50 protein-coding genes and 1 pseudogene (1 of these 51 only partly in view) are annotated in these 57060 nt (G+C 71.7%); 18 read left to right on the plus strand and 33 right to left on the minus strand.

Annotation, left to right across the window (positions count from 1 at the left end; translation table 11 throughout):
• Positions 1-180 precede the first annotated feature (180 nt).
• Entirely contained in the window at positions 181-549 is a 369-nt protein-coding gene (locus ACIBK5_RS20180; RefSeq protein ID WP_399021215.1) for a GntR family transcriptional regulator, read from the minus strand.
• Positions 550-620: 71 nt separating this feature from the next.
• On the opposite strand from ACIBK5_RS20180, the gene ACIBK5_RS20185 reads away from it, so the two are divergent.
• Both ACIBK5_RS20185 and ACIBK5_RS20190 read left to right on the plus strand, forming a co-directional pair.
• On the plus strand, positions 621-1550 hold the full coding sequence (locus ACIBK5_RS20185) for a GNAT family N-acetyltransferase (RefSeq protein ID WP_399021216.1): 930 nt from the start codon (positions 621-623) through the stop codon (positions 1548-1550).
• Positions 1531-2031 carry a DUF402 domain-containing protein gene (locus ACIBK5_RS20190; RefSeq protein WP_399021217.1) on the plus strand — a complete coding sequence of 167 codons (501 nt, stop codon included), beginning with the start codon at positions 1531-1533 and terminating at the stop codon, positions 2029-2031. The genes ACIBK5_RS20185 and ACIBK5_RS20190 overlap by 20 nt, the downstream gene beginning before the upstream one ends.
• A gap of 8 nt (positions 2032-2039) precedes the next feature.
• On the opposite strand, the gene ACIBK5_RS20195 is transcribed toward ACIBK5_RS20190, so the two are convergent.
• The gene (locus tag ACIBK5_RS20195) at positions 2040-2672 is read right to left on the minus strand and encodes a class I SAM-dependent methyltransferase (RefSeq protein WP_399021218.1); all 633 of its coding nucleotides are present in this window, start codon (positions 2670-2672) and stop codon (positions 2040-2042) included.
• Between the two features lie 138 nt (positions 2673-2810).
• Between ACIBK5_RS20195 and ACIBK5_RS20200 the strand changes: the two genes are divergently transcribed.
• Positions 2811-2948, plus strand: a complete 138-nt coding sequence (locus tag ACIBK5_RS20200; RefSeq protein WP_399021219.1) for a hypothetical protein — start codon at positions 2811-2813, stop codon at positions 2946-2948.
• Positions 2949-2975: 27 nt separating this feature from the next.
• Here the strand turns inward: ACIBK5_RS20200 and ACIBK5_RS20205 are convergent, their stop codons facing one another.
• Positions 2976-3425 carry a GNAT family N-acetyltransferase gene (locus ACIBK5_RS20205; RefSeq protein ID WP_399021220.1) on the minus strand — a complete coding sequence of 150 codons (450 nt, stop codon included), beginning with the start codon at positions 3423-3425 and terminating at the stop codon, positions 2976-2978.
• Positions 3426-3616: 191 nt separating this feature from the next.
• Between ACIBK5_RS20205 and ACIBK5_RS20210 the strand changes: the two genes are divergently transcribed.
• Positions 3617-4672 (plus strand): lytic polysaccharide monooxygenase, encoded by a 1056-nt coding sequence (locus tag ACIBK5_RS20210; RefSeq protein ID WP_399021221.1) that lies wholly within the window; start codon positions 3617-3619, stop codon positions 4670-4672.
• A gap of 124 nt (positions 4673-4796) precedes the next feature.
• On the opposite strand, the gene ACIBK5_RS20215 is transcribed toward ACIBK5_RS20210, so the two are convergent.
• Complete coding sequence (locus ACIBK5_RS20215) at positions 4797-5654, minus strand: esterase/lipase family protein (protein ID WP_399021222.1); 858 nt, start codon at positions 5652-5654, stop codon at positions 4797-4799.
• 174 nt (positions 5655-5828) lie between these two features.
• A complete protein-coding gene (locus ACIBK5_RS20220) occupies positions 5829-6275 on the minus strand; it encodes a MarR family winged helix-turn-helix transcriptional regulator (RefSeq protein ID WP_399021223.1) in 447 nt (148 codons plus the stop codon).
• A gap of 97 nt (positions 6276-6372) precedes the next feature.
• On the opposite strand from ACIBK5_RS20220, the gene ACIBK5_RS20225 reads away from it, so the two are divergent.
• Positions 6373-6747, plus strand: a complete 375-nt coding sequence (locus ACIBK5_RS20225) for a cupin domain-containing protein (RefSeq protein ID WP_399021224.1) — start codon at positions 6373-6375, stop codon at positions 6745-6747.
• 16 nt (positions 6748-6763) lie between these two features.
• On the opposite strand, the gene ACIBK5_RS20230 is transcribed toward ACIBK5_RS20225, so the two are convergent.
• Both ACIBK5_RS20230 and ACIBK5_RS20235 read right to left on the minus strand, forming a co-directional pair.
• Positions 6764-7738, minus strand: a complete 975-nt coding sequence (locus tag ACIBK5_RS20230) for a DNA polymerase thumb domain-containing protein (RefSeq protein ID WP_399021225.1) — start codon at positions 7736-7738, stop codon at positions 6764-6766.
• On the minus strand, positions 7735-11250 hold the full coding sequence (locus ACIBK5_RS20235) for a DNA polymerase III subunit alpha (protein WP_399021226.1): 3516 nt from the start codon (positions 11248-11250) through the stop codon (positions 7735-7737). The genes ACIBK5_RS20230 and ACIBK5_RS20235 overlap by 4 nt, the downstream gene beginning before the upstream one ends.
• A 154-nt stretch (positions 11251-11404) precedes the next feature.
• Here ACIBK5_RS20235 and ACIBK5_RS20240 point away from each other — a divergent pair, with 154 nt between their 5' ends.
• Complete coding sequence (locus ACIBK5_RS20240; protein ID WP_399021227.1) at positions 11405-12433, plus strand: DUF3533 domain-containing protein; 1029 nt, start codon at positions 11405-11407, stop codon at positions 12431-12433.
• A gap of 61 nt (positions 12434-12494) precedes the next feature.
• Here the strand turns inward: ACIBK5_RS20240 and ACIBK5_RS20245 are convergent, their stop codons facing one another.
• The 3 genes from ACIBK5_RS20245 to ACIBK5_RS20255 form a co-directional block, all read right to left on the minus strand.
• Positions 12495-13577, minus strand: a complete 1083-nt coding sequence (locus ACIBK5_RS20245; protein ID WP_399021229.1) for a S1 family peptidase — start codon at positions 13575-13577, stop codon at positions 12495-12497.
• Positions 13578-14025: 448 nt separating this feature from the next.
• Positions 14026-14931 (minus strand): S1 family peptidase, encoded by a 906-nt coding sequence (locus tag ACIBK5_RS20250; RefSeq protein WP_399021230.1) that lies wholly within the window; start codon positions 14929-14931, stop codon positions 14026-14028.
• Positions 14932-15217: 286 nt separating this feature from the next.
• Positions 15218-16420: a DUF5685 family protein gene (locus tag ACIBK5_RS20255; protein ID WP_399021231.1), complete on the minus strand. Its 1203-nt coding sequence runs from the start codon at positions 16418-16420 to the stop codon at positions 15218-15220.
• Between the two features lie 288 nt (positions 16421-16708).
• On the opposite strand from ACIBK5_RS20255, the gene ACIBK5_RS20260 reads away from it, so the two are divergent.
• Positions 16709-17146, plus strand: a complete 438-nt coding sequence (locus ACIBK5_RS20260; protein WP_184597617.1) for a cell division protein SepF — start codon at positions 16709-16711, stop codon at positions 17144-17146.
• Positions 17147-17197: 51 nt separating this feature from the next.
• Here ACIBK5_RS20260 and ACIBK5_RS20265 read toward each other — a convergent pair whose 3' ends face one another.
• The gene (locus ACIBK5_RS20265; RefSeq protein ID WP_399021232.1) at positions 17198-18388 is read right to left on the minus strand and encodes an acyl-CoA dehydrogenase family protein; all 1191 of its coding nucleotides are present in this window, start codon (positions 18386-18388) and stop codon (positions 17198-17200) included.
• A 212-nt stretch (positions 18389-18600) separates the two neighbouring features.
• Positions 18601-20208 (minus strand): MFS transporter, encoded by a 1608-nt coding sequence (locus ACIBK5_RS20270; RefSeq protein ID WP_399021233.1) that lies wholly within the window; start codon positions 20206-20208, stop codon positions 18601-18603.
• A gap of 274 nt (positions 20209-20482) precedes the next feature.
• Between ACIBK5_RS20270 and ACIBK5_RS20275 the strand changes: the two genes are divergently transcribed.
• Positions 20483-21784, plus strand: coding sequence for a hypothetical protein (locus tag ACIBK5_RS20275; protein WP_399021234.1), 1302 nt, complete (start codon positions 20483-20485; stop codon positions 21782-21784).
• A gap of 227 nt (positions 21785-22011) precedes the next feature.
• Positions 22012-22995: a phosphatase PAP2 family protein gene (locus ACIBK5_RS20280; protein ID WP_399021235.1), complete on the plus strand. Its 984-nt coding sequence runs from the start codon at positions 22012-22014 to the stop codon at positions 22993-22995.
• 60 nt (positions 22996-23055) lie between these two features.
• On the opposite strand, the gene ACIBK5_RS20285 is transcribed toward ACIBK5_RS20280, so the two are convergent.
• Positions 23056-23271 (minus strand): I78 family peptidase inhibitor, encoded by a 216-nt coding sequence (locus ACIBK5_RS20285; RefSeq protein ID WP_399021236.1) that lies wholly within the window; start codon positions 23269-23271, stop codon positions 23056-23058.
• A gap of 405 nt (positions 23272-23676) precedes the next feature.
• On the opposite strand from ACIBK5_RS20285, the pseudogene ctaD reads away from it, so the two are divergent.
• A pseudogene (gene ctaD, locus ACIBK5_RS20290) lies at positions 23677-25203 on the plus strand (cytochrome c oxidase subunit I); the annotation flags it as partial.
• A gap of 43 nt (positions 25204-25246) precedes the next feature.
• Here the strand turns inward: ctaD and ACIBK5_RS20295 are convergent.
• The 3 genes from ACIBK5_RS20295 to ACIBK5_RS20305 form a co-directional block, all read right to left on the minus strand.
• Positions 25247-26287 carry a helix-turn-helix transcriptional regulator gene (locus ACIBK5_RS20295; RefSeq protein WP_399021237.1) on the minus strand — a complete coding sequence of 347 codons (1041 nt, stop codon included), beginning with the start codon at positions 26285-26287 and terminating at the stop codon, positions 25247-25249.
• Positions 26288-26390: 103 nt separating this feature from the next.
• A complete protein-coding gene (locus ACIBK5_RS20300) occupies positions 26391-27677 on the minus strand; it encodes an ABC transporter substrate-binding protein (RefSeq protein ID WP_399021238.1) in 1287 nt (428 codons plus the stop codon).
• On the minus strand, positions 27652-28215 hold the full coding sequence (locus ACIBK5_RS20305; protein WP_399021239.1) for a hypothetical protein: 564 nt from the start codon (positions 28213-28215) through the stop codon (positions 27652-27654). Before ACIBK5_RS20305 ends, ACIBK5_RS20300 begins: the two co-directional genes overlap by 26 nt.
• A gap of 139 nt (positions 28216-28354) precedes the next feature.
• On the opposite strand from ACIBK5_RS20305, the gene ACIBK5_RS20310 reads away from it, so the two are divergent.
• The 3 genes from ACIBK5_RS20310 (at position 28355) to ACIBK5_RS20320 (ending at position 32504) form a co-directional block, all read left to right on the plus strand.
• Entirely contained in the window at positions 28355-28831 is a 477-nt protein-coding gene (locus ACIBK5_RS20310; RefSeq protein ID WP_399021240.1) for a hypothetical protein, read from the plus strand.
• A gap of 9 nt (positions 28832-28840) precedes the next feature.
• Positions 28841-31795, plus strand: a complete 2955-nt coding sequence (locus tag ACIBK5_RS20315; protein WP_399021241.1) for an ATP-binding cassette domain-containing protein — start codon at positions 28841-28843, stop codon at positions 31793-31795.
• A gap of 67 nt (positions 31796-31862) precedes the next feature.
• The gene (locus ACIBK5_RS20320; RefSeq protein ID WP_399021242.1) at positions 31863-32504 is read left to right on the plus strand and encodes an ABC transporter ATP-binding protein; all 642 of its coding nucleotides are present in this window, start codon (positions 31863-31865) and stop codon (positions 32502-32504) included.
• An 86-nt stretch (positions 32505-32590) separates the two neighbouring features.
• On the opposite strand, the gene ACIBK5_RS20325 is transcribed toward ACIBK5_RS20320, so the two are convergent.
• Positions 32591-33229, minus strand: a complete 639-nt coding sequence (locus ACIBK5_RS20325; protein WP_399021243.1) for a transglycosylase family protein — start codon at positions 33227-33229, stop codon at positions 32591-32593.
• 543 nt (positions 33230-33772) lie between these two features.
• Here ACIBK5_RS20325 and ACIBK5_RS20330 point away from each other — a divergent pair.
• On the plus strand, positions 33773-34555 hold the full coding sequence (locus tag ACIBK5_RS20330) for a hypothetical protein (protein ID WP_399021244.1): 783 nt from the start codon (positions 33773-33775) through the stop codon (positions 34553-34555).
• A gap of 86 nt (positions 34556-34641) precedes the next feature.
• Entirely contained in the window at positions 34642-35031 is a 390-nt protein-coding gene (locus tag ACIBK5_RS20335; RefSeq protein WP_399021245.1) for a hypothetical protein, read from the plus strand.
• 59 nt (positions 35032-35090) lie between these two features.
• Here ACIBK5_RS20335 and der read toward each other — a convergent pair whose 3' ends face one another.
• The 5 genes from der to aroH form a co-directional block, all read right to left on the minus strand.
• The gene (der, locus tag ACIBK5_RS20340; protein WP_399021246.1) at positions 35091-36584 is read right to left on the minus strand and encodes a ribosome biogenesis GTPase Der; all 1494 of its coding nucleotides are present in this window, start codon (positions 36582-36584) and stop codon (positions 35091-35093) included.
• A gap of 80 nt (positions 36585-36664) precedes the next feature.
• Positions 36665-37312 carry a lysophospholipid acyltransferase family protein gene (locus ACIBK5_RS20345; protein WP_399021247.1) on the minus strand — a complete coding sequence of 216 codons (648 nt, stop codon included), beginning with the start codon at positions 37310-37312 and terminating at the stop codon, positions 36665-36667.
• Positions 37309-37971, minus strand: coding sequence for a (d)CMP kinase (cmk, locus tag ACIBK5_RS20350; protein ID WP_399021248.1), 663 nt, complete (start codon positions 37969-37971; stop codon positions 37309-37311). Before cmk ends, ACIBK5_RS20345 begins: the two co-directional genes overlap by 4 nt.
• A gap of 134 nt (positions 37972-38105) precedes the next feature.
• A complete protein-coding gene (locus ACIBK5_RS20355; RefSeq protein WP_399021249.1) occupies positions 38106-39191 on the minus strand; it encodes a prephenate dehydrogenase in 1086 nt (361 codons plus the stop codon).
• Positions 39188-39550: a chorismate mutase gene (gene aroH / locus ACIBK5_RS20360; protein ID WP_189731135.1), complete on the minus strand. Its 363-nt coding sequence runs from the start codon at positions 39548-39550 to the stop codon at positions 39188-39190. The genes ACIBK5_RS20355 and aroH overlap by 4 nt, the downstream gene beginning before the upstream one ends.
• A 179-nt stretch (positions 39551-39729) precedes the next feature.
• On the opposite strand from aroH, the gene ACIBK5_RS20365 reads away from it, so the two are divergent.
• A complete protein-coding gene (locus ACIBK5_RS20365) occupies positions 39730-40170 on the plus strand; it encodes a Rieske (2Fe-2S) protein (protein ID WP_399021250.1) in 441 nt (146 codons plus the stop codon).
• Between the two features lie 3 nt (positions 40171-40173).
• On the opposite strand, the gene ACIBK5_RS20370 is transcribed toward ACIBK5_RS20365, so the two are convergent.
• From ACIBK5_RS20370 to ACIBK5_RS20415, 10 genes are all read right to left on the minus strand, one after another.
• A complete protein-coding gene (locus ACIBK5_RS20370; protein ID WP_399021251.1) occupies positions 40174-41193 on the minus strand; it encodes an ADP-ribosylglycohydrolase family protein in 1020 nt (339 codons plus the stop codon).
• 86 nt (positions 41194-41279) lie between these two features.
• Entirely contained in the window at positions 41280-42344 is a 1065-nt protein-coding gene (locus tag ACIBK5_RS20375; RefSeq protein ID WP_399021252.1) for a pseudouridine synthase, read from the minus strand.
• On the minus strand, positions 42344-43030 hold the full coding sequence (gene scpB / locus ACIBK5_RS20380; protein WP_399021253.1) for an SMC-Scp complex subunit ScpB: 687 nt from the start codon (positions 43028-43030) through the stop codon (positions 42344-42346). Before scpB ends, ACIBK5_RS20375 begins: the two co-directional genes overlap by 1 nt.
• Entirely contained in the window at positions 43027-44274 is a 1248-nt protein-coding gene (locus ACIBK5_RS20385) for a segregation and condensation protein A (RefSeq protein ID WP_399021254.1), read from the minus strand. Before ACIBK5_RS20385 ends, scpB begins: the two co-directional genes overlap by 4 nt.
• 18 nt (positions 44275-44292) lie before the next feature.
• Positions 44293-44883, minus strand: coding sequence for a hypothetical protein (locus ACIBK5_RS20390; RefSeq protein ID WP_399021255.1), 591 nt, complete (start codon positions 44881-44883; stop codon positions 44293-44295).
• Positions 44868-45995, minus strand: coding sequence for a ParA family protein (locus tag ACIBK5_RS20395; protein WP_399021256.1), 1128 nt, complete (start codon positions 45993-45995; stop codon positions 44868-44870). Before ACIBK5_RS20395 ends, ACIBK5_RS20390 begins: the two co-directional genes overlap by 16 nt.
• Positions 45996-46420: 425 nt before the next feature.
• The gene (ald, locus tag ACIBK5_RS20400; RefSeq protein WP_399021257.1) at positions 46421-47545 is read right to left on the minus strand and encodes an alanine dehydrogenase; all 1125 of its coding nucleotides are present in this window, start codon (positions 47543-47545) and stop codon (positions 46421-46423) included.
• Between the two features lie 136 nt (positions 47546-47681).
• Positions 47682-49721 (minus strand): tetratricopeptide repeat protein, encoded by a 2040-nt coding sequence (locus tag ACIBK5_RS20405; RefSeq protein WP_399021258.1) that lies wholly within the window; start codon positions 49719-49721, stop codon positions 47682-47684.
• Between the two features lie 269 nt (positions 49722-49990).
• Entirely contained in the window at positions 49991-50617 is a 627-nt protein-coding gene (locus ACIBK5_RS20410; RefSeq protein ID WP_399021259.1) for an NUDIX domain-containing protein, read from the minus strand.
• 96 nt (positions 50618-50713) lie between these two features.
• Positions 50714-52360 carry a CTP synthase gene (locus ACIBK5_RS20415; RefSeq protein ID WP_399021261.1) on the minus strand — a complete coding sequence of 549 codons (1647 nt, stop codon included), beginning with the start codon at positions 52358-52360 and terminating at the stop codon, positions 50714-50716.
• A gap of 474 nt (positions 52361-52834) precedes the next feature.
• On the opposite strand from ACIBK5_RS20415, the gene ACIBK5_RS20420 reads away from it, so the two are divergent.
• Entirely contained in the window at positions 52835-54637 is a 1803-nt protein-coding gene (locus ACIBK5_RS20420) for a glycoside hydrolase family 15 protein (RefSeq protein WP_399021262.1), read from the plus strand.
• 54 nt (positions 54638-54691) lie between these two features.
• On the opposite strand, the gene ACIBK5_RS20425 is transcribed toward ACIBK5_RS20420, so the two are convergent.
• Positions 54692-55648, minus strand: a complete 957-nt coding sequence (locus ACIBK5_RS20425) for an LLM class F420-dependent oxidoreductase (protein ID WP_399021263.1) — start codon at positions 55646-55648, stop codon at positions 54692-54694.
• Between the two features lie 103 nt (positions 55649-55751).
• On the opposite strand from ACIBK5_RS20425, the gene ACIBK5_RS20430 reads away from it, so the two are divergent.
• Positions 55752-57060, plus strand: partial view of a PucR family transcriptional regulator gene (locus ACIBK5_RS20430; RefSeq protein WP_399021265.1) — the 5' portion only. 347 nt of this gene lie beyond the right edge of the window; 1309 of the gene's 1656 nt are visible here — the first part of the coding sequence; its start codon is at positions 55752-55754; the stop codon falls past the right edge of the window.

Genomic DNA, 57060 nt, shown 5'->3' on the forward strand with positions numbered 1-57060 from the left:
CGGGGGGCGGGGGGGGGCGCGCCGGGGGGCGGCGCCCCGGTGGGGCCCGCCGCCCCTGGCCCCCCCCCCCCCGGGCCCCCCCGGGGGGGGCCGCCCCGGGGGGGCGCGGGGAACTGCGCGGACAACCCCCACCGGCCCGCACCCGGACGGCAGCCCCAACCCGGCCAACAACCCGACGCCCTACTCCCCGTAAGCCGCCCGCAGGGCATCCCGGACCGCCGCCAGCGCGTCGGCCTCCGTGAGCCCGAGCCGCCGGGCCCGCTCCACATAGGCCTGCGCCGCGGCCGCCAGCTCCCGGTCCGCCGCAGCGCCCGCGGCGGCCACGAACGTCCCGTTGCGCCCCCGCGTCTCGATCACGCCGTCCGCCTCCAGCGCCCGGTACGCCTTGGCGACGGTGTTCGCGGCGAGCCCCAGCGACTCGGCCAGCCCCCGCACGGTCGGCAGCCGGTATCCCACCGGCAGCGCCCCCGACCGGGCCTGCTCGGAGATCCGCGCCCGCACCTGCTCGTACGGCGGAGCACTGTCATCGATGTCGATCTTCAACGTCACAGGCCGATTGTCCCGTACCCGGCGGAAAATGAGAGGCACCCGGAGTGCGCCTCCCCGTAACGTCCGCCTCCATGACTGTGATCGTGCGCGACCTGCGTCCCGACGTCCGAACCGACGCCGAGGGGTTCTCCGACACCCGTCGCCAGGCCCTCCCCTACATGCTGTCCACCCCCGAGTCGGTGGTGCACACCCTGACGCACGCCCACCCGGACGCCCACTTCGGCCAGCTCATCGCCGAGGAGGACGGCGAGATCATCGGCACGGCCCAGCTCCATGTCGCCCACGACAGCCCGGAACCCGGCCAGGGTTCCGCCAACATCTACGTACGGCCCGACCGGACGCGCCGCGGTGCCGGTTCGCTGCTGCTGCGCACCGCCGAGGAACGCCTGGCCGCGCTGGGTGTCAGGAAGCTGTTCGCCTGGGTGCTGGACGAGCCGGAGAACCTCGCCTTCGCCGAGCGGAACGGCTTCCGGGCCAGCCGCTCCGCCTACTTCCTGCGCCTGGACCTGGCGGCCGGCACTCTGCCGCCCCGCCAGGAGCCGCCGGCGGGCGTCGAGCTGCGCACGGCCGCCGACTTCGCGGACGACCCGCGCCCCATGTTCGAACTGGACGCGGAGACGACGTCGGACGAGCCGAGCGACATCGACGTCGAGTTCAGGGACTACGAGGCCTGGCTGGAGGAGACCTGGAAGCACCCGCTCCTGAACCGCGACCTGACCATGGTCGCGCTCGTCGACGGCCGCCCCGCGGCCTTCAGTGTGGCGTACACCGACGGCGGCACCCGCTACGCCACCGCCATGACCGGCACCGCCCGCGCCTTCCGCGGCCGGGGCCTGGCCAAGCTCGCCAAGAACGACTCCCTGCACCGGGCCCGCGCCGCCGGGTACGAGGAGGCGTTCACCGGTAACGACACCGGCAACGACCCGATGATCGCCATCAACAAGTGGTTCGGCTACGAGATCTGCGCCAAGGAAGTGCGCCATGTCCGTGAACTCGGCTGACCGGCCTTGCGAGGTGGACGTCGTACTCGTCAAGGCGGGCCGGACGAAGATCCGTTACGCCGGTGAGCTCCTGGCGGACGACGGCACCCGCGTCGCGGTCCGCGCCCCGTGGGCGGGCAGCGGGGTACGCGACTTCGGGTTCGTCCGCTTCGAGCCTGGGGACGTCTTCACGGAGTACTACTGGCGTGACCGGTGGTACGCGGTGAAGGAGGTCCGCTCCGCCACGGGCACGCTCAAGGGCTGGTACTGCGACATCACCCGCCCCGCCGTCCGGTCCGGCCGGGAACTGCTCGTCGAGGATCTCGACCTGGACCTCTGGCGCTCGGCCGACGGCACGGACGTACGCCGCCTCGACGAGGACGAGTTCGCGGAAAGCGGCCTCACCGAGACGGACCCGGAGGCCGCGGCCGCCGCCCTGGCCGCGCTCGACGAACTGGAGACCCTGGCCCACGACGGCGACTTCACGACGCTCCTGGCCTGACCCCCGTCTCAGCCCGTCACCCCGACCACCGCATACCGCTCGTCGGTCACCTCTCCGCCCCACAGCAGCGGATCGCCCGAGAGCCGCTCCACGCGCACCTGCCCGGCGATCGGGGCAAGGAGAGCGGTGAGGCGCTCCGCCGGTATCCCGACCGGATCGACCGTCCCCCACACGCCCTCGACCAGCACGAGCCGCCCTCCCGGCCGCAGCAGCCCGGCCCAGTGCCGCAGGACACGGCCGGGGTCGGGCAGGGCCCACAGGACATGCCGTACGAGAACGACGTCGTAGCGCCGCTCCCCGATCGGCGGGGCCGCGGCGTCGCCGACGAGGAACACCGCGTCGCGCCCGGCCAGTTTCTCCCGGGCGAGCGTCACCATCGCCGGGGAGAGGTCCACTCCCGTCACCCGGTGCCCCTGCTCGGACGCGAGGAGCGACAGGCTGCCGGTGCCGCAGCCGAGATCGAGGACGTCGCCCGCGCGCCCGGGCAGCCAGCCGCGCAGCCGCCCGGCCCAAGCGCGGCGCACCGCGGGGTCACGCAGTCCGTGGTCCGGCTCCTCGTCGAAGGAGGCGGCCCGCGCCTCCCAGTCCACGCCCGGGCAGGGGGTGTTCGCCGAGGTCACAGGTTCACCGTCATGCGTCATGGGCCCAAGAGTGACACCCGCCACTGACAGTCGAATGGTGACAGCCGCCACAGACAGACCGGGAGCGATGAGGAACTCTCCCCCGAAAGGTCTACCTCCGTGAGAACGCGGAACCCGGTAGCCCCTAAGGAGGCAGCCATGCGCCGTGTCACCGTGCAGAAGCCCCTGAAGAAGTCGGATGTCCGCAGCAGGATCCGCGAGGAGGCCGACGAGTGCCCTGGCGGGCGCCCGGAGGTCCGCAAGGACATCGCACGCACATGGTGGCCGGACAGCTGACCGGCCGGCGCCGATCATGAGACGCGTTCAGAGCAGCCGCTTGCGGTAGTGGACACGGTCGTAGGGTCCGTCCACACGGCGCTCCACCAGCTCGTAGCCGTACCTGGGGTAGATCTTCTGGTTCTCCCACATCATCGCGTTCGTGTAGAGCCTGATCTCCGCCAGACCCAGCGCACGCGCGCGTGTCTCGACGAAGCGCAGCAGCCGTCGCCCCACTCCCCTGCCGTGCGCGGTGGGGTGGACGGCGATGATGTCGAGGAAGAGATGGTCCTCGAAGGCCTCGACCACGACGAGGCCGATCACGGGCTCGCCCGTCACGAACACCTTCCCCGCGGCCACGTTCGCCCCGTGGTCCTCCTCCATGGGCTGCGGCACCAGGCCGATGCGCTCGATGTAAGGACGGAAGGCGGCGTCGATCACGCCCTCGACGGCCGGTACGTCGGCGGCTACGGCGGGCCGGATCTCCTCGTCTGCCATGCCGTGACGGTACCTACCTGATGCCAGTCTGAGCACTCCCTTAACGCGGCCATAAGGATCTCCTCCACCCGTCCCCAGCAGGCGATTTCACGGTTCTGAGGGGCTAGCTTCGAATCACCCCACGGGATCCGGCCCACTCGGGCCCGGACCTGTCCCCATGAACCGCATGAACCGTTTCGAGGAGTTCCCGCATGCCCGCACGCCGCACGGTAGCCACCGTCGCCGCCCTCGGCGGCCTTCCGCTCGCCCTGACCGCGCTGACCGCCACGCCGGCGGCCGCGCACGGCTCCATGGGCGACCCGGTCAGCCGGGTCTCGCAGTGCTACGCCGAGGGCCCCGAGAGCCCGAAGTCGGCCGCGTGCAAGGCGGCCGTCGCGGCGGGCGGCACCCAGGCCCTCTACGACTGGAACGGCATCCGCATCGGTGACGCGGGCGGACGGCACCAGCGGCTGATCCCGGACGGCAAGCTGTGCAGCGCTAACAACGCGCAGTTCAAGGGGCTCGACCTGGCCCGCGCCGACTGGCCGGCGACCAGCGTGCGCAGCGGCTCGCACACCTTCAAGTACCGCGTGACGGCGCCCCACAAGGGCACCTTCAAGGTGTACCTCACCAAGTCCGGCTACGACCCGGCCAAGCCGCTGGCCTGGAACGACCTGGACCTGAAGAACCCGGTGGCGACGTCCACCGACCCGGCGGCCACGGGCGGTTTCTACACCTTCTCCGGCACCCTGCCCCAGCGTTCGGGCAGACATCTGCTGTACGCGGTCTGGCAGCGGTCGGACAGCCCGGAGGCGTTCTACTCCTGCTCGGACGTCTCCTTCGGGGGCGGCGGCGGCACCGCGAAGGGCGGCACGGCCCCGGCCCCGACCGCCTCGGCTCCCACCAAGAAGCAGATCGAGGACGGCACCGACAAGTCGACGGTCGAGAACCACGGGCACGGCGACCACGACGCCAAGACGTCAGCCGAGCCCGCCGCCGCCCCGGAGAACGCCCCGGACAACACCGCGGACGCCACCACGGGCACCGCCGCGGACGAGACCCCGGCCGACGCCCCGAACGACGCCCCGGCCGACGCCCCGAACCGCCCGAAGGCGGCCGGTGCCGGCGAGAACCTCGCCGAGACCGGCGGCGACACCAGCACGACGTACCTCGCGATCGGCGGCGCCGCCGCGCTGGCGCTCGGCTCGTCGGCCCTGTTCCTCACCACCCGGCGCCGGGCGGTGAGCGGCGGCCGCCACGGCCGCTGACCAGCGTCCGCCCCCTGACTCGGGGCCTGTCCGGCGGCTCAGGCCGGACAGGCCCCGAAACGTTTCCCCTACACGTGTCAGCGGACACGGGCCCGCGGCACTCGCGTCAGAGCGCTTACACGTGTCATTCGAACGCCGACGCACAGGTGGTGGGCCGAGCCCGCCCCGGATCCAGCGCGTTGGCCACCTCGTGGAAGGCGATCCGGTCGAACAGCCCGATGGCCACATGCTCGGAGAGGTCGACGGGGCACAGGTCCTGGAGGAGGACATTGCGCACGTCCGGCCCGCTCAGGTACTGGCTGCGCCAGGGCGTGACCACCTCGTCGTACTTGGTGGCGATGACGGTGTAGCGCACGCCGGGCACGGTGTCGCCGCCCGCGTTCAGCCGCTCGAGGAAGTCGGAGCCGGCGACCTGGTCGGCGAGGGCGGGGGTGTTCTTCGCCAACAGGTCCGCGGCACCCGGGAAGTAGGGCAGCAGGTGGGTGAATCCGCTCAGGGTGGTTCCGTGGTTGGAGGGCGCGATGCCGACCAGGGCGTTCACCTTGGCCGCTCCGCCGAGGAACCGCAGGTACCAGCGGGGCATCATGCCGCCCTGCGAGTGTCCGACGACGTCGGTCTCGGCGGCGCCGGTCGCGGCGAGCACCCTGTCGACGAACTCCTTCAGCTGTCCGGCGGACTTCTCGACGGGCCCGAGTCCGTGGAAGAAGGGGACGCCCTCCAGCTGGCCGTAGTCGAGGGAGAAGACGCAGTAGCCGCGGACCTTCAGATAGGGGGCGAGGCCCAGCCAGTTGTCGACGGAGTTCCCGAGGGTGCCGTGGACCAGGACGACGGGGCGGGGATGGGAGGCGGACGGCTTGCAGGAGTAGTCGTTCCAGCCTGCGCTGGGGGCGGCGGCCTGGGCGGTGGTGGCGGGGACGGTGACGGCCGCGGCGGTCAGCAGCAGCGCGGCCAGGGGTCTGAGCACTCGTTTCCAGGGCAGCATCGAGTGATCTCCTTGCGGGTCAAGGGAAGTGCGACGGCACGACGCCTGTGATCCGGATCACGAGGATGCTGTTCACTCGTCAAGTTACGAGTGAGTAGCCAAGCTGGGAAGTTACGCGTCAGTAAAAACTTCCGGCGGTAACCGGCGCCGACCGCCCCACCGCTGCCACCGCCCTCACCAGGCGGGTCGCACAGGACCCTGCGGCGCGATCCGCAGCAACTGCTCCCGCAGCACCCGCGCTTCCCTCTCCCCCAGCACCGCGCCCCACTCCCGCACCGCCTCCGCGGCCGCCTCCTCGGCCGCCCGCGTACAAGCCCAGCCCCGCTCGGTGAGCACGACCAGCCGCGCCCGCGCGTCCCCGGGGTGCGCCCGTCGCTCGGCGTACCCCTTGCGCACCATCTCGTCGACGAGCTGACTGGCGGCCTGCTTGGTCACCCCGAGATGGACGGCGAGGTCGGTGACCGTCGCGCCGTCGGGAGCGAGCCTGGCGAAGGCGAAGCCGTGCGCGGGCCGCAACCCTTCGAAGCCGCGCGCGACCACGCCCTCGTGGATGCGGTGCGTGAGCCCGCCGGCGGCGGCGAGCAGGGCGGCGGACAGGGCCATGGCCTCGGAGTTCTGCACGCCTGCATTGAAACACCCTTGACGTGACGGTCAAGCAGCTTGACCATATAGTCAAGTTGCTTGACCAAATTGACCAGCCAGCAGACCGGAGGCAGCCATGCCCGTCATCCGCTCCTCGGACGCCGTGACACACGAGATTCACGGCGCCCGATTCGTCTCGTACGCCACACCGCTGAGCGGGAGCAAGGAGTTGTGCGCCTGGCGGGGTGAGATTCCCGCCGGTCTCAAGGCTCCCGCGCACACGGTCAGCCGGGAGGAGATCTTCCATCTGCTCGACGGCGAGCTGCTGATCACCCTCGACGACCGCACCGAGCGGATCACGGCGGGCGACACGGTGATCGTCAACCCAGGCGCCACCCTGACCGTCGAGAATCCGACCGACCGGACGGCGTACTCCTGGGTCACCACCTCCATCGGCCTGGAGGCACACCTGGCCGACGGCACCCGCATCGCACCGCCGTGGGCCAACTGACGTCACGTGGAGGGAGTCACGCCGCCAGTCCCCCGGGCATCACCGCCCGTGGCCCGAACTTGGCTCGCGCGCGGTCCGCGACCTCCTCGATACGGCGGACCCGCTCGTCCACGGGGTCGAAGGTCAGCTGGTAGGAGGCCTGGTCGGCGGAGTCGAGCCCCTCGGCCCGCAGGACGAGCGCGCGCACCCGGGCGCGCTGCAGCCCGAGCGCCTCGTACATGCCGTACGCGGTCCTGGTCAGCGCCGGTGAGTGCGCGGTCGGTTCGGTCAGCGTGCGGCTGCGGGTGGTGGCCGACCGGTCGGCGTAGCGCACGGTGAGGGTGAGCGTGCGGCAGACCTTGTCCAGGGCGCGCAGCCGGGCGCCGATCTCCTCGGCGGCCGACAGCAGCGCCCGGCGGTGCCGGTCCGGGTCCAGTTCGTCGCGCTCGAAGGGGCGTTCCGTGGCGAGGGACCGGGAGACTGCGTTCGGTACGACCCGGCCGCGGTCGACGCCGTTCGCCTTCTCGTGCAGCTCGCGGCCGGCCTTCGCGCCGACCAGCCGCTGGAGCGTGGACAGCGGGGCGGCGGCGACCAGGCCGAGGGTGTCGAGGCCGTAGTCGCCCAGCGTACGGGCGGTCCTGGTGCCGACGCCGGGCAGCGCGGCGACGGGCTTGACCGCGAGGAACTCCCCGATGGCGTCGCGCCCCTCGGGCACCACGGACGTCACCCCGGGCACGGCGTCGCCCAGCGCGACACGGGCCAGCATCGGCCCGGGGCCGGCGCCGATCACACAGTCGACGCCGTGCAGCGCGAGCGACCGCACCCGGATCACCGAGGCCAGTTCGACGGCGTCCCGCCCGAAGTACCGCTCGGCGCCCCGCAGGTCGGCCAGCGCCCCGTCCGGTGGCAGGGCCTGGACGACGGGCGTGAACTCCTCGAGCATCCCGAGCAGTCTGGGCAGATCGGCCTCGCGCGTCGGAGGCAGCTGGAAACGTACGCAGAGGATGGTCATCCCGCACTCCCCGGACTCTGGTGCCACAACTTCCGTCCCACCGCGGGCCCTTCGCCCGCGGGACGCAGATCGGCCCAGGGGTGCATCTCGTACCCCGTGGGCATGCGGATCTTCCGCTGGTCCGTCGGATCCTGGGCCGCGGAGCCCGCCGGTGCCGGTGCCCCCTCCGCCCCGGCGAGCCGCCGGCGGGCCGCCCCCTCACCGTCGTCCGCACCGTCGCCACCGGAATCGCCCCCGGCGTCGCCGCCGCCGGCCAGCCGGGCCGCGACGCCCTCAAGGCCCTCCTCCCGGCGCACCTCCAGCAGTTCCGCGAGGTTCCAGGCGGCGGCGCCCACCACGCTGAGGCTGCGCGGGCCGCGCCGCTGCACCACCCCGCGCACCAGCAGCAGCCAGGAGTGGAAGACGGTGTGGGCGCAGGCGTCGTGGGAGTCGTCGAAGAAGGCGAGGTCGACCAGGCCCGTGCCGTCGTCCAGGGTGGAGAAGATGACCCGCTTGCCGGACCGGATCGGCGGCGTCTGGGTGGCCGCCTTGGCGCCCGCGACCAGCACGGTCTCCCCGTGCCGTGCCTCCCGCAGCCGCCGCGCCGACACGACGCCCAACTCGTCGAGGAAGGCACGGTGGTCGTCCATCAGATTGCGCGAGGCGTCCATGGACAGCACGCCCAGCTCGGCACTGAGCCGCTCCGCCGAGGTGAGGTCGGGCAGCCCGGCCGGGGCGGTCTTCCGGCCCCCGGCCAAGGGCAACTGCCCACCGCCCGCGCCCCGCGCGCCCCGGTGCAGCTCGGTCAGATGCAGTTGCAGATCACGGCGGTTGGCGCCGAACGCGTCGAGCGCGCCCACCTGGGCGAGCCGCTGGGCCAGCGGGCGGCTGGGCCGGCCGCGCTCCCAGAAGTCGACCAGCGAGGCGTACGGCTGCCCCTCGGCGATCCGCGCCGCCTCGGCCTCGCTGATGCCGTGCACATCGGAGAGCGCCAGCCGCAGCCCCCAACTACCGGACACCAGTTCGATACGGTGTGCGATCCCCGACGCGTTCACATCCAGCGGCAGCACCGGCACCCCCCGCCGCCGCGCGTCCGCCAGCAGCAGCCGCTTCGGATACATACCGGGATCATGCGTCAGCAACCCGGCGTAGAAGGCGGCGGGATGATGCGCTTTCAGCCACGCCGACTGGTACGTCGGCACGGCGAAGGCGACCGCGTGCGCCTTGCAGAAGCCGTACGACCCGAAGGCCTCGACGATCTCCCAGGTCCGCCGAATCGTTTCCGCGTCATAGCCCCGAGCCGCCGCGTGCTGCGCGAACCACACCTTGATCCGCCCCTGCGACTCCGGATCCGACAGCCCCCGCCGCACCCGGTCCGCTTCACCACGTCCGCACCTGGTCATGATGTCGACGATGTCGATGATCTGCTCATGGAAGACGACGACCCCGTACGTCTCCTTCAGCGGCCCTTCCAGGTCCGGATGCGGATAACGGATCGGCGCCCGCCCGTGCCGCGCCTCGATGAACGGCCGCACCATGTCGGCGGCGACCGGCCCGGGCCGGAACAGCGAGATGTCGACGACGAGATCGTGGAACGTGGCCGGCTGGAGCCGCCCGACCAGGTCCCGCTGCCCCGGCGACTCGATCTGGAAGCACCCGAGCGTCTCGGCGGACCGCACCAGCCGATACGTCTCCGGATCCCCCGACGGCAGGGTGTCCAAGTCGACCCGGACACCCGACACCCGCTCCACTTCCGCCACCGCGTGCGCCATCGCCGACTGCATCCGCACACCCAGCACGTCCAGCTTCAGCAGCCCGAGGTCCTCGACGTCGTCCTTGTCGAACTGCGACATCGGAAAGCCCTCGCCGCTGGTCGGCATGACCGGCGTACGCGCGAGCAGCGAGGCGTCCGACAGCAGCACCCCGCACGGGTGCATGGCCACCCCGCGCGGCAGGGCGTCCAGCCCCTCGACCAGCTCCCACAGCCTCCCGTACTTCTCCTTCTCCCCGGCCAGCGCACGCAGCTCGGGCAGCTCCTCCAGTGCCGCACGGGCATCCCGCGCCCGGATATGAGGAAAGGACTTGGCGACCCGGTCGATCTCGGCCGGGTCCATGGACAGGGCGGCCCCCACATCCCGGATCGCGTGCCGCACGCGATACGTCTCCGGCATCGCGACCGTCGCGACCCGCTCGGTGCCGAACCGGCCGATGATCGCGCGGTAGACCTCCAGCCGGCGCGCGGACTCCACGTCGATGTCGATGTCGGGCAGCACGACCCGCTCCTTCGACAGGAACCGCTCCATCAGCAGCCGGTGCTCGATCGGATCGGCGTGCGCGATCCCGAGCAGATGATTGACGAGCGACCCCGCCCCGGACCCCCGGGCGGCCACCCGGATCCCCATCCCCCGCACATCGTCGACCACCTGGGCAACGGTCAGGAAGTAAGAGGCGAAGCCGTGATGGGCGATGATGTCCAGCTCATGGTGCATCCGCTCCCAGTACTCCCGCCGCCGGTCGTACCCGCGCAGCACCATCCCCGCCACCGCCCGCGAGGCCAGCGTCCGCTGGGCGGTACGCCGCCCGGCGCCGACCAGCTGCGGCTCGGGAAAGTGGACGGTACCGATCCCGAGATCGTCCTCGGGATCGACCAGACATTCGGCTGCCGTCGCCTCGGTCTGCTCCATCAGCCGATGCGCGGTGTCCCGCCGAAACCCCGCGGCCTCCACAACCCTCTCCGCCACCCCGAACATGGCCCCCGCCCCCTTGAGCCAGGCCTCGCCGGAGTCCAGCTCCTTGGCCGGGTCGATGGGCACCAGACGCCGGGCGGCGTCCAGGACGTCGGCGACCGGCCCCAGTCCCGAGTCGGCGTACCGTACGGCGTTGCTGAGCACGGGCCGGATCCGCTGCTCGGCGGCGAACCCGACGGTGCGGGCGGCCAGCCGCAGGGACCCTGGACCCGTACCTTTTCGGCCATGCCAGACGGCCTCCAGCCGCAGGTCGTCGCCGTAGACCTCACGCCAGGGCACGAGCAGCCGCGCCGCGCGATCGGGACGCCCCGCGGCCAGGGCACGCCCGACGTCCGACTCGGGCCCGAGCAGCACGGTCAGCCCCTCGGCGTGACGGTGCTCCCAGGGCAGCAGAGGAGTGGGCCCCTCCCCGGCGTGCGCCGCCGAGACGAGCCGGCACAGCTCGGCCCACCCACGGGCACCGTCCCGGGCAAGAAAGATCACGCGGGGAGCGGACTCGTCGACGAAGACCCCGCCCCGCACCGGAGTCCGACGCCGCCCACGCCGGTCCCCGCTCTCCGGAGCCTGGGCGCCCGCCACCGCCAGATCCGCCCCGAACACCGGACGGACCCCCTCCTTCGCACAGGCCTTCGCGAACCGGACGGCGCCGGCGAGCGTGTCGCGATCGGTGAGAGCCAGGGCATCCATGCCCCGCTCGGAGGCACGCCCGGCCAGCCGCTCCGGATGCGAGGCTCCATATCGCAACGAGAATCCGGAGACGGTGTGCAGATGCGTGAACCCCGGCACACGCACCTCCCGCACTCGTGAGCCACACCAGCTCTCGAACATCTGTTCCCAGCTACCTCACCCCCACCATAGACCAATTTTCGAATGTGTGTGCGACATCCGTTCGGCCCCGCCCCACCTGCGGAAACACCCGGCCGCCCCCGACCGTGGAGGCATGCCGCACAGCTCGTTCCTCAGTGAGGTGAAAGACGCCGTCACCCCTCGGGCCACGCTGCTCATCCTCGGCGTGATCGCCCTCCAGCTGCTCTTCATCGCCTCCTACGTGGGGGCACTGCACGACCCGAAACCCAAGGACGTGCCCTTCGGGGTGGTCGCCCCACAGGCCGCCTCCGCACAAGCGGTGACCCGACTGGAACGACTGCCCGGCTCCCCGCTGGACCCCCGCGCACTGCCCGACGCGGCCACGGCCCGGAACCAGATCACGAACCGGGACATCGACGCCGCCCTGATCATCAACCCGGCGGGCACCGACACCCTCCTCGTGGCCTCCGGCGGCGGCCGGGTCCTCGCCAACACCCTGACGACCCTCGTCACCACGCTGGAGAAGACAGAGAACCGCAGATTCCGCACGGTCGACGTCATCCCGTCCGCCGCCCACGACCCCAACGGCCTCTCGTCCTTCTACCTGGTGGTCGGCTGGTGCGTGGGCGGCTACCTGGGCGCCGCGGCCCTCGCGATCAGCGCGGGAGCCAAACCCTCCAACCCCACCCGCGCCGCGATCCGCCTGGCGGTCATGGCCCTGGTCGCGATCATCGGCGGCCTCGGCGGAGCCCTCATCACCGGCCCGATCCTGGACGCCCTGCCCGGCGGCACGGCAGCCCTCTGGGGCCTGGGCGCCCTGATCATCTTCGCCGTGGGCGCGGCCACCCTCGCCCTCCAGGGCATCTTCGGCACGATCGGGATCGGCCTGGTGATCCTGCTGGTGGTGATCCTCGGCAACCCGAGCGCCGGCGGCGCCCTCCCCCCACCCCTGCTCCCGCCCTTCTGGAAGGCGATCGGCCCGGCCCTCCCCCCGGGAGCCGGCACCTGGGCCACCCGCTCGATCGCCTACTTCGAGAACAACGCCATGACCACATCACTCCTGGTACTGGCGGCCTGGGCCGTGGTGGGAGCGGCCCTCACACTGGCGGCCGCCGCCCTGCGAAAGCGAGCAGTCACGCCGCTCCCGGCGCACGAGCCGTAGGACACACGCGAAAGCCCCGCCCCTCACACAAGGGGCGGGACTTCGCGAAGCCGTGCGTGTGTCAGCCGATCTCGGTACCGGTCGCCGACAGCGCCTCGGTCACCGGCTGGAAGAACGTCTCCCCACCGGAGGTGCAGTCACCGCTGCCACCGGAGGTGAGCCCGACCGCCTTGTCGCCCGAGAAGAGCGAGCCGCCACTGTCACCGGGCTCGGCGCAGACGTCGGTCTGGACCAGACCGTTGACGATGTCGCCGTTGCCGTAGTTCACGGTGGCGTCCAGCCCCGTGACCTTGCCCTCGTGCACCTGCGTCGTCGACCCGCTCCGGGTGACCGCCATGCCGACGGTCGCCTCCGCGGCGCCCGAGATCTTCTGGGTGGACCCGTTGTACAGGTTCACCTCGCTCGGGTGGTCCACCTCGGCGGTGTACTTGACCAGCCCGTAGTCGTTGTCCGGGAAGCTGGAGTCCGCGTTGGTGCCGATCTCCTTGCCGCTGGAGTCCGACCAGGTGGAGATGCCCTCGGTGCAGTGCCCGGCGGTCAGGAAGAACGGTTCGCCGCCCTTGACCACGTTGAAGCCGAGCGAGCAGCGGCCGCTGCCACCGGTGATCGCGTCGCCACCGGCGATGAAGGGCTTGTACTCCCCCTTCGACCTCTTCAGTTCGGCCTTCGCCCCGAGCCCGTCGACGACCTTCGTCAGCGTCGCCCACTCGGCCTTGGAGACCGTGCGGTCGGCGGTCACGACGACCTTGTTCGTCGTCGGGTCGGTCACCCAGGCGGTACCCGGGATCGTCGCGTCCGCCTTCAGCGTGCCGCGGGCGCTCTTCAGCTCGGCGAGGGAGTTCGCCACGACTCTCGCCTTGGCTCCGGCCTTCTCGACGGCCTTGGCCGCGGCCTCGTCGAGCACGTTCACCACGAGGTTCTTGCTCTTCGTGTCGTAGTACGTACCCGCCGAGTCGGCGCCCAGGTCCTTGGCCAGCGTCGAGGCGAGCTTTCCGGCCGCGGAGACCGACAGGGTCTCGGGCTCACTGGCCTTCGCAGGCTCACTGGCGTTCGCAGACTGGAAGGTCACTCCCGCGGCGACCAGTGCGGCGACACCCGCACCTGCCAGGGCTGCGCGCCGCTTGGGTATGCGTCGGTGCTTCAACTGACGTCCTCCTGTGGGGGGTCGGCCCGGGAGGTTGTGGGGACCTCGCGGGCCGGAAGGCCTTGTTGACGAGCGCCCACTATTCCGAGGACAACGGGGAGCACACAAGGTCGAGTTCAGGACGCGCGTAGATTACCGATCCCACGCCCCCACATTTTGACCGCGCACGGTCAAATCGGACCCAACTCGCACGCGCTTCACACGCGTTCACACTGCAAACATTACGCGTGAGTAATGTGTGTGCACTCTGCGAGGTCTGGCCATGGCTGAAAATCGCCCAACCAAGTGGCCCCAATCGGCATCCGAGGGGCGGACATTGATGCACCTTTACCTGCATTACCCCTGAACCACGACAAGCAGCAACAAACTCCCCACCTCACAAAGGAAAGCCCCCGCACGCGGTGCGTGCGGGGGCGTGAAACGCTGCCTGCTGCTGCCCGGTAGGGGCCTAGTACACGCTGACCCCGTAGGCGCTCAGGGCCTCCGTGACGGGCTGGAAGAACGTCGTACCGCCGGAGGAGCAGTTGCCGCTGCCGCCGGAGGTCAGACCGTACGCGGTGCCGTTGCTGCCGTAGAGCGAGCCGCCGGAGTCGCCGGGCTCGGCGCAGACGGTGGTCTGGATCAGGCCGGAGACGATGTCGCCGCCGCCGTAGTTGACGGTGGCGTTGAGGGCGGTGACCCGGCCGCTGTGCGTACCGGTCGTGGAGCCGTCGCGGATGACGGTGGTGCCCACGCTCGGGGTGGCCGCGCGCGTGATGTCCACGCCGTTCGCGGTGCCGGGCCGGCTGACGGACCCGCTGTAGCGCACGAGGCCGTAGTCGTTGCCCGGGAAGCTGGAGCCGGCGGTCGAGCCGATGACCGTGGTGCGGCCGGAGTTGGAGTACCAGGTGCCCGCGCCGTCGGTGCAGTGACCGGCGGTCAGGAAGAACTGCTGACCGCTGCTGTTCTGGACGTTGAAGCCGAGGGAGCAGCGCCAGCTACTCGCATAGATGGCGTCGCCGCCCTGGATGAGCTTGTTGAACGTGCCGGGGGTGCGCTTGATCGTGAGCGCGTCGGCGTTGGCGCCGGCCTGCTGCTTGATCTTCGCGATCTCGGCCTGGGTGACCGTGCTGTCGATGGTGACGAGCACCCGGTCGTTCTTGCTGTCGACGGCCCAGGCGGTGCCCGGGATGTCGGCCTTCAGTATCGAGCCGCTCGCGCCCTTGAGCTCGGCGGCGCTGAAGGTGGTGGGGGTGTCGGACGCGTTCGCGCTGGGGATCGCGATCGCTGCGGCGGCGACGAGGCCGGTGGAAACGGCGATCAGCCGGGTCCGTCTCGAGATGCCGCTGCGGGGGGTGGTGCGCTTGATCCTCACTTTTCGTTCCTCCACAGGGGAAGTAGGGGGCCCTCGTGGGGTCTCGGGCCCGTGAGGCGCAGCCTGGGACCGCGCGTCCGGTTCCCGAACACGCCGTGCCCCTGACAAGCGCTGTGGGGGAGTATTCGGCCGAACGGCCGGTAGGCGCAAGGGTGCCTTTCGGCCGTCAACCTTTGAACGATCTTTACAACAGGCGCTCCCGCCGCACCTCACGTGCCCGTACGCCGCGCCTCACACCGGCGCGCGCTCCCCTGCGGCGAAGGCGCACGGCGGCCCCGCCGCTGCCTCAGCAGCTGCAGCCGCAGTCGCAGCCGTCGCAGCCGCAGTTGTCACAGCAGTTGCCGCAACAGTCGCAGCAACTGCAGCAGTCCCCGCATCCGCTGCAGTCGCAGTTGCCGCACTGCCCTGCCTTGCGCTCCCCCGACCACGGGTCCTGGTACGTGCCGCAGCACATCTGACACGTACAGGCGAGCCCGAGCCACACCGCGCAGCCGGCGAGCAGCCCGCGCCGGTCGCCGCGCGGCGGCTCCGGCGGCGGGGCGCCGGGACCGCCCGGTGCGCCGGTACCGGGCGGCGCGTAGGGGCCGGCCGCCTCGGGAGCGGCGGTGTGAGCACAGGCGGCCGTGCCGAAGGCGCGGTCGACGGAGGTACGCAGCTCATGCACCAGAAGCCGGTGCACCAGCCGCCCGTCGGTGAACTCCGCCTCCCGCAGCGCCAGCCGGACGCCGTGCACCGCGTCGTCGGCGAGCCGCCGGGCCTCCACAAGGGAGGTGCCGGTCGCGGTGATCGGGTTCCAGGCGCCTGACGCGGCGTCAGCGTGCCGGTCCTCCACGGCGTCCAGGAGGTGGGCGAGCCGCCCGAAGAGGCGTCCGGCCTCGGCGAGCGGCCCGGCGTTGTGCGGCCGGCCGGCGAGGACCGCGGTGTGCGCGAAGGCGGCGGCGGTCGCGGTCTCGGTCGGTTCGGTCACCGTCAGGATCGGTGTCCCGGGCCCGGCGAGCGCCTCTATACCGCCCTGCCGGTCCACGGCATCGACCAGGACGGCCGTGTCGAACCCGACGGCGGAACCGGTCCGCGCCCCGGCGCGGTCCCAGCCCTTCGCGACCCTGCGCGCGGCGCGCGCCACCGGCGCCCGCGCCAGCAGCCCGTCGCCGTCGGCGACATGGTCGCGCACCTTCGCGGAGGCGAGCACCAGCGACACGGCCGCCGCGAGCCGCGCTCCCTCACCGTGCGCGACGGACGCGGTGCGCATCCCGCGCAGCGGACACGGACCCGCCGTACGCCGCCCCACGCCACTCGCCACGCCGTTCACAGGGCGTGTCTGAGCCTCCGTCAATACGGAGACGAGAAGCCCGTCATAGTTCGTCACGATGCGTGCGAGCTGCCCGTGGTCTCCGCGCAATGCGAGACAGAGCCCACACAAATGCGCCATCCACTGAGCGGTGAGACTCTCACCGAGCCGATGCCGACAGGGCCTGACCATTCCGAACACGACGTCCCCCGCGCTCCGTACGTTGTTTCGGTGCCGCATGGTATCGGCCAACCCGTTCACCCGTACGCACTGCCCATCACCCGTACGCCGTGAAGAATCATATTTCACTCACAGTCAGCAGTCGTTTACGACAAGGCCCTTGGGAAACACGGACTCTCGACGGAATCGCTGTGCACCAGTACCGTCACAAACCCCCCGTGCGGCGTCTATCCACTTGGCGCGCCATCCGCATCATGGACGACCATAGGGATGCGGAAAGCAGAAAGACCGCTGTGAGAGGAGGCGTCCATGGGATCGGTACGCAAGGCAAGTGCCTGGCTTGGCCTCGTCGACGACAACGAAGACGAGCGTTACTACGACGACGACTACTCCGACGGGACCGAGTCCGGGGAGGCCTGGGTCACCGATCCGCGTGTCAAGGTGGCCTCGGACGTCGCCGAGGAGAGAGGCCGTCGCATCGGCACGGTGACCCCGGACAGCTTCCGGGACGCCCGCGCGATCGGCGAGCTGTTCCGCGAGGGCGTGCCGGTCATCATGAACCTCACGGCCATGGACGCCGCCGACGCCAAGCGCGTGGTCGACTTCGCGGCCGGTCTGATCTTCGGCCTGCGGGGTTCGATCGAGCGGGTGTCGACCCGCGTGTTTCTGCTGACCCCGGCCAACACGGAGATCGTGAACGGCGACCCGGCCGGGCACCGCACGGACGGTTTCTTCAACCAGAGCTGAGGCAGGGCCGCTCACCGGCCCTGCCCCCGCGCGGGGTTCACCGGACGGCGTCTACCGGAAGGCGTCGAGTCCGGTGAGCGCCTTGCCCAGCACGAGCTGGTGCATCTCGACGGTGCCCTCATAGGTGAGCACCGACTCGAGGTTGGTCGCATGCCGCATCACGGGGTATTCGAGCGAGATCCCGTTGGCGCCGAGAATGGTGCGGGCCGTGCGGCAGATCTCGATCGCTTCCCGTACGTTGTTGAGCTTGCCGAAGCTGACCTGTTCGGGACGCAGGCGGCCGGCGTCCATACGCCGCCCCAGATGATGGGCGAGCAGAATCCCCTTGTGCAGTTCGACCGCCATGTCGGCGAGTTTGGCCTGGGTGAGCTGGAAGCCGCCGATGGGCCGCCCGAACTGCTCCCGCGACTTCGCGTAGTCGACCGCGGCCTCGAAGGAACTGCGGGCCGCGCCCATGGCGCCCCAGACGATTCCGTACCGGGCGTGAGACAGACAGCTGAGCGGTCCGCGCAGGCCGGCGCCCTCCGGAAGCACGGCGTCGGCGGGCAGTCGTACGTCGTCGAGGACGAGCTCGCTGGTCACCGAGGCGCGCAGCGACCACTTGTGCTTGATCTCCGGCGCGGAGAACCCACTGCTGCCGGTGGGCACGACGAACCCCCGGATCCCGTCGTCCGTCTGCGCCCACACGACGGCCACTCCGGCCACGGACCCGTTGGTGATCCACATCTTGCGGCCGTTGAGCACCCAGTCGGAGCCGTCGCGCTTGGCGTACGTCCGCATGGAGGCGGGGTCGGAACCGTGATCCGGCTCGGTCAGGCCGAAGCACCCGATGACCTCGCCGGACGCCATGCGGGGCAGCCACTCCTGCTTCTGCGCCTCACTCCCGAACCGGTGGATGGCGTACATGGCGAGGGAGCCCTGCACGGAGACGAGGGACCGGATGCCGGAGTCGGCGGCCTCCAGCTCCAGGCAGGCGAGCCCGTACTGCACGGCGGAGGCGCCGGCGCACCCGTACCCGCTCAGCGACATCCCGAGCGCGCCGAGCCCTCCGAGCTCCCGGGCCAGCTCCCGGATCTCCGGCAGCTCCCCCTTCTCGTACCAGTCGGCCACATACGGCAGCACCCGGTCCCCGGCCCAGGCCCTGACGGTGTCCCTGATACCGAGGTCCTCCGCATCCAGCAGGTCGTCGAGACCGAGGGGATCGGCGGGGTCGAAGGGGGGCAGCTTGGACGACACGGACATGACGACACCCTCCGAGGCTTCTTTAACTAGCACCGCTAACCAAGACGCTACGACGCCTGCCCACCCACGCACCACCCGTACGTCCCAGTTGAGTCCGGGCGCAGCCCACAGGGGCGCCGCTCCCCCACCACCGCAAGCCGCCGACGGCGCCCCGCCCCGCGGGCGACCCGGGCCCCTCGGTCGGCGGTTACGGGCGGTACGCGGGCGGGAGATCAAACAGAGACGCGCGACTCCGCGGCGTCCCGCTGCGCAGGCACCTCCACAGCGGCGCCCGCCTCCTCGCACTGCATGGTCCGCGGCAACCGCAACGCCATCGCCGCCCCGAGCAGCAACAACCCCGCGCTCACCAGCAACGTCACATGCAGCCCGTGCACGAACGCGTCCCGGGCGGCATGCCGCAGCGCGGCCCCGGCCGACCCGCCCAGCTGCGCGGCAACCTCGTAGGCCTCCCCCAGCGAATGCCCCGCCGAGGAGGACGCCGACTCCGGCACCCCCGAGACACCCGACAAGCCGGGCGCGTACGCCGCGTTCATCACGCTGCCGAGCAGCGCGATCCCGATCCCCGCCCCGAGCTGGTACGACGTCTCCCCGATCGCCGCCGCCCCACCGGCCTGCTCCTGCGGCGCCTCGCTCAGCATCGACTCGTACGCCCCGAAAAGGGTCGTCTCCAGCCCGAAGCCCAGCAGCACGAACGCGGCCAGCATCAGCCCCCAGTCGTCCGTCCGGCCCAGCGCCGTCAGCAGCAGCACCGCGAACGCCGTGAGGCAGAACCCGACGCTCACCATCCGCCGCGGCCCGAACCGCCGCAGCATCCGCGCACCGGCCAGCCCGGCCGCCATCGCGGCGAACGTCAGCGGCAGCAGCCGCAGCCCCGTCTCCAGCGGCGACAGCCCGAGCACCAGCTGGAGGTACTGCGCCGCGATCAGCTCGAGACCGACCAGCGCGAGCATCGCCAGCACGATGCAGCCGACGGACGTACTGAACGCCGGCCGCGCGAACATCTTGAGGTCCACCAGCGGATGCGCCCGCCGTCGCTGCCTCCGTACGAAGGCCACCAGCAGCGCCGCGCCCAGGACCAGCGGCAGCACGGTGAGCAGGCTCTCCACCGGCTCCCCGCCCCCGAGCCGCTTGACGCCCAGCACCATGCCGAACAGCCCGGCCGCCGCCATCAGGGCGCCGACGACGTCCCAGGGACCGGTGCCGTCGCCCTTCGACTCGGGCAGCAGCAGCCGCCCCACCGGAAGACTGACCAGCATCAACGGAATGTTGACGAGGAAGACCGAACCCCACCAGAAGTGCTCCAGCAGGAAGCCGCCGAGCAGCGGCCCGACCGCCGCGCCCACCGCGGCCACGGCGCTCCAGATGCCGATCGCGAGCGCCCGCTCGCGCCGGTCCGGGAAGACCTGCCGCAGGATCGACAGGGTCGCGGGCATGATCATCGCGCCGCCCACACCGAGCAGCGCCCGCGCCACGATCAGTACCTGGGCGTTGTCCGCCAGGGCCGCGAGGCCCGAGGCGACGCCGAAGAGCGCGTACCCGAGGAGCAGGACCCTTCGGCGGCCGACGCGGTCGCCCAGCGTGCCGAACAGGATCAGCAGCGAGGCGCAGACCAGCGGGTAGATGTCGACGATCCAGAGCAGCTCGATCCCGCCGGGCCTCAGGTCCTCGGTGACGGCGGGGACCGCCACGTGCAGCACGGTGGCGTCGACGGCGACCAGCAGCAGGCTGACGCAGAGGACGACGAGAACCACCCAGCGGTTGGCACCGGCCCCGGCCGCCCGACGGCGCAGCGCAGCGGCAGCCGTGGTCGTCCCGGACATGTACGTACCTCCCAGAAGTTCCCTCGCGATCGGCGGGCTCACGGGGTGGGGGACGCCCCCGCGACTCGGCCGGAGAGGAGCGGTGGTCTCCGGCCCGCGCAAACGAAAAGCGAGTGACACGTCAGAGTACGCGAGTCCCCGCCGGAGCCTAGTGGCGGACCTCTCACAGTCCTGGCGGAAAGATGTGGCGTACGCCACTCCCCCACCGCTCCCCTCTGCGTCGACCACGCCCCGGCCGGCCGCCCGGTTCCGACCCGGGTCGATAATCGGGCGCGTGACCGATCTCGAGACGCGCGCGGCTCCGTCCCGCGCCGGGGCGCTGCGCCGGGCGGCCCCGGCCCTGCTGGGGTACGCGGCCGTGCGCGCCCTGGGCCTTGTCGCCCTGGCCCTGTGGAGCGCGGCGCGCGACAAGAACGCGTACACGCTGCTGACCGCCCGCTGGGACGCGCTCTGGTACACCCGGGTCGCCGAGCTCGGCTACGGCTACGAGGTGCGCCTGGCGAACGGGGACGTGCACTCCAATCTCGCCTTCTTCCCGCTGCTGCCCTGGCTGGAGCGACTGGTGACGGCGGTGTCCCCGCTGTCCTACGCGGACGGGGGGTTCCTCGTCAGCCTGTTCGCCTCTCTCGCCGCGGCCTGGGGGATCTTCGCGGTGGCCGACCATGTGTACGGCCGCCGGGCCGGAGTGTGCGCGGTGCTGCTGTGGGCCGTGCTCCCGGTCGGGATCGTGCAGTCGATGGCGTACAGCGAGTCCCTGTTCACAGCGCTCGCCGCATGGGCGCTGTACGCGGTCCTGACCGGCCGCTGGCCGGTGGCGGGCGCGCTGGCCCTGCTGGCGGGGCTGACCCGTCCGGTGGGGATGGCGGTGGTGGCGGCGGTGTGGGTGGCGGCCATTGCCTCTTTCGTGCGGGACCGACGCGCGAGCGAGCCGGACGGCGCACAGACCACGCCAAGCGCCCCTTCCTCCATCTCCGCATCCGGCCTCACAACCGCTTCCGCCTCGGCGCCCGCTTCCGCCTCGACGCTCGCCTCCGCCTCGACGCTCGCCTCCGCCTCGACGTCCACCTCCGCCTCGGCTGACGCCTCCCGGGTCCTCGGCATGCTGCTGGCCCCCCTCGGCACCGCCGGCTACGTACTGTGGGTCGGCCATCACACCGGCAAGGGGCCGCTCGGCTATCTCGACGTGCAGGCCGGGTGGCGCAACGGCTTCGACGGCGGTTACGCCTTCGCCCGGTTCGTCGCCGAGAAGTTCACGTCGTTCCCCTCGGCCCTGGCCGGCGTCGGGCTGATCGTCGGGGTCGCGTCAGTCATCTGGCTGTATGTGGTCGGGGTACGTCAGCGCCAGCCGCTCCCGCTGCTGGTCTACACCGGGATCGTCACCGCGCTCGCGCTGTGCGCGTCGAGCTACTTCGGCTCGAAACCGCGCCTGCTGGTGCCCGCCTTCCCGCTGCTGCTGCCCCTTGCACTGACCCTCGCCCGGGTGCGTACGCGCAGGTCAGCGCTGGTGCTGGGGTCGGTGGCGGCAGCCTCCGCGGTGTACGGGGCGTTCTGGCTGAACGGCTCCGGTCCGCCCTGACCCGCTGTGAGCGCCGGGGGAATTCCACGCCATGCTCCGGTGAACGAATTCAAAAGCGCAATAAAACCCCCATCCGGAATGATCAAAGGAATTGAAGGCCGCAGCGGCCGACGATTGCAGATTCGGTGGAAATAAACCTCCTCCTGAGAGGAATCCCACATCACATCGTCATCACAAAGCCGTTGATTCGCCCGGCATCAGAGCTCACTCGCTGTAACGTCGATTGGGTGCGTACCGAACCGAAGCTCACCCGTCTGGACCGGGTGTTCGCCCGGCTGGATCGTGAGCCGGAACGACCCGCCCACATCGATGTGCCGAAGATGAGCAGGCACCGCATCGTGCTCGTCGCCGCCACCGCGGCGTTCTACGGCGCGATCGTGTGGGCCGTGGTGATCACGTCCTGGCTGGTCCGGCTCGACTGGCAGGTCATGTTCTTCCGGCCGTACCAGCAGTGGTCGGAGATCCACTGGTTCGTCGACTACTACGTGGTGCTCGGCCAGCGCGGCCCGACCGCGGTGATGGTCGCGGCCTGGCTGGGCTGGCGCTCGTGGCGGCAGCACACCCTGCGTCCGCTGCTCGCCCTCGGCGTCTCGTTGCTGCTGCTGAACATCACGGTCGGCGCCGCCAAGTACGGCATGGGCCGTCTGGGGCCGCACTACGCGACCGTGATCGGCTCCAACGAGATGTGGCGCGGCGGCGATATATTTCCGAGCGGTCACACCGCCAACGCCGTGGTGACCTGGGGAATCCTCGCCTACCTGGCTTCCACCGCGAGAGCGCAGCGCTGGCTGTCCGCCGTGTCCGCCGTCACCTCGCTCGGCGTCGGACTGGCCACCGTCTACCTCGGTACGCACTGGCTGAGCGATGTCCTCCTCGGCTGGGTCGCGGGACTGCTGATCATGCTCGCCCTGCCGTGGTTCGAGCCCCTGATCGCCCGTGCCGAGGCCCGGATCTTCGAGCTGCGGGACCGCTGGCGGTCCCGCCGGAGCAGTACGGCTTCCGTCCCGGTCGGCGCGCCACCGGTGGCGGTCACGCCGGTGCCCGCCGAGCGGGACGATGTCGCGGCCCGTTCGCCCCGGGCCCCGGCCTACCTGGCCCCGGGGCCGCACACGGCCCGCTCGGAGCGCACCCCGGTCAGCCCGGCCGGCAGCCGCCGTCCGCCGCACCCGGAGCGGCTGCCGCGCGGCTCGACCTCCTCGGCCCACCCCTGACCTGCCCCCTGGCACACGAAGGCCCCGGTTCCGGAGCGGAACCGGGGCCTTCGTCGTGTCTCAGCCCTTCCAGGCGCGCGCCACGCGGCCGTCCTTCACCTCGAAGTTCAGCCGTCCCACGCGGTACTCCATCGTGATGATCGCCCCCGGCGGCAACGAGCGCACCGTCGGCCAGCCGCGCTCACGCGCGAGGTGTTCGGCCCGGTCGGCCGGCAGGCCGACATAGGTGTCCGGGCTGTCGTCGGGTTCCGCGGAAGGTGTCGGAATCGGTGCCATGCCGCCACGCTACCTCCGGTGGCTGTCCGGCCCCGGTCACACTTCTGTCACAAGATCACGACAGCTGTTTCCGGCGCTGTCCGTCACCCGGACGAGCGGTTCCCTAGGCCTTCCGTAGGCCTTCCGCAGGCATTCGATCGTAATTCCCGCGTGTCACATGAGCTCCTGGAAAAGCCCGGCGGAAAGTTCCGGGAGAAATACCCCCGGAGCTCCATTCCATTCCGGCGCCGCCATCGGTCCGGCCGGGCCTGCGTCGCCCGGGAAATGCGTGGATCGGGTACGGAGAGGCCGATACGCCCCTGTCGGAGCGCGCGGTGACCCGAGCATCATGGCGTGAGCTCGCGGGCAGGTGCGGCGCGGGCTTCGGCGGGCCCGGTGCGCGATGAGCGAAGGGGCGAGCGAGCGATGGGGACGCAGACCGTACAGGCGACGGCGCGGACCGCGCCGAGGACACGGCACGGGCGGGTGGTGGTCGACTGGCTGACGACGACGGACCACAAGAAGATCGGCCACCTCTACCTGGTCACGTCGTTCCTCTTCTTCCTGGTCGCCGGTGTGATGGCGCTGCTGATGCGCGCCGAACTGGCCCGCCCGGGACTCCAGATCATCGACAACACCCAGTTCAACCAGGCGTTCACACTGCACGGCACGATCATGCTGCTGCTGTTCGCGACGCCGACCTTCGCGGGCTTCGCCAACGAGCTGATGCCCCTCCAGATCGGCGCGCCGGACGTCGCCTTCCCCCGGCTGAACATGCTCTCGTACTGGCTGTTCCTGTTCGGCGGACTGATCGTGCTCGGCTCACTGCTGGTGCCCTCGGGTCCGGCGGACTTCGGCTGGACCGCCTATGCCCCGCTCAACAGCCTGGAGCGCACTCCGGGCCTCGGAGCCGATCTGTGGATCATGGGGCTGGCGCTGTCCGGCTTCGGCACGATCCTCGGCGCGGTCAACTTCATCACCACCATCATCGGGATGCGCGCCCCCGGCATGACGATGTTCCGGATGCCGATCTTCGTCTGGAACACCCTGTTCACGTCGATCATGATCCTGATGGCGTTCCCGGTGCTGGCGGCGGCGCTGCTGGTGCTGGAGGCGGACCGGCGGTTCGGCTCGCAGGTCTTCGACTCGGCCAACGGCGGGGCGATCCTGTGGCAGCACCTGTTCTGGTTCTTCGGGCATCCCGAGGTGTACATCATCGCGCTGCCGTTCTTCGGGATCATCACGGAGATCATCCCGGTCTTCTGCCGCAAGCCGATGTTCGGCTATCTGACGCTGGTCGGCGCGACGATGGCGATCACCGGTCTGTCGATGATCGTGTGGGCGCACCACATGTTCGCCACCGGCGCGGTGCTGCTGCCCTTCTTCTCCCTCATGAGCTTCCTGATCGCCGTGCCGACGGGCGTGAAGTTCTTCAACTGGACCGGCACCATGCTCAAGGGCTCGCTGTCCTTCGAGACCCCGATGCTCTGGGCGACGGGCTTCCTGGTCACGTTCCTGTTCGGCGGGCTGACCGGGGTGATCCTGGCGTCGCCGCCGATGGACTTCCAGGTGACGGACTCCTACTTCGTGGTCGCGCACTTCCACTACGTCGTCTTCGGCACCGTCGTCTTCGCGATCTTCGGGGGCTTCTTCTTCTGGTGGCCGAAGTTCACCGGGAAGATGCTCGACGAACGGCTCGGCAAGATCCAGTTCTGGGTGCTCTTCGTCGGCTTCCACACCACGTTCCTGGTGCAGCACTGGCTGGGCGCCGAGGGCATGCCCCGCCGGTACGCGGACTACCTCGCCGCGGACGGGTTCACCGCGCTCAACACCGTCTCGACGATCGGCGCGTTCCTGCTCGGCATGTCGACGCTGCCGTTCCTCTACAACGTGTGGAAGACCGCCAAGTACGGCCGGAAGGTCGAGGTCGACGACCCCTGGGGCTACGGCCGCTCCCTGGAGTGGGCCACCTCCTGCCCGCCGCCCCGGCACAACTTCACGACGCTGCCCCGGATCCGGTCCGAGTCACCGGCGTTCGACCTGCACCATCCGGAGTACGCGGCGGTGACTGCGCAGCCCGAGCCAAAGCGCCATCAAGCCGGTCGCGAGTCCTCCTGATCGCCTCGATCAGCTCCACCGGCTCCAGCACCTCGAACTCGAAGCCCAGCATCATCACGTGGATGACCATCACGTCGAGACTCCCGGCGCCACACCGCAGCAGGCAGCTTTCGGGGCCCTCGGCCTCCAGTACCCCGGCGGACGGCGAGATGTGCTCGGCGGCCTCCTCCAGGGACACCAGGAGCCGCACCACGGCGTGGGTGGCGTACGCGCGCGTGGAGACGCCCTGGGAGACATAGGCGGCCAGGTCCTCGGCGGGCGGCGGGCGCGGTACGAAGCGCGGGCCGTGCGGCGGCCGGGGCGTGACGCGGTCCACGCGGAAGGTGCGCCAGTCCTCCCGCTCCAGATCCCAGGCGACCAGGTACCAGCGGCGCTCGGTGCACACCAGGCGGTGCGGTTCGACACTGCGGCGGCTGGGAGTGCCGTCGTGGCCGCGGTACTCGAAGCGCAGCCGTTCGGCGTCCCGGCAGAGGTGGGCGAGTTCGGTGAGCACGGCGGGGTCGACCGAGGAGGGCAGCGTGCTGCGCAGCATCGGCACGGTGAAGGCGTTGAGGGCGCCCACCCGGCGGCGCAGCCGGTCCGGCAGCACCTGTTCCAGCTTGGCGAGGGCCCGTACCGAGGTCTCGCCGATGCCCTCGATACCCTGCCCGGCGGCCGTGCGCAGCCCGACCGCCACGGCCACGGCCTCGTCGTCGTCCAGCAGCAGCGGCGGGAGTTCGGCGCCGGCGCCGAGCTGGTAGCCGCCGCCCGTGCCGGGGCTGGCGTTGACCGGGTAGCCGAGCCCGCGCAGCCGGTCGACGTCGCGGCGCAGGGTGCGGGCGCTGACGCCGAGCCGCTCGGACAGGTCCGCGCCGGACCACTCGCGGTGGGCCTGGAGCAGGGACAGCAGACGCAGCAGGCGGGCCGAGGTCTCCAACATGAAAGCGAGTCTGTCAGCCCATGCGGACAGCTGCTGTCCTCAAGGCCCTGCTGTTCTCTAGGCCCTGTTCTCAAGGCCCCCTGTCCTCAAGGCCCCCCTGTCCTCAAGGCTCGTAGGCCAGTTGCGGTACGTCGAAGCAGGTGCGGTTCATGTCGCCCTGGCCGACCCAGCCCTCGCCGTCCTGCCAGCGGGCCACCGACAGACAGGTCTCGCGGGTCTTCGGGGGCTCGGCGAGCCGCTGGAACCCGACGGGCAGGAGCAGTCCGCCCGCCGTGTAGCCCTGGCTGCGGTTCATGTAGCCGTCGACGCACGCGCGCGTGATGCCCGTCTTCGCGCAGGACTTCGCCGCGTCCGTGAACCAGCGTGCGGCGGCCCACCCCTCCAGCTGCCACTGGGAGTGCGTCTCCAGGTCTTTCGTCGCCTCGCGGAACTCCCGTACGGCCGGGTGGCCGGTGTCGTCGAAGTCGCGGCTGGAGCCGGTCGCCCAGAGGGCGTTGCGGCACCGCGGGGCGTCCTCGTAGTCGTCGGGGACGGTGGACGTCCAGTTCTGCACGTTGGTCACCTTGGCGGTGACACGGGCACCGACCTCGTCCATGGCCTGGCAGAGCCGGGCGTTGCCGTGCGAGTCGATGGCGTCGAAGACCAGGTCGGCGCCCTGCTCCTTCAGGTCGGCCGCGACGGCGCGGAAGTTGGGCAGGGCGAAGTCGACCTGCTCGGTGACGACCTTGTAGCCCTCGGCGCGCAGTCCCCGCTCGACGAGCCGGGCGTAGGCGGCGGACGCGGACTGGTTGTAGGAGACGACGGCGGCGGTGCGGGCGCCGTGCTCGCGTTTGAAGTAGCGGTAGACCTCGGTGCCGCCGTACAGCTTGCCGTCCCAGCCGGTGGTGCCGTCGCGGGGCGCGAGACTGCCGTAGATGCCGTAGAGGTGCGGGTAGGTGTCGTAGGCGCCGCCGATGGGCTGGCCGCCGATGTCGGGCACGCGCGCGCGGGAGACCCGGGAGGCGCCCGCGTAGTCCAGGGCGGTGGTCGCGACCAGGGCGACGACATCGTCCTCCTCGACCAGCTTGTGCACGCACTCGTTGTTGCCGACGCCGCTGCCGCCGTCGTCGCACGGGCGCACGTCGACGCGGCGGCCGTCGATACCCCCGCGCGCGTTGAGCCGGTCGAACCAGGCCTTGGCGCCGTCGCGCGGGCCCGTGAAGGCGCTGCCGCCGACCGGGCTGGTGGCGCTGGTGATGATGCCGACCCGCAGGGGCGCGGAGTCGCGGGGTGCCGGGGAGCGGTCGTCACGCTCGAAGTCGCTCTCCGGGAGCCGGCTGCCGCAGGCCGCGCTCAGGGCGAGCAGCAGCACAGCGGCGAGGATCTCAGCAGCCCGGGACCGGCGACCCATTGCCGCTCATCTGCACCAGCGAGCACAGCGTCTTGACGGACACCTTCCAGGTGCCCTCCTGTTCGACGGCTGTCCCGGAGGCGTCCGGCAGAGCGGTGGCGCCCTTCAGGGTGAGCGTGTAGGTCACGTCCGCCCCGGTCGCCGAGGTGAACTCGATCTTGGTGACCTTCGCCTGGACCTGTCCGCCGCGCTCGTCACCGCTGAAGGCCTGGAGGACCGGGCCCATCCGGTCGCCGTTCTCCAGGACGGCCTGTTTGTCCTCGGTCGAGGTCTTCGGGTCGAAGAACGTCTCCCAGTTCTGCTTGATCTCCTGCTCGGCCGCGGCCCGGTCCGCCGGTGCGCTGGCCGGCGCGCTCGTGGTGCGCTCCGCGGTCGGTGTGGGCGGCGTGCTCTCGCTGCCGCCGCCGCTGTCGTCACTGCACGCCGCGAGGGCCGGGGCGAGTGCCAGGACCAGGGCGGCCGCGATCGCCGTGCCCCGTCCCGCGGCTCGCGGACCCTCTGTCGCCTTACCCCGCCTGAGGTCGCTGCCGAGAACCATCTGGCTCACCACCGGGTGTCGGTCCGGGCCATGTGCGCCCGGTGCTTTCAGGGTCAGCTTCCACAGGGCATAGTGCAAGCGATCGCCGGACTTGAACAGGCAGCCAGCACACAGCCGAACCGACGTGTGGGAGCCAGCGATGCGGACAAGCCGACTGCGGACCGTGCATCCCGTCCTGTGGACCGGCTGGGCCGCGCTGGCCGCGGGCGCGGTGCTGTGCGTCGTCGGCTGGTACGGCGTCTCCGGCGAGCGCTTCGCGGAACGGCAGCTTCCCTATCTCGCCTCCTGCACGGTCCCCGGCGCCGCGCTGATCGTCTCCGGGGCGGTGCTGCTGGCCCACGGCCGGGGCTCGATCGCCGCCTCGCGCGTGGAGGAGCTGTACGGCCTGCTGGTGGCCGCCGAGCCCGTCGAAGCGGACGAGACCGGACAGGCCTCCCTCGCGCCCCTGGCGGTCAGCGGCGAGCAGTTGATGGTGCCGGGCGGCACGCTGTGGCACCGCGCGGACTGCCCGCTGGTCGCGGGCAAGGCTGAGGCGGTCCCGGTGGACTCCAAGCTGGTGGCGAGCGGTGAACTGGGCCCCTGCCCGATCTGCGAGCCCACCGGGGAAACCGACTGAGCCCGGCCGATGTCCTCGCTGACGTACGACCTCACCCTCGCCGGCCTCTCGGTCGGCAGCGCGGCGGCGCTGACCGGAATCGGCCTGATCGTGACGTACCGAGCGACCGGCGTGCTCAACTTCGCGCACGGAGCGATCGCGATGGTGTGCGCGTATGTGCTGCGGCAGTGCGTGGTCGAGTGGGGCTGGCCGCTCTGGCTCGGGGCCACGGTGACCCTGCTGGTGCTGGCGCCGGGGCTGGGTGTCGTACTGGAGCGGTTCGTCTTCCGGCCGCTGGCGGTCCTCGGCGGCGACCCGGCGCAGACGCTGGTGGCCTCCATCGGGGTGTTCGTACTGCTGGTGGGCGGGGCGGCGCTGCTGTGGGGGCAGGGGGCGCGGGAGGACGCGCCGGAACTGGTGCCGGACGAGCCGTGGGGGCAGCTGGCCGTGGTGCTGGTGCTGGCCGCCGGGGTCGCGGCGGTGATCCGCTGGACGCGGTTCGGGCGGGAGCTGCGGGCCGTGGTCGACGACCGGCGGCTCGCCGTGCTGGGCGGCATCGACGCGGACCGGGTCGCGGCGGCGGGCTGGGCGTTCGGCTCGTTCACGGCGGGCCTGACGGGCGTGCTGCTGGCGCCGTACGTACGTCTCGACCCGTACGGGCTGCCGCTGCTCGTGATGGAGGTCGTGGCGGTCGCGGTGGCCGCGCGGATGCGGAGCCTGCCGGTCGCGGTGGTGGTGGCGCTGGGCATCGGGGTGGCGCAGAGCCAGCTCACGCGGCTGCATCCGTCGGGCTGGGGCGAGCCGCTGCTCCAGGCGGCCGGCACGAACCTGTTCGTCGTCGCCCTGCTGGTCGCGGCGCTGGCCCTGCCGGTTGCCGACACGCGTGACGCGCTGCCGCGCACGGCCACCGCGCGCGTGCGGACCCCGCCGGGCGCCTGGATCGTGGCCTTCGTCCTTTTCCTGCTGCCGCTGGGCCTCGCCGGCCGGGATCTGCACACCTCCGTCCAGGTGCCGGCGCTGGCCGTGATCCTGCTGTCCTTGGTGGTGGTCACCGGCCGGGGCGGCCAGATCTCGCTGGGCCAGGCGGCGTACGCGGGCCTGGGCGCCCTGTTCACCGCGCTGCTGGCGGCCGGCCGCTTCCCGGGGCTGCCCCGCCTGCCGGAGCTGGCGGCCCTCGCGGTGGCGGTCGTCCTGGTGGCGCCGCTCGGTCTGCTCACCGGCTGGCCGGCGATCGGCCGCCGGGGCCTGGCGCTGGCGCTGGCGACGTTCGCCGTCGGTGTGGGGGTGAGCCGGTTCGTCTTCGCCCAGCCGTACGCCACGTCGGGCCTGTCGCTGGGCCGCCCGGCGGGCTTCGACGGGGACCGTGCCTACTACGTCCTGGAGCTGCTCCTGCTGGCGGTCGCGCTGCTGGCGACGCACGCCCTGCGCCGGGGGCGGACGGGCCGGGCCCTGGCGGCCATGCGGGACCACGAGCGGGGTGCGCAGGCGGCGGGCGTCCAGGTGCCGTCCCTCAAGCTGCTGGCCTTCGTCGCGGGCGCGGCGCTGGCCGCGCTGGGCGGCGGCATGCTCGGCATGGGCCTGCGTGCCTTCGACGCCGCCGCGTACGACCCGGTGCGCGGGCTGCTGTGGTTCGCGGCGGTCGTGGTGCTGGGCGCGGACAGCACGCTCGGCGCCCTCGCCGCCGCGGCCCTCCTGGTCGGCCTGGACGCGGGCACCCGGGGCGGTGTCGCCGCGGCACTGGTCGGCGTCCTGGCGATCCTCGTGGGCCGCTTCCCCGGCGGCCCGTACGAGGCCCTGCACACGGCGGCGGAACGCCTGCGGCTGCGCCGGGCACCGGCCCTGACACCGGCGGGAGTGCGGGCCCGCGAACTGTTGCGTCCGGCAGGACCGCGGGAGGCCCGGAGGGCACCGGTGCCTACGGGGGCGACGGGTGTGGCGCGAGCCGGGCCGGAGGCGGCGACGGACGCGACGCCACAAGCCGGATCAGAGGCGGCGGAGGGGGAACATGGCGCCGGGGCCGGCGAACCCGGAACGGCATCTCAGGCCGCCGACACGGACGCGGACAGCCGGCGATCCGCTCTCGAACCCCCGGCCCGGCAGCCGCCCGGGGCACCGGGGCGCACGCCCTCGGGTACGCCGGGCGCCTCCAGGACCCGGCCCGTTCGCCGCGGCTCGCCCGGCACACCACGCCCCGCCGGCCCGACGGCGGACCGGGCCGGGACGGCGTCCGAGCCCCCGAGGGGCTCCCGGCCCGCCGCGGCGGTGTCCACCGCCCCGACCACCAGCGTCTCCCCCCTCCTCACCGCCCGTCACCTCCACGTCCAGTACGGCGGCTTCACCGCGCTCGCCGACGTCGACCTGGACCTCTCCCCCGGCCGGATCACCGCCGTCGTGGGCCCCAACGGGGCCGGGAAGAGCACTCTGTTCCACTGCCTGGCCGGGACACTGCGGCCCGCGCGCGGGACCGTGCGGCTCGGCGGCCGGGACATCACCGCACTGCCCGCCCATGCCCGCACCCGGCTCGGTGTAGCGCGGACCTTCCAGCAACTGGCCGTCTTCCCGTCGCTGACCGTGGCCGAGAACGTTCTGGTCGGCGCCGAGCAGGGCCGGGTGACCGACCCGGACGCGGTGGAGCGGACGCTCAGGCTGCTCGGGCTGGACGGGCCGGTGCGGGCACTGCCCGCCGCCGGGCTGCCCACCGGGACGCTGCGCCGCGTCGAACTGGCCCGGGTCCTCGCGGGCGGCCCCCGCGTGCTGCTGCTCGACGAGCCCGCCGCCGGCCTGGACAGCGCCGAAGTGTCCGCCCTGGCCCGGGTCCTGAAGGCCCTGGCCGCCGACGGCACGGCCCTGCTCGTCGTCGAACACGACCTGGACCTGGTCGCGGGCCTCGCCGATGTCGTGCACGTGATGACCGCGGGCCGGATCGTCGCCTCCGGTCCGCCCGACCGTGTCCTGGACGCCCTGGGAACAGGAGCCGGCCGATGAGCATCCTGGAGAACCTGGGAACGCGAGCGTGCCCGCCCGGTGGGCCCCCGGGCCCGGGAGCCGGCCGATGACGACGATCTCCCTGCGCCACGCGCGCGTGCGCTACGGCCCCCTGGAGGCCCTGCACGGCGTCACCCTCGCCGCCCCCGGCCCCGGCCTCACCGTCCTGCTGGGCCGCAACGGCTCCGGCCGCACGACCGCCCTGCGCGCGCTGGCCGGCACCGTGCCCCTGTCCGGCGGGGCGGTGGTGTGGGACGGCGCCGACGTGACCCGCGTACCGGCCTACGAGCGGGCCCGGCGCGGGCTGTGCCTGGTGCCGGAGCGGCAGGCCGTGTTCGGCTCGCTCAGCGTGCGCGAGAACCTCGGACTCGCCGCCCCGGACCACGCCCCGGCCCTCGACGCCTATCCGCAGCTGCGTCCCCTCCTGGAGCGGCGCGCCGGCACCCTCTCCGGAGGGGAGCAGCGCATGCTCGCCCTGTCCCGGGCCTTGCTGGCACGCGCGCGCGTGGTGCTCGTCGACGAGCCCGTCCAGGGCATGTCGCCCTCGGTCGCGGCCCGGACCTACGAGCTGCTGAGCGCGCTCGACGCGTGCGTGGTGATGGCCGAGCAGCGGCTGCCGCCCGATCTGCGGGACCGGCCCGCCCTCGTCTACGAACTGCGCCGCGGGGCGGTCGTGTTCGCCGGGGAGGCGGGCGAGCTCAGGCGATGACCGAGGGCCGGCGCCCGGCACGACAAGGTCCCGCCCGGTCGAGCGACCGGACGGGACCCCGTGTCCCGGCGAGGGGGAGCAGCGGCTCAGATGTCGAGACGCAGGCCGGGCACGATCATGTTCGGGTCACCGCCGATGGCGGTCTTGTTGGCGGCGTAGAGGCGCTGCCAGGTGGTCCCGTGCCGGGCGGCGACGCCGCTCAGGGTGTCGCCCTCGCGGACGGTGTAGTCGCCGCGGGACGTGCTGCGGTTCGGGTGCGGTGCGGAACGCTCCGGCGCCTTCCACTGCTTCTCCGGAGCGGGCTTGGAGGTGACCGGGTCGGCGGCGGAAGCCGCGGGTGCGCTTCCGCTCGCCCCGGCGCGAGCCGAGCAGGTCGGCCAGGCGCCCCAGCCCTGGGCGCGCTGGACCTTGGTGGCGACGGCGATCTGCTGGGACTTGCTCGCCCGGTCGGCGGTGGCCGCGTAGGCCGTGCCGCCGTAGGCGCTCCAGGTCGACGGGGCGAACTGGAGTCCGCCGTAGTAGCCGTTGCCGGTGTTGATGTGCCAGTTGCCGCCGCTCTCGCACTGGGCGATGCGGTCCCACACCCCGCTGTCAGCCGCCGCGGCGTTGCCGGTCGCCGCCAGCAGTCCGAGGGGCGCGAGCAGTGCCGCCCCGGCGAGGACCGCCGTCGTACGAACCGGGTTCTTCCTAGCGCTGTCGCGGGTGGTATAGGCACATTCGGACATGTAGTTCCCTCTCGAAACACCCGGGGTCCCCCTAGGCGGAGCGCCACTCCCCGCGCCATGGGGCACGTGGGTCGCGCTCGCCCCGCCCGCCGGTGGTGGTGCTGCCCGGTTCCGGAGAACCGTGCGGCCGGCGGACGTACCCGAGCGGTGCTCGCTGCACACGGCGGAGGAATCTAAGGAGTTGACGGTCTGTCATCAACCAGCGGCTCGTCATGCCAGGCCAGTTCACCGATACCTCGGGTAACGGCAATTTCCGGACACCCACTTCATTCCTGGATTTCGTGATTTATCGACCAACAGCCTCGCTGGCGTGTGACCCACTTCACCCACTCAACGTCCTTTACAAATCGGGTACTTGACCGTGAGTGTGCGATTCCGTGCCGAACGTGACCCTGCGCGCTGGTTGGTTCGATTCCGTTCGCCCTGGGGCGTGACTCCCGCCACAGATCGCCCGTTGTCTTCTTCATGAGCCGGGACCTACCCGGACCACGGGCCGGGAGCCACCCGGCTTTGCCACGCACCGCACCCCCGAGGGAGCCACCCGTGCCGCGCATGCTCGACGTCAGCGACGAGGTACGCGCCGAGATCGGCGACGAAGAAGCAGACCGCCTGCTCGCCGGAGAGACCGCCCCGGGCAGTTACGACTGCACGTCCTGCCGCACTCCGGGCGACTCCGAGCAGGAGCGCACCAGCACCGTCCTCTTCATCGGGGACGAGACCGCCGTCCTCGCCTTCGCCCACTCCGGCTGTCTGCCCTCGCAGGTCGTCCAGGTGACCGAGGAGCAGCTGCGGGGCGCCGTGAAGTCCATCGCAGGCGACACCGGCGGCATGGTCTCCGACCAGTCGGCGCCCGAGCCGGCGGTGCTCGGCGTGACCAGCGGGCTCGTCCTGATCGCCGGGGAGCTGCACCCGGCCCTGGTGGTGGAGCCGACCGCGCCCGTCGCCCGGGCCGGCACCACCGGCTCCGGCGACGACTTCCTGCCCCTGCTCACCGAGCAGGGCTTCATGCCGCTGGCCGACCTGTCCGCCGTACCGCCGGTGCTGCACGGCTGGTCGGTGCTGCTCGCCGTGGGCCAGCTGCACGCGGTGCTCCAGCCCGGTACCAACGGCGGCCAGCCGGTGGCCTGGTGGCAGGCGCACCAGCCGCTCCAGGTGACCGACCCCTGGCGCGCGGCCGCCAACAAGCACCAGCAGGTACTGATGTTCGCCGCGCCCGTCGGCTCGATCGGCCGTCAGCCGCGCGAGGACCTGATGCGGGACGCCCTGGACAAGGCGGCGGCGACCGGAGTGCTGGTCGGCGCGGCCCTGCCGCTGGCCGGTACCTGAACCGGCGGGTCACCCGCACGCGCCGCACACCGGCGAAAGCCGTACGAGGGCCGCATCCCCTGACCCGCGGGGTCGTTTGGACATACGTGCACGCATACGACGTTCCCCGCCGCCAGTCCTTCTCGCCGATCCCCTCCGCGCGGTCGGCTCAGGACTCCCTGGGCGGCCCATCGGCCACGCCGATCTACGACGCGCTCTACGCCGAGTACGTCAAGTCCTTCCGCGCACTGCCCGGCGACCGCAGCGGCGAGGAGAAGCTGGGCTTCACCGCATTCGGCAGCATCCCGCACAGTACGGGCTCGTACAGCTATTCGTACGGCAGCTCGTACAGCGCGTACAGTGCGGGGGCCCAGAGCGCCCGCCACGCCGCCGGACAGCAGCCGCACTGGCAGCGCGTCGGGACCGTCAGCGCGCACGGCACGGCGATGCACTATGTGCCGGCCGCCCTGCCGCCGGTACCACGAAGCGGCGTCTGAGCGAGCACCGACAGTGGAAGGGCGGGCCCCCGGGGGCCCGCCCTTCCACTGTTCTCGCGTTACTTCTTCTTCGCGCCGCGCTTCTCGCGCACCCGCACCGAGATGTGGATCGGCGTGCCCTCGAAACCGAACTCCTCGCGCAGGCGGCGCTCGATGAAGCGCCGGTAGCCCGCCTCGATGAAGCCGGAGGCGAACAGCACGAACCGCGGCGGCTTGGTGCCCGCCTGGGTGCCGAACAGGATGCGCGGCTGCTTGCCGCCCCGGACGGGGTGCGGGTGGGCGGCGACCAGCTCACCGAGGAAGGCGTTCAGCCGCCCCGTCGGGACCCGGGTCTCCCAGCCCGCCAGGGCCGTCTCGATCGCCGGGACCAGCTTCTCCATGTGCCGCCCGGTGCGCGCCGAGACGTTCACCCGCGGGGCCCACGCCACCTGGCCGAGCTCGGTCTCGATCTCCCGCTCCAGGTAGTAGCGGCGCTCCTCGTCGAGGGTGTCCCACTTGTTGAAGGCGACGACGATCGCGCGGCCCGCCTCCACGGCCATGGTGACGATCCGCTGGTCCTGCACCGAGATCGACTCGGCGGCGTCGATGAGGATGACGGCCACCTCCGCCTTCTCGACGGCGGCGGCGGTGCGCAGCGAGGCGTAGTAGTCGGCGCCCTGCTGGAGGTGCACGCGCTTGCGGATGCCCGCCGTGTCGACGAACTTCCACGTGACGCCGCCGAGTTCGATCAACTCGTCGACCGGGTCACGCGTGGTGCCCGCCAGCTCGTTGACGACGACGCGCTCCTCGTTCGCCACCTTGTTGAGGAGCGAGGACTTGCCGACGTTGGGACGGCCGATGAGCGCGATCCGGCGGGGGCCGCCGACGGCCGTGCCGAAGCTCTGCTCGGGGGCTTCCGGCAGGGCCTCCAGGACGGCGTCCAGCATGTCGCCGGTGCCACGGCCGTGCAGCGAGGAGACCGGGTGCGGCTCGCCGATACCGAGGGACCACAGAGCGGTCGCGTCGGCCTCGCCGCTCGGGCCGTCGACCTTGTTGGCGCACAGCACCACGGGCTTGTTGGCCTTGCGGAGCAACCGGACTACGGCCTCGTCGGTGTCGGTGACGCCGACCTTGGCGTCCACGACGAACACGACCGCGTCGGCGGCCTCGATGGCGTACTCGGCCTGGGCGGCCACGGAGGCGTCGATACCGAGGACGTCCTGCTCCCAGCCGCCGGTGTCGACGACCTTGAAGCGGCGGCCCGCCCACTCGGCCTCGTACGTCACACGGTCGCGGGTGACGCCCGGCTTGTCCTCGACCACGGCCTCGCGGCGGCCGATGATGCGGTTCACCAGAGTCGACTTGCCGACATTGGGCCTGCCGACCACGGCGAGCACGGGCAGCGGGCCGTGTCCGGCCGCCTCGATCGCGCCCTCGACGTCCTCGGGGTCGAAGCCCTCCTCCGCGGCGAGCTCCATGAACTCCGCGAACTCGGCGTCGCCGAGCGCCCCGTGGTCGTGCTCGTGCGCGCCCTCGGAGGCGGCCGAGCCGTCGGGCTGGATGTGGTCGTTCATGAAGTCCGTACCTCGTCGTTCATCTTGGTGGTCGGTGGAGTACCCGCTGTCTGCCGGGCTGATCCACTACTCAGTGTTGCCTAGCGCCTGGTGAGGCGCCTGGCGTTTTCCAGGTGGGCGGCGAGCTGCTTCTGGATGCGGCCGGTGGCCTCGTCCAGCGCCTTGCGCGTACGCCGCCCGCTGCCGTCGCCCGCGTCGAAGGGCTCGCCGAAGACGACGTCGACGCGCGAGCGCAGCGGAGGCAGCCCCTTTATCAACCGTCCGCGCCTGTCGGTGCTTCCCAGCACGGCGACCGGCACGATCGGCGCGCCGCCGCGCACCGCGAAGTACGCGAGCCCGGCGCGCAGCGAGGCGAAGTCGCCCTCGCCCCGGGTGCCCTCGGGGAAGATGCCGAGCACGCCGCCGTTCTCCAGGATGCCGAGCGCCTGGGTGATCGCCGTGCGGTCGGTGGTCTCGCGGTCCACCTTCACCTGTCCGATGCCGAGCAGGAAGGGGTCCAGCGGCCCGACGAACGCCTCCTTCTTGATCAGGAAGTGCGTCGGCCGGGGCGCCACGCCCATGACCATCGGGCCGTCGATGTTGTGGGAGTGGTTGACCGCGAGGATCACCGGGCCGGTCGTGGGCACCTGCCAGGCGCCGAGCACGCGCGGCTTCCACAGCCCGTACATCAGGCCGACGCCGATGCGCCGCCCGACCTCGGCACCCCGTACCGAAGGCACGTCGGTCACTTCCCCGCCCGCTTCTCCTCGACGAGGGTGACGACACACTCGATGACCTGGGCCAGCGTGAGCTCGGTGGTGTCCACCTCGACCGCGTCGCCCGCCTTGGCGAGCGGCGAGGTCTTGCGGCTGGAGTCAGCCGCGTCCCGCTTGATCAGGGCCTCGCGGGTGGAGTGGACGTCGGAGCCCTTCAGCTCGCCGCTGCGGCGGGCGGCACGCGCCTCCGGTGAGGCGGTGAGGAAGATCTTCAGGTCTGCGTCGGGCAGCACGGTCGTGCCGATGTCACGGCCCTCGACCACGATGCCGTTCTCCGCGGAGGCCGCGATCGTGCGCTGCAGCTCGGTGATCCGGGCCCGCACGTCGGACACCGCGCTGACCGCGCTGACCTTGGAGGTGACCTCCTGGGTGCGGATCGGACCGGCCACGTCGACGCCGTCGACGGTGATGGTCGGGCCCTGCGGGTCGGTGCCGGAGACGATCTCCGCCTTGCCCGCCGCGGCGGCGATCGCGGCCGGGTCGTCGATGTCGATGCCGTTGCTCACCATCCACCAGGTGATCGCCCGGTACTGGGCGCCGGTGTCCAGGTAGCTCAGCCCGAGCTGCGCCGCCACGGCCTTCGAGGTGCTCGACTTGCCCGTGCCGGAGGGGCCGTCGATGGCGACAATCACGGGCGTGGGGCTTTCCACAGTGGAGACCTTCCTGGACCGGGCTGGCGGGGTGAGGGCGCGAGAGCCCCGCACAAGGTTACTGGGTGCGGGTCACTCGTCCGGCCGCGCGTCGGCCGGCCCTGTTCCAGGATGCCCTACTGCCGAATCGCCCAGCCCCGCTCGCGCAGCGCGGCGCTCAGCACGGGCGCCGCCTTCGGTTCGACCATCAGCTGCACCAGGCCGGCCTGCTGCCCGGTCGCGTGCTCGATCCGTACGTCCTCGATGTTGACGCCGGCCATGCCCGCGTCCGCGAAAATCCGGGCCAGCTGTCCCGGCTGGTCGTCGATGAGCACCGCCACGACCTCGTAGGCCCGCGGGGCGGAGCCGTGCTTGCCGGGGACGCGGATCTGCCCCGCGTTGCCGCGCCGCAGGACGTCCTCGATGCCGGTGCCGCCCTCGCGGCGCTTGTGGTCGTCGGTGGACTGCAGGGCACGCAGCGCCCGCACGGTCTCCTCCAGGTCGCCGGCGACGTCCGTGAGCAGGTCGGCGACCGGCCCGGGGTTGGCGGAGAGGATGTCGATCCACATCCGGGGGTCGGAGGCGGCGATCCGCGTCACGTCCCGGATGCCCTGCCCGCACAGCCGTACGGCGGCCTCCTCGGCGTTCTCCAGACGCGCGGCGACCAGGCTGGAGACCAGGTGGGGCATGTGGGAGACGAGGGCGACGGCACGGTCGTGGGCGTCGGCGTCCATCACCACCGGCACGGCACGGCAGTGCGAGACCAGCTCCAGGGCGAGGTTCAGCACCTCGGTGTCGGTGTCCCGGGTCGGGGTCAGCACCCACGGGCGGCCCTCGAAGAGGTCGCCGGTCGCGGCGAGCGGGCCGGACTTCTCCCGGCCCGACATGGGGTGTGTGCCGATGTAGGCGGACAGGTCGAGACCGCGCGCCTCCAGCTCGCGGCGCGGCCCGCCCTTGACGCTGGCGACGTCCAGGTAGCCGCGCGCCGCACCGCGGATCATGGCGTCGGCGAGCACATCGGCCACATGTGCCGGCGGCGCGGCGACGATCGCGAGGTCGACGGGCCCCTCCGGCGCCTCGTCCGTGCCGGCGCCGAGGGCGGCCGCCGTGCGGGCCTGCTCCGGGTTCGGGTCGGCGAGGTGCACGGTCACGCCCCGCTGGGACAGGGCCAGACCGGCGGACGTGCCGATGAGGCCGGTACCGATGACGAGTGCGGTTCTCACTGGGCGATGTCCTTGCGCAGGGCGGCCGCGGCGCCGAGGTAGACATGGGCGATACCGGCCCGGGGCCGGTCGGACTCGATATGCGCGAGGACCCGCACGACGCGGGGCATGGCGCCCTCGATGTCGAGTTCCTGGGCGCAGATCAGCGGTACGTCGACGATGCCGAGCTTGCGGGCGGCGGCCGCCGGGAAATCGCTGTGCAGGTCGGGCGTGGCCGTGAACCAGATGCTGATCAGGTCGTCGGCCGCGAGTTCGTTGCGCTCAAGGATGGCCGTGAGCAGGGCTCCGACCTGCTCGTCCATGTGTCCGGCCTCGTCCCGTTCGAGTTGGACGGCCCCCCGGACCGCTCGTACCGCCACGGCGCTGCTCCTTGCTGACGTGCGTGTCGCTCTACGTCCGTCCAGCCTAGTCAGCCCGCGCGAACCGGATGCGCGGCGCCCGCCCGATGAGACACCGGAATTACTATTCCTTGGGTATTTTCAGTGCCAAGATTCAGAAAAGTCCCTTTTGTCCCTTATTGGCACTTCGGAGTGACGACATGACGTACGACACCACTCGCCGGACGGTTCTCCTCGCGACGGGCGCGACCGGAGCGGTGGCACTGGTCGCGGCCTGCGGCGGGGGCGGCGGCGACAACGGCTCCACGTCGACGGTCTCCCCCACCGACAAGGAGACGACGGGCGCCCCCGCAGGCCAGGAGCTGGCCTCCACCGACGAGATCCCGGTCGGCGGCGGCAAGATCTTCAAGGACGAGGAGGTCGTGGTGACCCAGCCGGAGCAGGGCCAGTTCAAGGCCTTCTCGGCCATCTGCACCCATCAGCGCTGTCTGGTGACGACGGTCTCCGACGGCACGATCAACTGCCCCTGCCACGGCAGCAAGTTCCGTATCGCCGACGGCGCGGTGGCCCACGGCCCGGCGACCCGCGCCCTGCCCGCCGAACAGATCACCGTGGAGGGGAGCTCGGTCCGCCTCACCTGACCCTCAGGCGTCCCAGAGCGCCCCGAGCGTGAGCAGGTCGCTCCGGTGCTCTACACGGTCGGCCCACGCGGTCGGCCAGGCCTCCGCGCCCGCGTACGCTCCGGCGAAGGCGCCCGCCAGGCAGGCGATCGAGTCCGAGTCGCCGGCGGTGCAGGCGGCGCGGCGCAGGGCGGTGACCGGCTCGTCGGGGAAGAGCAGGAAGCACAGCAGCCCGGTCGCCAGGGCCTCCTCGGCGATCCAGCCCTCCCCTGTGGCGAGGCACGGATCGTCCTCGGGCGAGACGGTGCGCACGGCGTGCCCGAGACGGTCGAGGATCTCCAGGCACTCGCCCCAGCCGCGCGCGATGAACTGCTCGGGGCTCGGGTCCTGGGCCCGGTGCCACAGATCACCGAGCCAGCGCTCGTGGTAGTGGCTGCGGTTCTCCAGGGCGTACGAGCGGAGCAGGCCGATCAGCTCGGCCGGCTCGGCGCCCTGTGCGAGCAGGCGTATCGCGTGCGCGGTGAGGTCGGACGCGGCGAGCGCGGTGGGGTGCCCGTGGGTGAGGGCCGACTGCAACTGGGCGGCGCCCGCGCGCTGTTCGTCACTCAGACCCACGATCAGCCCCAGGGGCGCGACGCGCATGTTGGCGCCGCAGCCCTTGGAGTGGATCTGGCTGGCGTCCTGCCAGGGCCGGTCCGCGCGCTCCAGCAGGGCACAGGCTCGCAGACAGGTGTTGCCGGGGGCCCGGTTGTTCTCCGGGGAACGGTTCCAGGCGATGAACTCCTGCCGTACCGACTCGGCCATCCCGTCGGGCCCGAGCACACCACGGTCCATCGCCGTCCGTATGCCCCACCCGAGCGCCAGCGTCATCTGCGTGTCGTCGCTGACGATCGCCGGTGTCGGCAGCTCCAGCTGCCGCCAGGGGCCGAATCTCTCGAGGATCGCCGGCACGCCGCTGAACTCGGTCGGATACCCCAGCGCGTCCCCCAGGGCGAGGCCGGTGAGCGCCCCGGTGGCGGCTTGCTTGTGGACGAGGAGGGTCATGCGGGGTGTCCTTCCGGCCGGTCACGAACAGTTCCCCGCGCCCACCGGGCACGGGGAACTCAAGCACTTCGGGGTCGGCGCTTCGCCTAGAGATCGACTTCCTGCATCAGCATCCCCACCTCCGTGTTGGACAACCGCCGCAGCCAGCCCGACTTCTGGTCGCCCAGGGTGATCGGCCCGAAGGCGACCCGCACCAGCTTGTCGACCGGGAAACCGGCCTCCGCGAGCATCCGGCGCACGATGTGCTTGCGGCCCTCGTGGAGGGTGACCTCGACCAGGTAGTTCTTGCCGGTCTGCTGGACGACCCGGAAGTGGTCCGCGCGCGCGTAGCCGTCCTCCAGCTGGATGCCGTCCTTGAGCTGCTTGCCCAGGTCGCGCGGGATGGGGCCGACGATGTGCGCGAGGTAGGTCTTCTTCACGCCGTACTTCGGGTGGGTCAGCCGGTGGGCCAGCTCGCCGTGGTTGGTGAGCAGGATGACGCCCTCGGTCTCGGTGTCGAGCCGGCCGACGTGGAAGAGCCGGGTCTCGCGGTTGGTGACGTAGTCACCGAGGCACTGCCGGCCCTCCGGGTCCTCCATCGTCGACACGACACCGGCGGGCTTGTTCAGCGAGAAGAACTGGTAGCTCTGCGTGGCGACGGTCAGCCCGTCGACCTTGATCTCGTCCTTCTCCGGGTCGACACGCCGCCCCTGCTCCAGGACGATCTCACCGTTGATCTCGACCCGGGCCTCCTCGATCAGCTCCTCGCAGGCCCGCCGGGAGCCGAAGCCCGCGCGCGCGAGGACCTTCTGGAGCCGCTCGCCCTCCTGCTCGGCGCCCGGGAAGGTCTTGGGCAGCTTGACGTCCTTCTTCCCGGCGTACCGGTCGCGGTTGCGCTCCTCGATCTTCGCCTCGTACTCGCGAGGGCGCGCCGGAGCCGTACGCCCACGCTGCTGGGGCTGCTTGGGACCGCCCTTGGCGCCGCCGCGGGCCGCGCCGCCGCGCCCGGACTTGGGCCCGTCCTTCGTCGCCCCGGGGCCCACGTCGTAGCGGCGCTCCTCGGGGCGGGGCTTGCTGGGGCGGCCCTGCCCCTGCTTGTCATCCCTGTTGTTGCCGGCACCGCGGTGGTTGCCGCGCCCGCCGTTTCCGCCGTTCCTGCCGCTGCTTCGCATCAAAGTTCCGTCTGGTCGTCTTCGTCGTCGGTACCCGGGGTGACCGGGCGGCCCGGCACGTCGTCATCAGGCGCGTCCGGGTCGAACGACGGTACGCCCTCCTGGGTCTCGGCCTCGATCGCCTCCGCCTCGGGGAGGAAGGGCGCGAGCTCCGGGAGCTCGTCCAGACCGCGCAGGCCCATCCGCTCCAGGAAGTAGTTCGTCGTCGTGTACAGGATCGCACCTGTTTCGGGTTCTGTGCCCGCCTCCTCGACCAGACCCCGTTGCAGGAGGGTGCGCATGACGCCGTCGCAGTTGACTCCGCGCACGGCCGAGACCCGGCTGCGGCTGACCGGCTGCCGGTACGCGACGACGGCCAGGGTCTCCAGGGCGGCCTGGGTGAGGCGGGCCTGCTGGCCGTCCAGCACGAAGCGCTCGACGGCGGGCGCGTACGCGGCGCGGGTGTAGAACCGCCAGCCGTTCGCGACGAACCGCAGTTCGAAGCCGCGCCCCTGGACGGTGTACTCGTCGGCCAGCTCGCGCAGCGCGTCCGTGATCTGGCGGCGCGGCCGGTCGAGGATCTTCGCGAGATGCTCCTCGGTCGCGGGCTCGTCCACGACCATCAGTACGGCCTCCAGAGCGGGCTTGAGGTCGAGGTCGGCGACGGTACGCAGCCCGGCCGGGAGCTCGCTGATTTCTTCGCTCACGCCTGTTTCTCCTCCTTCGGCGGCTCGGGCGGCCGGTCGAACTCGTCGGTGACGGTCGGTGTCTCGTCCCCGTCCCCGCCGGCCCACCGCACGAGCAGCTCGCCCAGCGCGGTCTCCTGCTCCAGCTCCACGGCCTTCTCGCGGTACAGCTCCAGCAGGGCGAGGAAGCGGGCCACGACGGTGAGGGTGTCGTCGGTGTCCTCGATGAGCGCCCGGAAGCTGACCTCACCGAGTTCCCTGAGCCGGGCCACGACGATCTGGGCCTGCTCCTGCACGCTGACCAGCGGGGCGTGGATGTGGTCGACGTAGACCTGCGGCCTGGGTTTGGGCTGCATCGCCTTCACGGCGAGCTTGGCGAACCCTTCCGCCCCGATGCTGATGACGACCTCGGGCAGCAGCTCGGCGTGCTGCGGTTCGAGCCCGACGGTACGCGGATAGCGCCGGGCCTCGTCGTCGAGCCGCCCGCTGAAGATGTCCGCGATCCGCTTGTAGGCGCGGTACTGGAGCAGCCGGGCGAACAGCAGGTCCCGGGCTTCGAGCAGCGCCAGGTCGCCCTCGTCCTCGACCTCTGCGGCGGGCAGCAGCCGGGCCGCCTTCAGATCGAGCAAGGTGGCCGCGACGACGAGGAACTCGGTCGTCTCGTCCAGATCCCAGTCCGGCCCCAGCGCCCGGATGTAGGCCATGAACTCGTCGGTCACCTTCGACAGCGCGACCTCGGTGACGTCCAGCTTGTGCCTGGAGATCAACTGCAGCAGCAGATCGAAGGGACCTTCGAAGTTGGCGAGCCGAACCTTGAAAACCCCGTCACCGACGTCACCCGGGCTCTCGGCTCTTGCATCCGGCTCTACGGACACCACCGGCTCGACGGGCACCACTGGCTCTGCGGACACCACCGGCCCAACGGGCGCCACCGGCTCTACGGACACCACCGGCTCGACTGAGGGCGTCGGCTCCACAGCCTCCGCCGACTCGACGGCCCACTTCGGCTCCACGGCCTCCGCCGACCCACCGGGCTCCACCCGCTCGGCCACCGACCCCGACCCCGGCCCCAAGATCTCCGCCGCTGTCGGCTCAGCCGGTGCCGCGGGCTCGGGGGGCGCGGCCCCGGGCCGAGCCATCTCCGGAAGCGACTCCGCCTCGACCGGCTCAGCTCCCGGCAGGGGCCCGGCGCCCGGCCCCCGCCCCAACGCGCGCCGACGGCCGTTCGGGCCGTCGGCGGGTGGAGGGGAAGCGTTCGAGGTCATAGCCCCCGCAGGCTACCGTTACCGCCCGCGCAGACGTCGTACGAGGATGCTGGCGTCCCCGCGGGTCTCCAGGTCGGCGAGGACCACGGCGACCGCCTCGCGGACGATGCGGCCCCGGTCGACGGCCAGGCCGTGTTCGCCGCGGAGCACGAGACGGGCGTGCTCCAGGTCCATGAGCTCCTCGGCGGACACATACACGGTGATCTTCTCGTCGTGCCGCTCACGGCCGCTGGGACGGCGCGCGGCCGCCCGTCCGCGCTTGCGGGGCGCAGCGCCCGCGGACGCGGCGGCAGAACCTTCCTGCGCCGCCTGGCGCCGCCCGGAGCCGGAGCGCTCCGCGGCCGCGGAGCGGCTGCGGGACTCCCCTGCATCGGCCGGCTCCGCGTCGGTCGCCACGTGCTCGGCGCCCTCGCCGTCGCCGCCCTGCGCGGGCACCGACTGCGGCGCGTCCTCCGCGGCCGCTGCCGCCGCCGCGTCGCCCTCACCCGCCGGAGCGGGCACCCTGGCGTCGCCGTTGGCCTGGCGCCTGGGCGTGGACGACTGCAGCCCCATTCCCCCTGTCGTACGGAAGAGTTCGTCGGCCCCCGGCAGACTCACTCGGCGTGACACCGGGCGAGCACCTCCCTGGCGAGCTGGCGGTAGGCGGCGGCACCGACGGAGTTGGAGGCGTACGTGGTGATCGGCTCACCGGCGACCGTGGTCTCCGGGAAGCGGACCGTGCGCCCGATGACCGTGTGGTAGACGTGGTCGTCGAACGCCTCGACGACACGCGCGAGCACCTCACGGCTGTGCACCGTGCGCGAGTCGTACATCGTGGCGAGGATCCCGTCGAGCTCCAGCTCCGGGTTGAGCCGTTCCTGGACCTTCTCGATGGTCTCCGTCAGCAGCGCCACACCGCGCAGCGCGAAGAACTCGCACTCGAGCGGCACTATCACCTTGTGCGCGGCCGTCAGGGCGTTGACCGTGAGCAGGCCGAGCGAGGGCTGGCAGTCGATGACGATGAAGTCGTAGTCGGGCAGCAGCGGCTTCAGGGCGCGCTGCAGTGTCGACTCGCGGGCGACCTCGGAGACCAGCTGGACCTCGGCCGCCGACAGGTCGATGTTGCTGGGCAGCAGGTCCATGTTGGGGACCGCCGTCTTCAGCAGCACCTCGTCGGCCGCCATCCCCCGCTCCATGAGCAGGTTGTAGACGGTGAGGTCGAGTTCCATCGGGTTGACGCCGAGACCGACCGACAGCGCGCCCTGCGGGTCGAAGTCCACGAGCAGGACCCGGCGTCCGTACTCCGCGAGCGCGGCACCCAGGTTGATGGTCGACGTCGTCTTGCCGACGCCGCCCTTCTGGTTGCACATCGCGATGATCTTCGCGGGGCCGTGGTCACCCAGCGGGCCCGGGATCGGGAAGTACGGCAGCGGACGCCCGGTCGGGCCGATGCGCTCCCGGCGCTGTCTGGCCGCGTCGGGCGCGAGAGTGGCCGCGTACTCGGGGTCGGGCTCGTACTCCGCGTCGGGGTCGTAGAAGTGCCCCTCGGGCAGGTCGTCGTAGTCGGCGAGTTGGTTGTGGGGCGCGCCACTTCCGCCGCCGGCCATGGCGTTCACGTGATGGCCATCCATCTTCTGGTGTGCTGTGTGAGTCGCCTGCTGACTCTGGTGGGCTGCGAAGGTGCGCACAGCGACGGAGCCGACAGCCGCGAATCCCGCGGGCTCCTGGTCCCGTGCAGGCATTCCTGGTTGGCCACCCCCGGGAGTAAATGTCGACTCATTCACAAGTCGTCTTACCTCCTTGGTGACCAGGAAACTTCTAGACAGGTCAGCGTGGCACCATGCCGACAGCTGGCGACTCTATGGCGTGTCGGGCGTCCGCAGCAACACAATCCGCCGGACCCGGCCCGATGTGTCGGCAATGAAACATCCCGCTGTCAAGGGCGTACGGCCGTCGCACGGCAGGTTTCACCGGTGTGCGAATCGGTTGAAGGGTTACGTTCGAGGCGAGTTGCTCGAGAAGCGCGAAGTGACCATACACACATCCGGCCGGACCTTGTCGGGCAAGGTCCGGCCAGGTGCGCGGCGTTGACGGCCCGTGTTGACGTATCGCCTTTACGGGTTGATGACTTAGCCGACTTACCGGTCACCCGGGACCGGTGGACAGCTCAGACGAGCAGCGACGCCAGCTCCACGTGCTCCACGCCGTGGGCCTCGGCGACCTCGCGGTAAACGACCTTGCCGTCATGCGTGTTGAGACCCCGGGCCAGCGCCGGGTCGCGGCGCAGGGCCTGCGCCCAGCCGTGGTTCGCGAGCTCCACGATGTACGGCAGCGTCGCGTTGGTCAGCGCGTAGGTGGAGGTGTTGGGCACCGCGCCGGGCATGTTGGCGACGCAGTAGAAGACCGAGTTGTGGACCGGGAAGGTCGGCTCGGCGTGGGTGGTCGGACGGGAGTCCTCGAAGCAGCCGCCCTGGTCGATCGCGATGTCGACAAGGACACTTCCGGGCTTCATCCGCGAGACGAGCTCGTTGGTGACCAGCTTCGGGGCCTTGGCTCCGGGGATCAGCACAGCGCCGATGACGAGGTCGGCCTCCAGGCAGGCCTTCTCCAGCTCGAAGGTGTTCGAGACGACGGTCTGGATCTTCGTGCCGAAGATCTTGTCCGCCTCGCGGAGCTTGTTGACGTCCTTGTCGAGCAGGGTCACGTGGAAGCCCAGGCCGATGGCGATCTGCGCCGCCTGCCAGCCGGAGACACCGCCGCCGATGACGACGGCCCGTCCGGCCAGGACGCCGGGGACGCCGCCGGGCAGCACGCCCCGGCCGCCGTTGGCGCGCATCAGGTGGTAGGCGCCGACCTGCGGGGCCAGCCGGCCCGCGACCTCGGACATCGGGGCGAGCAGCGGGAGCGCGCGGCTGGGCAGCTCGACCGTCTCGTACGCGATCGCCGTGGTGCCGGACTCCAGGAGGGCGTCCGTGCACTCCTTGGAGGCGGCGAGGTGCAGGTAGGTGAAGAGCGTCTGGTCCTTGCGGAGGCGGTGGTACTCCTCGGCGATGGGCTCCTTGACCTTCAGCAGCAGGTCGGCGGCGGCCCACACCTCGTCGGCGGTGTCCAGGATCTGGGCACCGGCGAGGACGTACTCCTCGTCCACGATCGAGGAGCCGACGCCGGCGCCGCGCTCGATGACGACCTGGTGGCCATGGCGCACCAGCTCATGCACGCCTGCGGGGGTGATGGCCACCCGGAACTCGTTGTTCTTGACCTCGCGGGGGATGCCGACCTTCACGTCGATCACGGTCCTTGGCTCAGAGGGTATGGGGGCATTACTAGGCATACCCGGCCGCGCTCGGGCACACCGGGAGAGACCGCAGGAGAACGTGCGGCAGAGCCAGTCTAATGAAGGTGTTCCCGCTGTCTAGCCTTTCATTGCATCAATCTTCAGCTGATGCGGTACGGATTTCGCAGGCGTCAGGCTCGTCTTCCTGGTTTATGTCTCCGAGGAGCCGCTCGGCGGCACCCCGGTGCAGCCCGGCCGACGCGGGGTCCCCCAGGTGTTCGAGGGTGTCGGCGACCCGCAGATGCAGCGCGGCCTGCAACCGGGTGTCCTCGGCCCGCCGCGCCCATTCCACGGCCTCCCGGCAGGTGCGCAGCGACTCGTCGGGCCGGCCCGCGTACTCCTGGACCCGCGCCAGTTCGCTCAGGGCCCGCGCCTGGGCGGCCACGTCGCCGAGCTTGCGGTGCCCGGAGATCGCCGCGCGCCAGTTCCGCAGGGCCTCGCCGTAGCGACCCGCGAAGGTGTGGGCGGCGGCGATCCGCCCGTACAGCCGGGCGGCGTCGGCGCGCTCGCCCCGGGCGAGCCGCTCGACCAGGGCCCGGCCGAACCAGTCGGCGGCCCGGTCGAAGTCGCCGAGCTCCAGATGCGCACCGCCTACGGATTCCATCGCGCGTCCGGCCGCGTACGGGTCGTCGACCTCGCGTCCGGCGTCCAGCGCGGCCCGGTAGCGCACCAGCGCGTCTGCCGTACGGCCGCTCCGGGCGTCGAGATCGCCGAGGTTGAGCAGGGCGGCGGCCCGCTCGCGGGGCAGCTCGCGGCGCTCGGCCACGTCGAGGACCAGGCTGTGGATGTCGTAGAGGTCGGGCGCGGCCGCCTGGGTGCCGACGTGCGCCGCCATCGCCCGCACCAGCTGGGACATCAGCCGCCGGGCCAGGGTGTCCAGCTCCCCGTCGTCGACCGCGAGCCGGGCCGAGGCCAACAGGGCGGGCCGGGTCAGCCGCAGCCAGTCGGCGGCCGCCCGGGGGGTGGGAAAGCGCAGGGCACGCGGCATGTCGAGGAGTTTCTGGCGTGCCTGGGGGCTGTCGGTCTCGGTGATGGCACGGCAGACCTGGAGCAGTCGCACGGTCCGCTCCAGCATCCGGGCACGGGCCACCTGGAGGTCGGCGGGGCGCTCGTGGTGACCGGCGAGGACGCGGAGCATGGGGTGCAGACAGCCGGGGACCTCGTACTGCGGCAGCGGCGAGTCCACCGCGTGCAGGAAGCCGAGGGCGACGAGGTCGTCCAGGGTGGTGCGGGCGCTGTCGACCGAGCAGCCGACAAGCGCGGAGGCGGTCTGCGGGTCGACCAGTCCGGCCGGGGCGAGGGCGAGCAGGCGCAGCATCCTCGCGGCGGTGGCCGGCAGGGCGTCGTAGGCGAGGCGGAAGACCCTGCTCAGGGCGGTTCCCTCGGCGGGCTCGGTGCGCAGTTGCTTGGCGAGGTCCAGGACGGCCGACTTGGGGCGGGCGGCGAGCCAGCCGCCCGCCAGCATCAGCGCGGCGGGCTGCCCCTGGCACTCCTCGGCCAGTCCCTCGGCGGCCCGGGGGTCGACGGTGATGCGGACCGAGCCGGTGTGCCGGGACAGCAGCTCCACTCCGGACTTGGCGTCCAGGCCGCCCAGCGTGCAGGGGCGGACGTCCGAGATGCCGGTCAGCGGGCCCTCGGAGACCGCGACGACCAGGCAGTCCGGGGTGTCGGGCAGCAGGGCGTCGACCTGCTCGGCGTCGGCCGCGTCGTCCAGCAGGAGCAGGGCGCGGCGGTCGGCCAGGGCGCCGCGCAGAGAGTCGGTGAGGTCGTCGCCGCAGGCCCCGGCCGGGGCTTCCCGGTCCAGGGCGGCGAGCAGCTCGCGGGCCGCGCGTGCGACGGGCACGGGGGTGCCGTCCGGGTCGGTCAGGCGGGTACGCAATACCCCGTCCGGGTAACGGTCCGCGACCTGGTGCGCGAGTTCCTCGGCGAGCGCGGTGCGTCCCGAACCGGGCCGGCCGGCGATGAGCAGCACACGCGCGCGTGGGGGTTTACGGCCGGCGAGGGTGTCGAGGCCGGCGCGCTCGATGTCGGCGCGCAGCTCCTTCAACTCCCGTGTGCGGCCCAGGAACTGACTCTCTCCGGCTGCGTGTCCGGTCAGCCGTACGTCGCCTGTCTCCACGACCTGATCCGTCACGGGCCACACTCCCGTCCCACGCACGCAAGCCCGCCGGGAATCCGGTTCGGGCGTGCCTCAGAGCCTAGTTCACGCTCTGCAACGTTCCGGGTGGAGCACGGCGAGCGGGACGGCCACTTCCCCCGATCGGATCAGCAGATCTTAGGACCGACAGCAGGAGGTCGCGCCCGATAGAGGCGCGGGGAACTGCGCGACCAGCCACAACGGCGCCGCACCCGACAGACGACCGCCGCGGCACCCACCCGCCGACACCACCCCCAGCGGAGCGCCTACGCCTCGAACGGCCGCGCCGGCCACGGCGCCTGGGCCGGGCGCAGTGCCTCAAGGCCGTTGCCCGCACGCGCGGCGACCAGGGACAGGACGCCCACCACGAGGCAGTTGTTGTGGAGTTCGCCGGCCAGAACGCCCCGGACGAGGTCCTCGACCGGGACCCGGTCGAGTTCCATGTCGGCCTCTTCCTCCTCGACCGCGAAGCGCTCACCCTCGGCCTCGGACAGATCGCGGGCGAGGAAGATCCGTACGGCCTCGTCGCAGCCGCCGGGGGTCGTGTAGACGTCGGTCAGCACCCGCCAGTCCTCGGCCTTGACATGCGCCTCCTCGTACAGCTCCCGCTGCGCGGCGTGCAGCGGATTCTCGCCGGGGACGTCGAGCAGCCCGGCCGGGATCTCCCACAGCTTGTGGCGCACGGGGTGGCGGTACTGGCGCAGGACCAGGACGCGGTCGGCCTCGTCGAGGGCGAGGACGGCCACGGAGCCGGGGTGGACCTGGTAGTCACGGCCGACCACGGTGCCGTCGGGCATGACCACGTCGTCCGTGCGGACGGAGGTCTTGTTGCCGACGAAGGGGGTGTCCGTCGCCCGGACCTCCCACTCCTCCGGGGTGTCCTTGATCGTCATGCCTGTCCTTCCACGTACCCGACCCGACCTGCTGAAAAGAAACCGGGGTGCACACCCTTTGAAGGGATGCACCCCGGCCACCGTACAACTGGTGTGTTACTTCGAAGTCTTCCGCTCGACCGAGGCCTTGACGAGCCCGGCGAACAGCGGGTGCGGACGCGTCGGGCGCGAGCGCAGCTCCGGGTGTGCCTGGGTGGCGACCAGGTACGGGTGGACGTCGCGCGGGTACTCGACGTACTCGACGAGCTTGCCGTCCGGGGAGGTGCCGGAGAACTGGATACCCGCCTTCTTCTCCAGCTCGGCCCGGTAGGCGTTGTTCACCTCGTACCGGTGACGGTGCCGCTCCTCGACGTACTCCTTGCCGTCGTACACCTCGCGCACGATCGACCCCTCGGCCAGCTTGGCCGGGTACATGCCCAGCCGCATGGTGCCGCCCATGTCGCCCTCACCGGCGACGATGTCGAGCTGCTCGGCCATGGTGGAGATGACGGGGTGGCCGGTGGCCGGGTCGAACTCGGTGGAGTTGGCGTCCTGGATGTCGACCAGGTTGCGCGCGGCCTCGATCACGATGCACTGCAGGCCGAGGCAGAGGCCGAGCAGCGGGATCTTGTTCTCGCGGGCGTACTTGATCGCTCCGACCTTGCCGAGCACGCCGCGGTCGCCGAAGCCGCCGGGGATGCAGACGCCGTCGACGTCGCCGAGCTGCTGGGCCGCGCCCGCCGCGGTCTTGCAGTCGTCGGAGGTGACCCACTTGATCTTCACGCGGGCCCGGTTGGCGAAGCCGCCGGCGCGCAGCGCCTCGGTGACCGACAGATAGGCGTCGGGCAGGTCGATGTACTTGCCGACCAGGGCGAGGGTGATCTCGTGGTCGGGCTTGTGGACGCGGTCGAGCAGGTCGTCCCAGGTGGTCCAGTCGACGTCCCGGAAGGGCAGGTCCAGCTTGCGGACGACGTAGGCGTCCAGGCCCTCGCCGTGCACGGTCTTCGGGATGTCGTAGATCGAGCGGGCGTCGGGGCAGGCGACGACGGCGGCCTCGTCGACGTCGCACATCAGCGAGATCTTCCGCTTGATCGCGGTGGGCACCTCGCGGTCGCAGCGCAGCACGATCGCGTCCGGCTGGATACCGATGTTGCGCAGAGCCGCAACCGAGTGCTGGGTGGGCTTCGTCTTCAACTCACCCGAGGGGCCGATGTAGGGCAGGAGCGAGATATGGACGACGAAGACGTTGTCACGGCCGACCTCGTGACGGACCTGGCGGACGGTCTCCAGGAACGGCAGCGACTCGATGTCGCCGACCGTGCCGCCGACCTCGGTGATCACGACGTCGACCTCGTCCGTCGCCATGCGGCGGATGCGGTGCTTGATCTCGTTGGTGATGTGCGGGATGACCTGCACGGTGTCGCCGAGGTACTCGCCGCGCCGCTCCTTGGCGATCACGGTGTTGTACACCTGACCGGTGGTGACGTTGGCGGAGCCGTCCAGGTCGCGGTCGAGGAAGCGCTCGTAGTGGCCGATGTCCAGGTCGGTCTCGGCGCCGTCGTTCGTGACGAACACCTCACCGTGCTGGAAGGGGTTCATCGTCCCCGGGTCCACGTTCAGGTAAGGGTCGAGCTTCTGCATCACGACGCGCAGGCCGCGGGCCTTGAGCAGCATGCCGAGGCTGGAGGCCGTCAAGCCCTTGCCGAGCGAGGAGGCGACACCCCCGGTGACGAAGATGTGCTTGGTCGTCGTGGAATTGGGCATGGCCAAGAGGGGGCTCCCGTGGTCGCGATCTGGAGGTGCGGTTCGGGGGTCAGACGCCCACCGGTCCACGGGCTACCAGCGTATCAGCGCCGCGAGGCGATGGCTTCCGGCCACGCTCCGCACACGCGCCGACACGGAGGCGATCATCGTTACCGGTCTCTCACCCGTTGCTCACTCGTTCGGCGTACCTGCCTTGCCCGGAGCGGCACACAGATCATCTGCGTGCGTCGTATCCTGCTCGGACACTCGCTGCCGAGCCCGCCGGCCCAACGGCACCACCCCCCGCCCGTAAGCACCGGAACAACGTGAGCTCGTCAGTTCGTTGAGCAACAATTGGCGCTTTGCGTCGCAGCAGAGTGAACTGTTTTGCTTCATGACTCAACGACGCATTGCAGGACCTGCTGAAAACCCCCCTTGACCGCACTAGCGACAGCCCCCTCGTGGGGTGACGTGGCCGTTCGACTGGAGTTGCACGTGGCCGGGCGCATCGAAGACTACGCACTCATCGGAGACATGCAGACCGCTGCCCTGGTCTGCCGGGACGGGACAGTCGACTGGCTGTGCCTGCCCCGCTTCGACTCGCACGCCATCTTCGCCGGCCTGCTGGGCACCGAGGAGCACGGCTTCTGGCGGCTCGGCCCCGCGTACGCCTCCGACCAGCAGCCACCCACCGCCGCCCGGCGCAGCTACCGCGGTGACTCACTGGTCCTGGAATCCGAGTGGGACACCCAGCGGGGCACGGTCCGGGTGACTGATTTCATGCCGCCGCGTGACGGCGCCCCGCAGCTGATCCGGATCGTGGAGGGCGTCTCGGGCCGGGTGCCGATGCGCTCGGCGCTGAGGATGCGGTTCTCCTACGGCCGGGTCGTGCCGTGGGTGCACAAGCACGACGGGCGCACGGTCGCCGTGGCGGGCCCCGACTCCGTGTGGTTCGACACATCCGCCGAGACCTACGGCAAGTCTCTGACGACGTACGCGGACTTCACGGTCGCCCCGGGTGACCGGATCGCGTTCACGATCTCCTGGCAGCCCTCACACAAGGAGCCGCCGCCGCTGCCCGAGCCGGAGCAGTCGCTGGAGGCGACGGAGGACTTCTGGCGTGAGTGGGTCGACCACTGTACGTACCACGGCCCCTACCGCGAGGCCGTGATCCGCTCGCTGATCACGCTGAAGGCCCTGACGTACGCCCCGACCGGCGGCATCGTCGCCGCGCCCACCACCTCCCTGCCGGAGGACATCGGCGGCGTCCGCAACTGGGACTACCGCTACACGTGGCTGCGCGACGCGGCGATCACCCTGTCCTCGCTGCTGCGCACCGGCTACCGCGAGGAGGCCCGCGCCTGGCGCGAGTGGCTGCTGCGGGCGGTCGCGGGCGACCCGGAGAACCTGCAGATCATGTACGGCATCGCGGGCGAGCGCGAGCTGGGCGAGGCGGAGCTGGACTGGCTGCCGGGCTACGAGAACTCCGCCCCGGTCCGGGTCGGCAACGGCGCGGCCCACCAGCTCCAGCTGGACGTGTACGGCGAGGTCACCGAGGCGCTGCACCTGGCCCATATGACGGGTCTCGCGCGCAACGACTACGCCTCGCTGCTCCAGCTGAAGCTGATCCGCTACCTGGAGGACCACTGGCAGGAGCCGGACGAGGGCATCTGGGAGGTGCGCGGCCCGCGCCGCCACTTCGTGCACTCCAAGGTGATGGCCTGGGTCGCCGTCGACCGCACGATCAAGCTGATCGAGTCCGGCGACGCCGACGGCCCGCTGGAGCGCTGGAAGGAACTGCGCGACGACATCCACCGGGACGTGTGCGAGAAGGGGTACGGCAAGGAGCGCAACACCTTCACGCAGTCGTACGGCTCGAAGGAGCTGGACGCCTCGCTGCTGCTGATCCCGCAGATGGGCTTTCTGCCGCCGGACGACAAGCGCGTCATCGGCACCATCGAGGCGATCCAGCGGGAGCTGTCCACGCCGGACGGCTTCATCCTGCGCTACCCGACCACCAGCGGCGACGAGAACGTCGACGGTCTGCCCGGCGACGAGGGCGCGTTCCTGGCCTGCTCGTTCTGGATGGCCGACGACCTGGCGATGATCGGCCGCGTGGACGAGGCCCGCAAGCTGTTCGAGAAGCTCCTGGCCCTGCGCAACGACCTCGGTCTGCTGGCCGAGGAGTGGGACCCGCGCCTGCAGCGTCAGGTGGGCAACTTCCCGCAGGCGTTCAGCCATGTGCCGCTGATCGACACGGCGTTGCGTCTGACGGCCTCGGGCGCGTACGGCGGCTGACCGGGCCGGACAGCGGATGGGCGCGCCGACTCGTGTGACGGGCGGCGCGCCGCGTCATTCCGGCCTGAGGGCCGTGAGTGTGCGCTCCCCCGCCGGGTCGCCCGCCGTGGCCGGGACCAGGGCTATCTCGTCGAGGCCGGCCTCGGCGTAGGCGTCGATACGCGCGCGGACGGTGCCAGGGCCGCCGACGAGGGCGACCGTGCCCGCCGCCTCGGGCGGCAGGGCCCGCAGCAGGGTGTCCCGGTCGGCGCCCTTGGCGGCCAGTTCCACGACCTCGGCGAGTCCCGCCTCGACGAACATGTCGCTGTACCCCGGTACGGCGAGATAGCCGACGACGCTGCGCAGGACCTGCGTGAGCGACTCCGGCTCCGGGTCCACGGCGGCGGGCAGCCAGGCGGCCAGCCGGGGCGGCGTACGGCCCGCCCGTTCGGCCGCCGCGAGCATGCGCGCCCGCAGGACGCGGACCTGTTCCGGCGAGACGATGTCGAGCAGCATCCGGTCGGCGTGCGCGACGGCGGTGCCGATCGCGCGCTCGCCGAACGCGGCGACGGTGACCTGGCCCCCGGGCGGCGGCAGCCGGCGCGGGAAGCCGCTGCCGGGCACGATCGGCTCGCCCGGCACGCTGTCCCACAGCCCGCGCACGGCCGCCGCCGACTCCTCGAGGGCAGTCGCCGGCCGGGTCCGCGGCCGGCCGTGGACGCCCTCGACGACCCGCTTGCTGGACGTGCCGAGCGCCACACCGACAGGCCGGCCGGTGACGGCCGCGGCGGACGCGGCGCCCCGGACGACGGTGAGCGGGTCACGCACCGAGACCGGCACGGGCCCGGCCGTCAGCACGGCCTGCTCGGTGGCCGCGCCGATCGCCGTCGCCAGGACGAACGAGTCCCATGTCGGCCCCTCGCCCGCCCACACCTCCCGGTACCCGAGCCGGTCAGCGAGCATCGCGACCCGCAACGGCTCCTCGACCGGACTGTCGTCCTCCCGCCCCACTGCCACCACGCTGATGTCCATGACAGCGCCCGTACCCGGGCGATCAGGCCGTAATCCGGGCATGATCGACCCCGTGCCCCGCCGGAGATGTCCGGGAGGCGCCCGCGCGGGTAGCGTCCGGCACATGGACAGCGGGACGGACAGCGGTCACGACACCCAGGGCGCCGGGATCACCGTGCAGCGGGCTCTGGAGCTTCCGGGGCTGCGCAGCGGGCTGCCCGAGGTGCTGGCGGGCGCCGACCGGCTCGGGCGGTCGGTGCGCTGGGTGCACGCCGGTGAGGTGCCGCACATCGCCTCGCTGCTCAAGGGCGGCGAACTGCTGCTGACCACGGGCTACGGCCTCGGCACCCGCCCGGCCGAACAGCGGGCGTTCGTGCGCACACTGGCCGAGCGCGGTATCGCGGCCCTGGTGGTGGAGCTCGGCCCGCGCTTCGCACGACTGCCCGCCGCCCTCGTCGACACGGCCCGGTCGGCCGGACTGCCGCTGGTCCAACTGCACCGCGAGGTGCCGTTCGTCACGGTCACGGAGGAGGTCCACACCGAGATCGTCAATGGGCACTACGCGCTGCTCCAGCGGGCCGAGGAGGTGCACCGGCGGTGTACCGAGGCCCTGCTGGGCGGCGGCGGTGTGCCCCAAGTGCTGGGCATTCTGGCGGACTTCGGCGGCAATCCCGTCTTCCTGGAGACGGCGGACGGACAGTTGCTGTACGCCGCCGGGGCCGGTCCCGAGGGGGCGGACCCGCTCCAGGTGTGGGAGGGGCTGCGTGGCCAGCACAAGGACGAGCCGCCGCTCGCGGGCTCGGTGCTGGTGGACGTGCCGGGCGGCGGTCCCGGCAGCGGTGGCGTCCGCGCGCGTCTCGTCCTGCTGCCGGTGCGGACGTCCCTGGCGCAGGTGCACCGGATGGCGGCCGAGCGGGCCGCGGGCATCCTGGCCGTGGTGCTGATGCAGGCACGGCAGGAGGAGGAGCTGGCGGCGCGCGGGCGCGGCGACTTCCTCACGGACCTCGCCGAGGGCCGGGTCACGGCCGAGGACGCCCCGGCGCAGGCACGTGTGCTGGGCTTCAGGCCCGGCGAGGGGCCGCTGCTGCCGGTGGTCATGCGGCTCGGCGACGCCCTGTCCCCGGGGGGAGGCTGGGCCGTGCTGGCCCGGGCGGTCGCCGAGGAGCTGGCGTCGGTGGGCGTGCCGGTGCTGCTCGGGGTGCGGCCGGTGGAGGGCAGGGTGCCGGTGCTGCTCGGGCTGCGCTCGGAGTCGGAGCGGCCGACGGTCGCTGACCGGGTCGCGGCGGCGCTGCGGGCCGGTGTGGAGCGGGCCGGGATGGTGCGGCCGGGCGGGCAGCCGGCGGTGGTGGTCGTGGGGATGGCCGGCGGCTGGACGGCGGCGGCGTCGGGCCTGCGGCACGCGGCGGAGACGGCGACCGCGGCCCAGGGCCTGC

It is taken from the genome of Streptomyces sp. NPDC050546 (assembly GCF_044457425.1).
In the GTDB taxonomy this organism is placed as follows: Bacteria; Actinomycetota; Actinomycetes; order Streptomycetales; family Streptomycetaceae; genus Streptomyces.

What these genes read in the sequence shown, in the direction of transcription:
- ACIBK5_RS20185 (WP_399021216.1), top strand. Translation starts at nt 621, where the DNA reads ATGACTGTGATCGTGCGCGACCTGCGTCCCGACGTCCGAACCGACGCC.
- ACIBK5_RS20190 (WP_399021217.1), top strand. Translation starts at nt 1,531, where the DNA reads ATGTCCGTGAACTCGGCTGACCGGCCTTGCGAGGTGGACGTCGTACTC.
- ACIBK5_RS20195 (WP_399021218.1), bottom strand. Translation starts at nt 2,672, where the DNA reads ATGACGCATGACGGTGAACCTGTGACCTCGGCGAACACCCCCTGCCCG.
- ACIBK5_RS20200 (WP_399021219.1), top strand. Translation starts at nt 2,811, where the DNA reads ATGCGCCGTGTCACCGTGCAGAAGCCCCTGAAGAAGTCGGATGTCCGC.
- ACIBK5_RS20205 (WP_399021220.1), bottom strand. Translation starts at nt 3,425, where the DNA reads ATGGCAGACGAGGAGATCCGGCCCGCCGTAGCCGCCGACGTACCGGCC.
- ACIBK5_RS20210 (WP_399021221.1), top strand. Translation starts at nt 3,617, where the DNA reads ATGCCCGCACGCCGCACGGTAGCCACCGTCGCCGCCCTCGGCGGCCTT.
- ACIBK5_RS20215 (WP_399021222.1), bottom strand. Translation starts at nt 5,654, where the DNA reads ATGCTGCCCTGGAAACGAGTGCTCAGACCCCTGGCCGCGCTGCTGCTG.
- ACIBK5_RS20225 (WP_399021224.1), top strand. Translation starts at nt 6,373, where the DNA reads ATGCCCGTCATCCGCTCCTCGGACGCCGTGACACACGAGATTCACGGC.
- ACIBK5_RS20230 (WP_399021225.1), bottom strand. Translation starts at nt 7,738, where the DNA reads ATGACCATCCTCTGCGTACGTTTCCAGCTGCCTCCGACGCGCGAGGCC.
- ACIBK5_RS20240 (WP_399021227.1), top strand. Translation starts at nt 11,405, where the DNA reads ATGCCGCACAGCTCGTTCCTCAGTGAGGTGAAAGACGCCGTCACCCCT.
- ACIBK5_RS20260 (WP_184597617.1), top strand. Translation starts at nt 16,709, where the DNA reads ATGGGATCGGTACGCAAGGCAAGTGCCTGGCTTGGCCTCGTCGACGAC.
- ACIBK5_RS20265 (WP_399021232.1), bottom strand. Translation starts at nt 18,388, where the DNA reads ATGTCCGTGTCGTCCAAGCTGCCCCCCTTCGACCCCGCCGATCCCCTC.
- ACIBK5_RS20270 (WP_399021233.1), bottom strand. Translation starts at nt 20,208, where the DNA reads ATGTCCGGGACGACCACGGCTGCCGCTGCGCTGCGCCGTCGGGCGGCC.
- ACIBK5_RS20285 (WP_399021236.1), bottom strand. Translation starts at nt 23,271, where the DNA reads ATGGCACCGATTCCGACACCTTCCGCGGAACCCGACGACAGCCCGGAC.
- ACIBK5_RS20295 (WP_399021237.1), bottom strand. Translation starts at nt 26,287, where the DNA reads ATGTTGGAGACCTCGGCCCGCCTGCTGCGTCTGCTGTCCCTGCTCCAG.
- ACIBK5_RS20300 (WP_399021238.1), bottom strand. Translation starts at nt 27,677, where the DNA reads ATGGGTCGCCGGTCCCGGGCTGCTGAGATCCTCGCCGCTGTGCTGCTG.
- ACIBK5_RS20305 (WP_399021239.1), bottom strand. Translation starts at nt 28,215, where the DNA reads ATGGTTCTCGGCAGCGACCTCAGGCGGGGTAAGGCGACAGAGGGTCCG.
- ACIBK5_RS20310 (WP_399021240.1), top strand. Translation starts at nt 28,355, where the DNA reads ATGCGGACAAGCCGACTGCGGACCGTGCATCCCGTCCTGTGGACCGGC.
- ACIBK5_RS20315 (WP_399021241.1), top strand. Translation starts at nt 28,841, where the DNA reads ATGTCCTCGCTGACGTACGACCTCACCCTCGCCGGCCTCTCGGTCGGC.
- ACIBK5_RS20320 (WP_399021242.1), top strand. Translation starts at nt 31,863, where the DNA reads ATGACGACGATCTCCCTGCGCCACGCGCGCGTGCGCTACGGCCCCCTG.
- ACIBK5_RS20325 (WP_399021243.1), bottom strand. Translation starts at nt 33,229, where the DNA reads ATGTCCGAATGTGCCTATACCACCCGCGACAGCGCTAGGAAGAACCCG.
- der (WP_399021246.1), bottom strand. Translation starts at nt 36,584, where the DNA reads ATGAACGACCACATCCAGCCCGACGGCTCGGCCGCCTCCGAGGGCGCG.
- ACIBK5_RS20365 (WP_399021250.1), top strand. Translation starts at nt 39,730, where the DNA reads ATGACGTACGACACCACTCGCCGGACGGTTCTCCTCGCGACGGGCGCG.
- ACIBK5_RS20370 (WP_399021251.1), bottom strand. Translation starts at nt 41,193, where the DNA reads ATGACCCTCCTCGTCCACAAGCAAGCCGCCACCGGGGCGCTCACCGGC.
- ACIBK5_RS20375 (WP_399021252.1), bottom strand. Translation starts at nt 42,344, where the DNA reads ATGCGAAGCAGCGGCAGGAACGGCGGAAACGGCGGGCGCGGCAACCAC.
- ACIBK5_RS20385 (WP_399021254.1), bottom strand. Translation starts at nt 44,274, where the DNA reads ATGACCTCGAACGCTTCCCCTCCACCCGCCGACGGCCCGAACGGCCGT.
- ACIBK5_RS20395 (WP_399021256.1), bottom strand. Translation starts at nt 45,995, where the DNA reads ATGCCTGCACGGGACCAGGAGCCCGCGGGATTCGCGGCTGTCGGCTCC.
- ACIBK5_RS20410 (WP_399021259.1), bottom strand. Translation starts at nt 50,617, where the DNA reads ATGACGATCAAGGACACCCCGGAGGAGTGGGAGGTCCGGGCGACGGAC.
- ACIBK5_RS20415 (WP_399021261.1), bottom strand. Translation starts at nt 52,360, where the DNA reads ATGCCCAATTCCACGACGACCAAGCACATCTTCGTCACCGGGGGTGTC.
- ACIBK5_RS20425 (WP_399021263.1), bottom strand. Translation starts at nt 55,648, where the DNA reads ATGGACATCAGCGTGGTGGCAGTGGGGCGGGAGGACGACAGTCCGGTC.